This window comes from Pseudomonas sp. Irchel s3f10, assembly GCF_900187515.1.
GTDB classification, from domain to species: domain Bacteria; phylum Pseudomonadota; class Gammaproteobacteria; order Pseudomonadales; family Pseudomonadaceae; genus Aquipseudomonas; species Aquipseudomonas tensinigenes.
The window spans coordinates 57,672-113,274 of the sequence record NZ_FYDZ01000009.1; the positions used below are offsets into that span (position 1 = coordinate 57,672).

Annotated in this window: 55 protein-coding genes and 1 pseudogene (2 of these 56 only partly in view); 30 read left to right on the plus strand and 26 right to left on the minus strand. The window is 57.4% G+C overall.

Annotation, left to right across the window (positions count from 1 at the left end):
- Both CKW17_RS19310 and CKW17_RS19315 read right to left on the minus strand, forming a co-directional pair.
- On the minus strand, window positions 1-716 hold the 5' portion of the coding sequence (locus CKW17_RS19310; protein WP_095121061.1) for a heavy metal sensor histidine kinase. The gene continues 634 nt to the left of window position 1, outside the view; the window shows 716 of its 1,350 coding nt (coding positions 1-716); its start codon is at window positions 714-716; the stop codon falls past the left edge of the window.
- On the minus strand, window positions 716-1,396 hold the full coding sequence (locus CKW17_RS19315) for a heavy metal response regulator transcription factor (protein ID WP_038362249.1): 681 nt from the start codon (window positions 1,394-1,396) through the stop codon (window positions 716-718). The genes CKW17_RS19310 and CKW17_RS19315 overlap by 1 nt, the downstream gene beginning before the upstream one ends.
- 164 nt (window positions 1,397-1,560) lie before the next feature.
- Here CKW17_RS19315 and CKW17_RS19320 point away from each other — a divergent pair, with 164 nt between their 5' ends.
- Both CKW17_RS19320 and queF read left to right on the plus strand, forming a co-directional pair.
- Complete coding sequence (locus CKW17_RS19320; protein WP_095121062.1) at window positions 1,561-2,094, plus strand: plastocyanin/azurin family copper-binding protein; 534 nt, start codon at window positions 1,561-1,563, stop codon at window positions 2,092-2,094.
- A 61-nt stretch (window positions 2,095-2,155) separates the two neighbouring features.
- Complete coding sequence (gene queF, locus CKW17_RS19325) at window positions 2,156-2,986, plus strand: NADPH-dependent 7-cyano-7-deazaguanine reductase QueF (protein WP_095121063.1); 831 nt, start codon at window positions 2,156-2,158, stop codon at window positions 2,984-2,986.
- Window positions 2,987-3,158: 172 nt separating this feature from the next.
- On the opposite strand, the gene CKW17_RS19330 is transcribed toward queF, so the two are convergent.
- Window positions 3,159-3,422: a DUF4404 family protein gene (locus CKW17_RS19330; RefSeq protein ID WP_095121064.1), complete on the minus strand. Its 264-nt coding sequence runs from the start codon at window positions 3,420-3,422 to the stop codon at window positions 3,159-3,161.
- A gap of 108 nt (window positions 3,423-3,530) precedes the next feature.
- Window positions 3,531-4,151: a phosphatase gene (locus tag CKW17_RS19335; RefSeq protein ID WP_095121065.1), complete on the minus strand. Its 621-nt coding sequence runs from the start codon at window positions 4,149-4,151 to the stop codon at window positions 3,531-3,533.
- Window positions 4,152-4,349: 198 nt separating this feature from the next.
- Between CKW17_RS19335 and CKW17_RS19340 the strand changes: the two genes are divergently transcribed.
- Window positions 4,350-5,039: a VacJ family lipoprotein gene (locus CKW17_RS19340; protein WP_095121066.1), complete on the plus strand. Its 690-nt coding sequence runs from the start codon at window positions 4,350-4,352 to the stop codon at window positions 5,037-5,039.
- Window positions 5,040-5,091: 52 nt separating this feature from the next.
- Here CKW17_RS19340 and CKW17_RS19345 read toward each other — a convergent pair whose 3' ends face one another.
- Window positions 5,092-5,391, minus strand: a complete 300-nt coding sequence (locus CKW17_RS19345) for a PilZ domain-containing protein (protein WP_095121067.1) — start codon at window positions 5,389-5,391, stop codon at window positions 5,092-5,094.
- A 275-nt stretch (window positions 5,392-5,666) separates the two neighbouring features.
- Here CKW17_RS19345 and rssB point away from each other — a divergent pair, with 275 nt between their 5' ends.
- Window positions 5,667-6,848 (plus strand): two-component system response regulator RssB, encoded by a 1,182-nt coding sequence (gene rssB / locus CKW17_RS19350; protein WP_095050481.1) that lies wholly within the window; start codon window positions 5,667-5,669, stop codon window positions 6,846-6,848.
- Window positions 6,848-7,330 (plus strand): anti-sigma factor antagonist RssC, encoded by a 483-nt coding sequence (gene rssC / locus CKW17_RS19355; RefSeq protein ID WP_003226553.1) that lies wholly within the window; start codon window positions 6,848-6,850, stop codon window positions 7,328-7,330. The genes rssB and rssC overlap by 1 nt, the downstream gene beginning before the upstream one ends.
- Before the next feature lie 216 nt (window positions 7,331-7,546).
- On the opposite strand, the gene tal is transcribed toward rssC, so the two are convergent.
- On the minus strand, window positions 7,547-8,473 hold the full coding sequence (gene tal / locus CKW17_RS19360) for a transaldolase (RefSeq protein ID WP_038362268.1): 927 nt from the start codon (window positions 8,471-8,473) through the stop codon (window positions 7,547-7,549).
- 202 nt (window positions 8,474-8,675) lie between these two features.
- Complete coding sequence (locus CKW17_RS19365; RefSeq protein ID WP_095121068.1) at window positions 8,676-9,632, minus strand: cellulase family glycosylhydrolase; 957 nt, start codon at window positions 9,630-9,632, stop codon at window positions 8,676-8,678.
- 293 nt (window positions 9,633-9,925) lie between these two features.
- On the opposite strand from CKW17_RS19365, the gene CKW17_RS19370 reads away from it, so the two are divergent.
- From CKW17_RS19370 to CKW17_RS19405, 8 genes are all read left to right on the plus strand, one after another.
- Entirely contained in the window at window positions 9,926-10,366 is a 441-nt protein-coding gene (locus CKW17_RS19370) for a low molecular weight protein-tyrosine-phosphatase (RefSeq protein ID WP_077573818.1), read from the plus strand.
- Between the two features lie 39 nt (window positions 10,367-10,405).
- Window positions 10,406-12,634 (plus strand): polysaccharide biosynthesis tyrosine autokinase, encoded by a 2,229-nt coding sequence (locus CKW17_RS19375; RefSeq protein ID WP_095121069.1) that lies wholly within the window; start codon window positions 10,406-10,408, stop codon window positions 12,632-12,634.
- 40 nt (window positions 12,635-12,674) lie between these two features.
- Window positions 12,675-13,757, plus strand: a complete 1,083-nt coding sequence (locus tag CKW17_RS19380; protein WP_095121070.1) for a glycosyltransferase — start codon at window positions 12,675-12,677, stop codon at window positions 13,755-13,757.
- A gap of 15 nt (window positions 13,758-13,772) precedes the next feature.
- Window positions 13,773-14,885 carry a polysaccharide pyruvyl transferase family protein gene (locus CKW17_RS19385; protein ID WP_095121071.1) on the plus strand — a complete coding sequence of 371 codons (1,113 nt, stop codon included), beginning with the start codon at window positions 13,773-13,775 and terminating at the stop codon, window positions 14,883-14,885.
- Entirely contained in the window at window positions 14,882-16,114 is a 1,233-nt protein-coding gene (locus CKW17_RS19390; protein WP_095121072.1) for a polysaccharide biosynthesis C-terminal domain-containing protein, read from the plus strand. The genes CKW17_RS19385 and CKW17_RS19390 overlap by 4 nt, the downstream gene beginning before the upstream one ends.
- Complete coding sequence (locus CKW17_RS19395; RefSeq protein ID WP_016986717.1) at window positions 16,105-17,208, plus strand: hypothetical protein; 1,104 nt, start codon at window positions 16,105-16,107, stop codon at window positions 17,206-17,208. The genes CKW17_RS19390 and CKW17_RS19395 overlap by 10 nt, the downstream gene beginning before the upstream one ends.
- A 12-nt stretch (window positions 17,209-17,220) precedes the next feature.
- Window positions 17,221-18,267, plus strand: coding sequence for an acyltransferase family protein (locus CKW17_RS19400; RefSeq protein ID WP_095121073.1), 1,047 nt, complete (start codon window positions 17,221-17,223; stop codon window positions 18,265-18,267).
- A 219-nt stretch (window positions 18,268-18,486) separates the two neighbouring features.
- A complete protein-coding gene (locus tag CKW17_RS19405; protein ID WP_095121074.1) occupies window positions 18,487-19,617 on the plus strand; it encodes a GDSL-type esterase/lipase family protein in 1,131 nt (376 codons plus the stop codon).
- A gap of 120 nt (window positions 19,618-19,737) precedes the next feature.
- Here CKW17_RS19405 and CKW17_RS19415 read toward each other — a convergent pair whose 3' ends face one another.
- Window positions 19,738-20,142 carry a mannose-1-phosphate guanylyltransferase gene (locus CKW17_RS19415; RefSeq protein ID WP_064392785.1) on the minus strand — a complete coding sequence of 135 codons (405 nt, stop codon included), beginning with the start codon at window positions 20,140-20,142 and terminating at the stop codon, window positions 19,738-19,740.
- A 29-nt stretch (window positions 20,143-20,171) separates the two neighbouring features.
- On the minus strand, window positions 20,172-21,005 hold the full coding sequence (gene galU / locus CKW17_RS19420; RefSeq protein WP_093433753.1) for a UTP--glucose-1-phosphate uridylyltransferase GalU: 834 nt from the start codon (window positions 21,003-21,005) through the stop codon (window positions 20,172-20,174).
- A gap of 390 nt (window positions 21,006-21,395) precedes the next feature.
- Between galU and galE the strand changes: the two genes are divergently transcribed.
- From galE to CKW17_RS19450, 6 genes are all read left to right on the plus strand, one after another.
- A complete protein-coding gene (gene galE / locus CKW17_RS19425; protein ID WP_095121076.1) occupies window positions 21,396-22,412 on the plus strand; it encodes a UDP-glucose 4-epimerase GalE in 1,017 nt (338 codons plus the stop codon).
- A 230-nt stretch (window positions 22,413-22,642) separates the two neighbouring features.
- Entirely contained in the window at window positions 22,643-22,879 is a 237-nt protein-coding gene (locus CKW17_RS19430) for a hypothetical protein (RefSeq protein ID WP_007910552.1), read from the plus strand.
- Between the two features lie 144 nt (window positions 22,880-23,023).
- Window positions 23,024-24,085, plus strand: coding sequence for a polysaccharide biosynthesis/export family protein (locus tag CKW17_RS19435; RefSeq protein ID WP_049802139.1), 1,062 nt, complete (start codon window positions 23,024-23,026; stop codon window positions 24,083-24,085).
- 11 nt (window positions 24,086-24,096) lie between these two features.
- On the plus strand, window positions 24,097-24,762 hold the full coding sequence (locus CKW17_RS19440; protein ID WP_095121077.1) for a YjbF family lipoprotein: 666 nt from the start codon (window positions 24,097-24,099) through the stop codon (window positions 24,760-24,762).
- Window positions 24,762-25,520 (plus strand): capsule biosynthesis GfcC family protein, encoded by a 759-nt coding sequence (locus CKW17_RS19445; RefSeq protein ID WP_095121078.1) that lies wholly within the window; start codon window positions 24,762-24,764, stop codon window positions 25,518-25,520. The genes CKW17_RS19440 and CKW17_RS19445 overlap by 1 nt, the downstream gene beginning before the upstream one ends.
- Window positions 25,517-27,595, plus strand: coding sequence for a YjbH domain-containing protein (locus CKW17_RS19450; protein ID WP_095121079.1), 2,079 nt, complete (start codon window positions 25,517-25,519; stop codon window positions 27,593-27,595). The genes CKW17_RS19445 and CKW17_RS19450 overlap by 4 nt, the downstream gene beginning before the upstream one ends.
- A 482-nt stretch (window positions 27,596-28,077) precedes the next feature.
- Here CKW17_RS19450 and CKW17_RS19455 read toward each other — a convergent pair whose 3' ends face one another.
- From CKW17_RS19455 to CKW17_RS19465, 3 genes are all read right to left on the minus strand, one after another.
- Window positions 28,078-29,472: an undecaprenyl-phosphate glucose phosphotransferase gene (locus tag CKW17_RS19455; protein ID WP_095121080.1), complete on the minus strand. Its 1,395-nt coding sequence runs from the start codon at window positions 29,470-29,472 to the stop codon at window positions 28,078-28,080.
- 389 nt (window positions 29,473-29,861) lie between these two features.
- Window positions 29,862-30,494 (minus strand): helix-turn-helix domain-containing protein, encoded by a 633-nt coding sequence (locus CKW17_RS19460; RefSeq protein ID WP_095121081.1) that lies wholly within the window; start codon window positions 30,492-30,494, stop codon window positions 29,862-29,864.
- A gap of 279 nt (window positions 30,495-30,773) precedes the next feature.
- Complete coding sequence (locus CKW17_RS19465) at window positions 30,774-31,514, minus strand: winged helix-turn-helix domain-containing protein (RefSeq protein WP_095121082.1); 741 nt, start codon at window positions 31,512-31,514, stop codon at window positions 30,774-30,776.
- 505 nt (window positions 31,515-32,019) lie between these two features.
- On the opposite strand from CKW17_RS19465, the gene CKW17_RS19470 reads away from it, so the two are divergent.
- Window positions 32,020-32,853, plus strand: coding sequence for an undecaprenyl-diphosphate phosphatase (locus tag CKW17_RS19470; protein WP_095121083.1), 834 nt, complete (start codon window positions 32,020-32,022; stop codon window positions 32,851-32,853).
- On the opposite strand, the gene CKW17_RS19475 is transcribed toward CKW17_RS19470, so the two are convergent.
- Window positions 32,854-33,225: a DUF2388 domain-containing protein gene (locus CKW17_RS19475; protein WP_095121084.1), complete on the minus strand. Its 372-nt coding sequence runs from the start codon at window positions 33,223-33,225 to the stop codon at window positions 32,854-32,856. It abuts the gene before it with no gap.
- 75 nt (window positions 33,226-33,300) lie between these two features.
- Window positions 33,301-34,287: a tRNA dihydrouridine(20/20a) synthase DusA gene (gene dusA / locus CKW17_RS19480; protein WP_095121085.1), complete on the minus strand. Its 987-nt coding sequence runs from the start codon at window positions 34,285-34,287 to the stop codon at window positions 33,301-33,303.
- A 388-nt stretch (window positions 34,288-34,675) separates the two neighbouring features.
- On the opposite strand from dusA, the gene CKW17_RS30005 reads away from it, so the two are divergent.
- Window positions 34,676-35,812 (plus strand): glycine-rich domain-containing protein, encoded by a 1,137-nt coding sequence (locus CKW17_RS30005; protein WP_141234579.1) that lies wholly within the window; start codon window positions 34,676-34,678, stop codon window positions 35,810-35,812.
- A gap of 262 nt (window positions 35,813-36,074) precedes the next feature.
- On the opposite strand, the gene CKW17_RS19495 is transcribed toward CKW17_RS30005, so the two are convergent.
- A complete protein-coding gene (locus CKW17_RS19495) occupies window positions 36,075-37,460 on the minus strand; it encodes a HEPN domain-containing protein (protein ID WP_095121088.1) in 1,386 nt (461 codons plus the stop codon).
- A gap of 248 nt (window positions 37,461-37,708) precedes the next feature.
- Window positions 37,709-37,919 (minus strand): annotated as a pseudogene (locus tag CKW17_RS19500) (hypothetical protein).
- A gap of 610 nt (window positions 37,920-38,529) precedes the next feature.
- On the opposite strand from CKW17_RS19500, the gene CKW17_RS19505 reads away from it, so the two are divergent.
- From CKW17_RS19505 to lepB, 3 genes are all read left to right on the plus strand, one after another.
- The gene (locus tag CKW17_RS19505) at window positions 38,530-38,892 is read left to right on the plus strand and encodes a DUF6124 family protein (protein ID WP_007915520.1); all 363 of its coding nucleotides are present in this window, start codon (window positions 38,530-38,532) and stop codon (window positions 38,890-38,892) included.
- Window positions 38,893-39,039: 147 nt separating this feature from the next.
- On the plus strand, window positions 39,040-39,447 hold the full coding sequence (locus tag CKW17_RS19510; protein ID WP_095121089.1) for a hypothetical protein: 408 nt from the start codon (window positions 39,040-39,042) through the stop codon (window positions 39,445-39,447).
- 81 nt (window positions 39,448-39,528) lie between these two features.
- The gene (gene lepB / locus CKW17_RS19515) at window positions 39,529-40,326 is read left to right on the plus strand and encodes a signal peptidase I (RefSeq protein WP_095121090.1); all 798 of its coding nucleotides are present in this window, start codon (window positions 39,529-39,531) and stop codon (window positions 40,324-40,326) included.
- Window positions 40,327-40,370: 44 nt separating this feature from the next.
- On the opposite strand, the gene CKW17_RS19520 is transcribed toward lepB, so the two are convergent.
- The 3 genes from CKW17_RS19520 to CKW17_RS19530 all read right to left on the minus strand — a co-directional run bounded on the left by CKW17_RS19520 (window position 40,371) and on the right by CKW17_RS19530 (window position 44,051).
- Entirely contained in the window at window positions 40,371-41,786 is a 1,416-nt protein-coding gene (locus tag CKW17_RS19520; protein WP_095121091.1) for an amino acid permease, read from the minus strand.
- Window positions 41,787-41,913: 127 nt separating this feature from the next.
- Window positions 41,914-42,966, minus strand: a complete 1,053-nt coding sequence (locus tag CKW17_RS19525; RefSeq protein WP_095121092.1) for an ornithine cyclodeaminase — start codon at window positions 42,964-42,966, stop codon at window positions 41,914-41,916.
- 50 nt (window positions 42,967-43,016) lie between these two features.
- Window positions 43,017-44,051 carry a histone deacetylase family protein gene (locus CKW17_RS19530; RefSeq protein ID WP_095121093.1) on the minus strand — a complete coding sequence of 345 codons (1,035 nt, stop codon included), beginning with the start codon at window positions 44,049-44,051 and terminating at the stop codon, window positions 43,017-43,019.
- 119 nt (window positions 44,052-44,170) lie between these two features.
- Between CKW17_RS19530 and CKW17_RS19535 the strand changes: the two genes are divergently transcribed.
- Entirely contained in the window at window positions 44,171-44,671 is a 501-nt protein-coding gene (locus tag CKW17_RS19535; RefSeq protein WP_093433799.1) for an Lrp/AsnC family transcriptional regulator, read from the plus strand.
- Between the two features lie 119 nt (window positions 44,672-44,790).
- Window positions 44,791-45,003: a hypothetical protein gene (locus tag CKW17_RS19540; protein ID WP_095121094.1), complete on the plus strand. Its 213-nt coding sequence runs from the start codon at window positions 44,791-44,793 to the stop codon at window positions 45,001-45,003.
- Window positions 45,004-45,006: 3 nt separating this feature from the next.
- Here the strand turns inward: CKW17_RS19540 and CKW17_RS19545 are convergent, their stop codons facing one another.
- The 5 genes from CKW17_RS19545 to CKW17_RS19565 form a co-directional block, all read right to left on the minus strand.
- The gene (locus tag CKW17_RS19545; RefSeq protein ID WP_176470097.1) at window positions 45,007-45,798 is read right to left on the minus strand and encodes a transporter substrate-binding domain-containing protein; all 792 of its coding nucleotides are present in this window, start codon (window positions 45,796-45,798) and stop codon (window positions 45,007-45,009) included.
- A gap of 106 nt (window positions 45,799-45,904) precedes the next feature.
- Entirely contained in the window at window positions 45,905-46,771 is an 867-nt protein-coding gene (locus CKW17_RS19550; RefSeq protein WP_095121196.1) for a copper resistance protein B, read from the minus strand.
- Between the two features lie 11 nt (window positions 46,772-46,782).
- Window positions 46,783-48,480: a copper resistance system multicopper oxidase gene (locus CKW17_RS19555; protein ID WP_095121095.1), complete on the minus strand. Its 1,698-nt coding sequence runs from the start codon at window positions 48,478-48,480 to the stop codon at window positions 46,783-46,785.
- 73 nt (window positions 48,481-48,553) lie between these two features.
- The gene (locus CKW17_RS19560; RefSeq protein WP_095121096.1) at window positions 48,554-49,519 is read right to left on the minus strand and encodes a phospholipase D family protein; all 966 of its coding nucleotides are present in this window, start codon (window positions 49,517-49,519) and stop codon (window positions 48,554-48,556) included.
- Between the two features lie 49 nt (window positions 49,520-49,568).
- Window positions 49,569-50,039, minus strand: coding sequence for a hypothetical protein (locus tag CKW17_RS19565; protein WP_095121097.1), 471 nt, complete (start codon window positions 50,037-50,039; stop codon window positions 49,569-49,571).
- Between the two features lie 165 nt (window positions 50,040-50,204).
- On the opposite strand from CKW17_RS19565, the gene CKW17_RS19570 reads away from it, so the two are divergent.
- Complete coding sequence (locus tag CKW17_RS19570; RefSeq protein WP_095121098.1) at window positions 50,205-50,870, plus strand: ribonuclease T2; 666 nt, start codon at window positions 50,205-50,207, stop codon at window positions 50,868-50,870.
- An 86-nt stretch (window positions 50,871-50,956) separates the two neighbouring features.
- Here the strand turns inward: CKW17_RS19570 and CKW17_RS19575 are convergent, their stop codons facing one another.
- Complete coding sequence (locus tag CKW17_RS19575; protein ID WP_095121099.1) at window positions 50,957-51,814, minus strand: LysR substrate-binding domain-containing protein; 858 nt, start codon at window positions 51,812-51,814, stop codon at window positions 50,957-50,959.
- A gap of 109 nt (window positions 51,815-51,923) precedes the next feature.
- Here CKW17_RS19575 and CKW17_RS19580 point away from each other — a divergent pair, with 109 nt between their 5' ends.
- From CKW17_RS19580 to CKW17_RS19590, 3 genes are all read left to right on the plus strand, one after another.
- On the plus strand, window positions 51,924-52,628 hold the full coding sequence (locus CKW17_RS19580; protein WP_095121100.1) for a haloacid dehalogenase type II: 705 nt from the start codon (window positions 51,924-51,926) through the stop codon (window positions 52,626-52,628).
- Window positions 52,629-52,643: 15 nt separating this feature from the next.
- Window positions 52,644-53,417 (plus strand): aldolase, encoded by a 774-nt coding sequence (locus CKW17_RS19585; RefSeq protein WP_095121101.1) that lies wholly within the window; start codon window positions 52,644-52,646, stop codon window positions 53,415-53,417.
- 177 nt (window positions 53,418-53,594) lie between these two features.
- Window positions 53,595-55,163, plus strand: coding sequence for a diguanylate cyclase (locus tag CKW17_RS19590; protein ID WP_095121102.1), 1,569 nt, complete (start codon window positions 53,595-53,597; stop codon window positions 55,161-55,163).
- A gap of 142 nt (window positions 55,164-55,305) precedes the next feature.
- Here the strand turns inward: CKW17_RS19590 and CKW17_RS19595 are convergent, their stop codons facing one another.
- Window positions 55,306-55,603, minus strand: partial view of a hypothetical protein gene (locus CKW17_RS19595; protein WP_077573787.1) — the 3' portion only. 2 nt of this gene lie beyond the right edge of the window; 298 of the gene's 300 nt are visible here — the last part of the coding sequence; the start codon is cut by the window's right edge — 1 of its three bases falls inside, at window position 55,603; it ends in the stop codon at window positions 55,306-55,308.

A 55,603-nucleotide genomic window follows, 5' to 3' on the forward strand; every position in this document is an offset into this window, starting at 1 on the left:
TCATGGGCGATGTCGGCGGAAAACGCCGAGAGCCGCTGAAACGAGTCGTCGAGGCGTGCGAGCATGGCGTTGAAGCTGTGGGACATTTCCGCAAGCTCGGGCGGCATTTGCGCTTCCGGTAGTCGGGCATTCAACGATTGAGCGGAAATCCCACGGGCGACTGCACTCATGCGTCGCAATGGCCGCAAGCCGCTGCGTGCGGCCCAGGCACCGAGCAAAGCGGTGGCCAGCGCTGACAGGCCGACAGTCAGCCAGATCAGATGCTGCATGCGTTGCAGAAAGTGCTGGTGATGGGTGATGTCCAGCAGCAAGGTCAATTGCGGCGAATCGGGTTTTTCCGGGTAGAGCGGGGCGTTGAGTACGCGATAGTCCGTACCGTCGTGACTCACGGTCGACAGGCCGGGTTGTGCCGGCAAGTCCTTGGGGATCTGCGTCGAACTGTCGTACCAGCGTTGGCCGTCACTGCCAGTGATGCGCAGCGACAGATCGGCCTGACGGCTCAGTTCATCCGCCAGTCGTGCTTCACGTTGGCCGGGTTGAAGATCCTGCAAGGCGCGGCGCAGGCCGATCAGCTTGCCGTCCAGTTGTTGCTGGTCGAGTTCGATAAAGTGCGCCTCGCTGGCGCGGTCGAACAACACGCCGGCGAACAGTGAAACCACGGCGGTGCACGCAGCAAACAACAGGGCCAAGCGCGAACTCAGCGACAACCGGCGCATCAGGCGCCACGCTCTTCGAGCACGTAACCCATGCCGCGCACCGTGTGGATCAGCTTGTTGGGGAATTCGTCGTCGATTTTCAGGCGCAAACGGCGGATCGCGACTTCGATAACATTGGTGTCGCTGTCGAAATTCATGTCCCAGACCTGCGAGGCAATCAGCGATTTCGGCAGCACTTCGCCTTGGCGACGCAGAAGCATTTCCAGCAGCGCGAATTCCTTGGCCGTCAGATCGATGCGCTGGCCGCTGCGCTCGACCCGGCGGCGGATCAGATCCAGACGCAGGTCGGCCAGTTGCAGACTGGTTTCCTGTTGTGTAGCGCTGCCGCGACGCAACAGGCTGCGCACCCGCGCCAGCAGTTCGGAGAAAGCGAAGGGCTTGACCAGATAGTCGTCGGCACCGAGTTCGAGGCCATGAACCCTGTCTTCCACGGCGTCTTTGGCCGTGAGAAAAAGTACCGGCGTATCCAGCCCGGCGCTGCGCACCGCTTGCAGAATCTGCCAGCCGCTGCGACCCGGGAGCATCACGTCGAGGATCAGCAACGCGTAGTCACCGCTCAGTGCCAGTTGCTGGCCGCTGTTGCCGTCAGCCACCAGCTCCGTGTTGAACCCGGCCTCGGTCAGGCCCTGGCGCAGGTATTGGCCGGTTTTCGCTTGGTCTTCGACGATCAACAGTTTCATGGGCGACTCGGTTTTGTTCGGGGTGTAGAAACGAAAGCTTTATACCTTGAGAGCAGACGACAGGCGCCAACCTGACAAAGTTGTAATCTGCCTGTCAGGTAGATGCCAGCGCCGGCCGGCTAAAGTTTCCCATAGGCTGAACCTTATCTTGTTGGAGAACGACCATGTTTTTACGCCAATCCTTGACGTTGGCTGCCTGTCTGTTGGCGCTGAGCTCGCCAGTGTGGGCCGCGCCAGCTCACACCTACGAGTTTGGCCAGCCAGCGCCTGCCGCCAAAGCCACGCGCAGCATTGAAGTGGTGTTGAACGACATGTCGTTCGACCCGAAGGCGATTCAGGTCAAGGCCGGTGAGACCGTTCGCTTTGTGCTGGTGAATAAAGGCCAATTGCTGCACGAATTCAACCTCGGCGACGCGGCGATGCATGCCAGACACCAGCAGGAAATGTTGCAGATGCAGCAAAGCGGCATGCTTACGCCTACCGGCATGAAGGAAATGTCCCACGACATGGCCGGCATGGATCACCCAACGATGGGCCATGGTATGAAGCATGATGATCCGAACAGCGTGTTGGTCGAACCGGGCAAAACTGCCGAGTTGACCTGGACCTTCAGCAAGGCCACCAGCCTGGAATTTGCCTGCAATATTCCCGGGCATTATCAGGCGGGCATGGTCGGCAAACTGACTGTCAGTCAGTAAGCACTCAAAGGCGCGGGCAAAGGCTGGTAGAATCCGCTGATTCTTCAGTCAGGTTTCCGCCATGCATCCCGCAGCCGAACATTCGCCGCTGGGCAAATCCAGCGAATACATCGCCACGTACACGCCATCCCTGCTGTTCCCGATTCCGCGCACCGCGAAATGGGCCGAGCTGGGCCTGACCGCCGACACCCTGCCGTATAAAGGTGTGGATTTCTGGAACTGCTTCGAGCTGTCGTGGCTGTTGCCATCCGGCAAGCCAGTGGTGGCGATCGGCGAATTCAGCATTCCGGCGGATTCGCCGAATATCATCGAATCGAAGTCGTTCAAGCTGTATTTGAACTCGCTGAACCAGACGCCGTTTGCCGACGTCACTTCTTTGGAAGCAACGCTGGTCAAGGATTTGTCGGCCGCTGCCGGCAAACCGGTGGGTGTCCGGGTTCGCAGCCTGAAGGATGTTGAAGCGGAGGGCGTCGTGGCGCTGCCGGGCGTGTGCATCGACGATCTGGATATCAGCGTCAGCAACTATGAGCACCCGCGCCCGGAACTGCTGCGTTGCGATGAATCGCGGGTTGTCGAAGAGACGGTCTATAGCCATCTGCTCAAATCAAATTGCCCGGTGACCAGTCAGCCGGACTGGGGCACAGTGGTGGTGGAGTACCGTGGCTCGGCGCTGGATCATGCCAGTCTGCTCGAATATATCGTCAGCTTCCGTCAGCACTCGGACTTCCATGAACAGTGTGTGGAGCGGATTTTCCTTGATCTGCAGCGTCTTCTGAAACCTGAGAAGCTCACGGTATTTGCCCGTTACGTACGTCGCGGCGGACTGGATATCAACCCGTATCGCAGCACTGAAAGTGTACAGCTGCCGAACCATCGATTGGTGCGTCAATAGATACCCAATGTAGGAGTGAGCCTGCTCGCGATAGCGGTGTAGCAGTCGACATCAACGTTGAATGTCAGTCAGCTATCGCGAGCAGGCTCACTCCTACAGGGGAATGCATTGCCAAAGTTGAAATGAAAAAGCCCTGCCAGTGATGGCAGGGCTTTTTGCGTTTCGGGGGGAATCAGATCCCCATGCTGCCCAGCGCGTTGACGATATTGCGCAAGGTGCCAGCTATGGTTGGATGGTCAACTTCAAAGCGTTCAACGGCGAGGTTCACGCCGTCGGCAATGTTCGAATCGTTGGTCTTGGTTTCGAGTTCAAGTTCCAGTTCAATCTGCGCCATCAGCGCATGCAAATCCTCACGCTCGGCTTCCGACAGCGGCGGATTCTGCTCCAGCTGCTCGCGCAGGGTATCGAGCTGTTTTTGCAGTTCTTGGGCGGGCATGGTGTTTTCCTTTTATCAATAGGCACTGGCATTGACCGCAGCCGCGCGCCAAAGGTCTATGGCTGACCTTTAGATTAATCCACTCCCGGCAAACCTGCATGATCCCGATCAGGGCTTTTCGCCTTTGAGGCGGCGCAGGCTGATGTCTGCCAGGCAGGTGTCGAGTTCGCCCAAGTGATCGATCACCGAATGCACGCCGAGCCCGAATAGCTGCATCGTCGCCTTGCCACGCAGTTGTTCGCGTTCTCTCTGGCTCAGCGCTTGCCATTCGCCCGGCGCCAGGCCGCACAGCGAGCCGCAGGAGGCGAGGCCGATGGTCCACAACCCAGCGTTAAGGCCGGCCTGCAACAGGCGCGGCTCACCGCTGACCAATACGCAACCGTCCAGACTGCTGACGTTCAGATCCATCAGGGCCTGCCAGCAAGCGTTCGGCGCAGGCCATGGATTGATTGTTGCCGAATATTGCGCGGGTTTGATCCAGGCAGGTAGCGAGTTTGATAACGATTGGGCGAGGGCAGGGGGGAGTTCATCCAGCCAGGCGCAGGGAATCTGCTGGCGCTGCAAACTATGCAGACTGTCGAGCGCCCCCGGCGTAGCCTCGGCATATTCGGGCCGGGCAACGGTATTCAGACGAGCGCGAGCACCGAAATCCACCAGACAACCGCTGAGTCCAAACAGTACGGCGGTCAGGCTGGACGCGGCGACGGGCAAGGTTTCGGCGTGTGTCATGGCAGCGTCCCTGAAATAGCGACAAGGCTAGTCATTCCAGGTGACAGTTGCGTGACGGCTATGTGAAACGCGGCGTGGGAAGCGTCCTACAACTTTGCACAATTGGCCGACTGCCCAAACCGGCTTTTGCGCTTATACTAGCGGCCTTAATGCCCGGGCCCCGATGCCCGCGACAGTACATATCCAAGGAGTTTTTCTATGCGCTGGAGCTATCCGCTCGCTCAGCTAAGTGTATGTGCCGGCCTGTTGCTGGCGCCGTTCGCCACTCAGGCGGCAACGGAAGAAGACCCTTGGGAAAGCGTCAATCGCCCGATTTTCCAGTTCAATGACTTCGTTGACACTTACGCGCTGAAGCCATTGGCCCAGGGCTATGAGTTTGTCACGCCGCAGTTCCTCGAAGACGGCATCCACAACATGTTCCGCAACGTCGGTGACGTCACCAACCTTGCCAACAACATCCTGCAAGCCAAACCGGCTGCTGCGGGCGTCGACACCGCTCGCCTGATCTTCAATACCACTTTCGGTCTGCTCGGCTTCTTCGATGTCGGTACCCAGATGGGCCTGAACCGTAGCGACGAAGACTTCGGTCAGACCCTCGGTTACTGGGGCGTAGGTAGCGGTCCGTACGTGATGCTGCCGCTGATGGGGCCGAGCACGTTGCGCGATGCGCCGTCCAAGTACGTCGACAGCTACACCGGTATGTACCGCTACATCGACCACGTGCCTACGCGTAACTCGATCTTCGGTCTGAACATCGTCGACACCCGCGCCAGCCTGCTGTCGAGCGAGAAGTTGATCAGCGGCGACAAGTACACCTTCATCCGCAACGCTTACTTGCAGAACCGCGAGTTCAAAGTGAAGGATGGCCAGGTCGAAGACGATTTTTAATCTCGACCGGTAAAAACAAAGGCGACCTCAGGGTCGCCTTTTTTGTGTGTAGCTATTTCATCTTCAGGATGGTCAGGCCGAGCTTCTGGCCGCCGCCATCCTGTGGCCTGATCCACACCACTTCGGTCTCGGCTTCAAGGCCGCTGAGTGCGGCGTGATCGGAGTCGATGCGCACGCTCAAACGATCACCGACCGCGAACTGGCGCGGTGCTTCGACCTGCATGCCACTGCTGGAGAGGTCGATGCAAACGCCTGAAACCTCATCGCCTTCATGAATCAACACGACATCGGCATCGACTCGCATGCGGATGAAATCGCGCTTTTCGCTGTAGTCCCGACTGGTTTGACTCATAGGTTCGTCCTTCCATTGGGTTACGGTTTGAGCTGTTCTTATAACTCTCGGTGATTTGACAAGTAAAGTCGTCAAGCGACCATCGGCGCATGCTTGAAACGCTCTGCGGATGGGAGTACCGTCTGCGCCTTAGAAGGGCACCTCTGGTGTAACCGCGTTTGCAGCCAATGCTCGAAAGCGGTGCAGTAGAGAGGCTAGAAAGCGAATCCAGTAGTCTGCGCAGGGCCGAATGCCCCGCCAACTACGCCAACCTAATTCTGGCGCCGTTTGCCCACATGCCAAAAACCAGTGCCACGCTGCTGATAATCGATGATGACGAAGTAGTGCGCGCGAGCCTCGCGGCCTATTTGGAAGACAGTGGTTTCAGCGTCCTGCAGGCCAGCAACGGCCAACAGGGTCTTCAGGTATTCGAGCAAGACACGCCCGACCTGGTCATCTGCGATCTGCGCATGCCGCAGATGGGCGGTCTCGAACTGATCCGTCAGGTCACCGAGCGGTCGCCGCAGACGCCGGTGATCGTGGTGTCGGGTGCCGGCGTTATGAACGACGCGGTCGAGGCCCTGCGCTTGGGCGCGGCGGACTACCTGATCAAGCCTCTCGAAGATCTGGCTGTGCTCGAGCACTCTGTGCGCCGGGCTCTGGATCGTGCGCGCCTGCTGGTGGAAAACCAGCGCTACCGCGAGAAGCTGGAAAAGGCCAACCGCGAGCTTGAGGCCAGCCTGAATCTGCTCCAGGAAGACCAGAACGCCGGTCGCCAGGTGCAGATGAACATGCTGCCGGAAAGCCCGTGGAGCATCGACGAGTTCAAGTTTGCGCATCAGATCATCCCGTCGTTGTACCTGTCGGGGGATTTTGTCGACTATTTCCGTGTCGACGAGCGCCGGGTGGCTTTCTATCTGGCGGATGTATCCGGTCATGGCGCCTCTTCAGCCTTCGTCACCGTGCTGCTGAAGTTCATGACCACGCGCCTGTTGTTCGAATCCAAGCGCAACGGCACCTTGCCGGAATTCAAGCCTTCGGAAGTCCTTGGTCATATCAACCGGGGGCTGATCAGTTGTAAGCTGGGTAAACACGTCACAATGGTCGGTGGAGTCATCGACGAGGAGACCGGTTTGTTGACCTATAGCATCGGCGGCCATCTGCCGTTGCCTGTGTTGTACACGCCTGACAGTGTTCGTTATCTCGAAGGGCGTGGTCTGCCAGTTGGCCTCTTCAATGAAGCCACCTACGAAGACCACGTGCTTGAGCTGCCGCCGACGTTCAGCCTGACGCTGATGTCCGATGGCATTCTGGATCTTTTGCCAGAACCTACGCTCAAAGAAAAAGAAGCCGCTTTGCCTCAACGGGTGAAGTCGGCGGGCGGCAGCCTGGATGGTCTGCGGCAAGTGTTTGGATTGGCCACGCTAGGGGAGATGCCGGATGATATCGCCCTGTTGGTGTTGAGCAGGAATCTTTAATGAGTACCGGTAGAATCCAGTTCGCCGAGCAGGACGGCACCTTCGTCCTGAAATTCGTCGGTGAAGTTCGCCTGACCCTGTGTTCGGCGTTGGATGCGACTATTGAGAAAATCTTCACCGCGCTGAATTTCAACGCGATCGTGATCGATTTGACCGAAACCCGCAGCATCGACAGCACGACGTTGGGCCTGTTGGCCAAACTGTCGATCCTGTCGCGGCAGAAGGTCGGCCTGCTGCCGACTGTCGTCACCACCCACGAAGACATCACCCGTCTTTTGCAATCGATGGGTTTCGAGCAGGTGTTCAACATCGTCAACCACCCGGTGCCATGCCCGGAGTGCCTGGACGACCTGCCAGATCAGGACCAGTCGGAAGAAGTGGTACGGATCAAGGTGCTCGAAGCGCACAAGATCCTCATGGGCCTCAACGACTCCAATCGTGAAGCGTTCCATGATCTGGTGAATGCCCTCGAGCGGCATTGATCCACTGAATTGAAGGTAGGCCCTGCTGGCCTCATCGCGAGCAGGCTCACTCCTACAGGGTTATTCATTCGACACATAATCGCGATCAGACCACAGATCCCTTGTAGGAGTGAGCCTGCTCGCGATAGCGCCCGCAAGTACACTGAACATTTCCAGCAAACACAAAAAAGGGCGAACCTGTGAAGGTTCGCCCTTTTTGCATTTCCCTAACTCAAATCACAGCTTGGCCTGCAGCAGCGCCTCGAGCTTCTCCTGGTCGCGAGCAAACTGACGAATGCCCTCAGCCAGCTTCTCAGTGGCCATCGCATCTTCGTTGGACAACCAGCGGAATTGCGCTTCGTTGAGGCTCAGACGGGCTTCACCGGCGTTGCCCGGGGCCAGTTTGCGCTCCAGCTTGCCGGTGTCGGCCGCCAGCTTGTCGATCAGGTCCGGGCTGATGGTCAGGCGGTCGCAGCCGGCCAGTTGCTCGATCTGGTTGAGGTTGCGGAAGCTCGCGCCCATGACCACGGTTTTGTAGTCGTTGGCCTTGTAGTAGTTGTAGATGCGGGTCACCGACTGTACGCCCGGATCATCAGCACCGGTGTAGTCGTTGCCGTTGGCCTTCTTGTACCAGTCGTAGATGCGGCCCACGAATGGCGAAATCAGGAACACGCCAGCGTCAGCGCAAGCGGCGGCCTGAGCGAAGGAGAACAGCAGGGTCAGGTTGGTCTGGATGCCTTCCTTCTCCAGCACTTCGGCGGCGCGGATGCCTTCCCAGGTCGAGGCGATCTTGATCAGTACGCGATCACGGCCAATGCCGGCCTTGTCGTACAGCTCGATCAAGCGATGCGCGCGTTTCAGCACGGCGTCCTTGTCGAACGACAGGCGTGCATCCACTTCGGTGGAGATGCGGCCCGGAATCACTTTGAGAATTTCCTGACCCACTGCGACGCCGAAACGGTCGCTGGCCAGGCCGACATCGCCTTTGCAGTCGCTGACGCAGGCGTTCAGCAGCTCGGCGTAGGCCGGAATGGCTGCCGCTTTGAGCAGCAGGGAAGGGTTGGTGGTGGCGTCGACCGGTTTGACCCGGGAGATCGCTTCGAAGTCGCCGGTGTCGGCAACTACGGTGGTGAATTGTTTGAGTTGTTCCAGCTTGGAAGTCATGGGCGTGCTCTGTCCTATGGGTCTGATGACATTACCCGAGCGCTGACGGCCACTCAAGGGTAGGTGCGTGTATCGATGGCCCCTGCAGCAACAACCTGAAAACGATTGTTTGAAAGGCGGGGCGCGGTATCGATGAATACGATGCCAAAACGGCCAACAGGTTCAAAGCAGCCGACCTGCGTACAGGCCGGTTGTGCATGCGCTACTGGGCGTTCAACAGGGCTTCGACGGACATACGTGCCGGTTTCGGCTGACCGTCAGAGGTCAGCAGGCCGAAGTTCTTCTCGCGATCGTTGCTGCCCGAATCACTGTTCTTCCATTCGTAGATGGAGGTCAGCGGGATGTTGAGTTTTTTAACATCGCCAATAAACGCGTTGATCTTGCTCGCTTGGCCCTCTGCACCGCCGTTGGAGGCCAGTGCCGAGACACCCCACTCACTGATGATTCCGGGCACATGAAAGTTCTGCTGAATGAAGTTCTGCGCGTTGCTGATCTGCGTAGCCGTCATGCCATAGGGGTGATAGGACACGGCGCTCAGGCATTTGGGGTATTCGCTGACGATGCGGCTCAGTGCCACCGTTGAAGCAGAACCTGCGCTAGGTGGGCGGGCGAAACCGTAACCGACCACTGGCGTCGATAGCGGCTGTTCTTGCAGCGCCTTGCACACACCGCTCATGAACGGCACAAACGTGGTGTCGAAATTGCGCGTCGGCCAGTAGGTTTCCAGGTCCGGTTCATTCCATAACTCGATCGCCACCAGTTGCGCGCTGTACGACTGTTGAAGCCCCGTCACGGCTTTGGCGAAGCCTTCGCCGGCGGTGGTCAGCTCGGCGCTCGATGTGGCGGGCAACGCCTTGATCGCGCGGACCGTCAGCAACACCGGCAGACCCGCAGATTGCGCCGCCGCAAAGGCGTCGCTGATCTGTTTCTGATAAGCCTTGGCGGTCAGGCTGTCGCTCCACACACCGAAGCGGACAAAACCGAAGCCTGCCGATTTGATCTGCGCGGCGTCGGCGGCCGTGAAGTTCTGGATCTTCACCTGCACGCCGATGTTCTTCGCCGGAAGGTTGGGAAACAGTTCGCTGGCGTGAGCCTGAGTTGTAGCCCCGGCCACCATCAGTGCCAACGCGCCGAGTTTTTTGAGATGTGTTGTTTTCATGTCTGCTCTCCCGAAGAGAAGTGACAACTGCGAATAAATGATCTCGTTGCTCAATTTTCGAGTGAGGTGATGGCACTAAGTGCGCGAATGTTATTTTTTGTCGGAAAACAATCGGCCGAAAATCACAGTTATTTTTAGTCCGTTAATAGTGGTTGGGGGGCTTTTAAACGCTGTGGTACTTAATGCTTCGGTACTAACAGGGCGAATCTATTTCCGAGTGAAGAAAGATCTGAGGGTTCATTAAATTGCTCTTGGGATGTTGGCCGTTTGACATTACACAGGAAAGTAAAACCTTGTTCAGAAAGATCCTTGTCGTTTGCGTGGGCAATATATGCCGTAGTCCGACGGCAGAACTGATGCTGCGTAACGCGCTGGCCCCCTCAGCGATCACCGTCTCCTCCGCAGGCCTGTCGGCACGGGTGGGCGAGGGCGTCGAAGCGTCCGCCCGGCAAGTGCTCGAAGACCATGGCCATAACGCCGAAGGCTTCATCGCACGGCAACTGACCGCAGACATCGTCAATGAATCAGACCTGATTCTGGTCATGGAAAAACAGCATGTTAATCAAGTATTGAAGATTGCCTCTCATGCGAGGGGCAAAGTATTTCTCCTCGGCAAGTGGCAGAGCGAGCGCGAAATACAAGATCCGTATCGTCAAGGCAAGGCCGCTTTTATTCATGCCCATGCATTGATTGAAGATGCTGTCAGCTCATGGGCACAACGCCTCGCGCGTTGATGAATATTCTTCAGATCAATGAATGGTAAGAACAGACTTATGCAGTTACCGTCCGTCATCGGCACCCGCGACAATGATCAAGACAGTATTGATCTTCTCGGCATATTCGGCAGTTTGATCGACCAGAAATGGTTGATCGGCGCGCTCACCGGCGCCTTCATGGTTACCGGTGTGGCCTACGCAGTGTTGGCCACGCCCGTGTATCTGGCGAATGCGCTGGTGCAGGTCGAGCCGAAAAAGAACGACATGCTCGGGTTCTCCGACCTCAACAGCATGCTCGGTGGGCAATCGCCGTCGGTGACCGAAATCGGCATCATCAAATCCCGCGCGGTGATCGGCAAAACTGTCGACGACTTGCGCCTGGACATCGATGTCACCCCCAATACCTTCCCGATGATTGGCGGCTTTCTCGCCCGGCGTTATCGCGGCGAGACCGAGACCAGCGTCGCCGCCCCGCGTTTCGGCCTGAATAGCTACGCCTGGGGCGGTGAGCGTCTGGAGTTCGCCCGGCTCAATCTGCCGAAAGAGCTGTTGGGCAAGAAACTCACCCTGATCGCCGGCGAACAGAAGCACTTCCAGTTACTCGATGACAACGACAACCTGCTGGTCGAAGGCGTGGCTGGTGAAGCCTTCGCGCAGGATGGCGTAGAAGGGCAGATCAGCCAGTTGCTGGCCAACCCCGGCACCCGCTTCGAGGTGGTGCGCAACCCACGGATCGTGACCATTCAGGGTTATCAGGACGCGCTGGATATCTCCGAGCAGGGCAAGGAATCGGGGATTATCAAACTGGCGCTGGCCAGCAGCGACGCCGCTGAAGCGGTGAAGATTCTCAACAAGATCGCCGCGCTTTATGTCGATCAGAACGTGCGTCGTACCTCGGCGGAAGCGGCGCAGAGTCTGGCCTTCCTGCAGAGCCAGTTGCCGCAGGTCAAACGTGATCTGGCCAAGGCCAGCGATGCGCTGAACGCCTATCAGACCCACGGCAAGACCGTGAACATCTCGCTGGAAACCCAGTCGGTGCTCGGTCAGTCGGTGGCGCTGGAAACGCGGATCTCCGAGCTGAAAATGCAGCAGGCGGAGATGGACCGCAAGTTCACCAAACAGCACCCGGCCTATCGCGCGTTGATGAGCCAGATCGGCGAACTGACCCAGCAACAGAAGTCGCTGGAAGGCAAGGTCGGCGATCTGCCCGCGACGCAGCAGGAATTACTCAACCTGACCCGCGATGTCGAAGTCGCTTCGCAGATCTACACGCAGTTGCTGAACAAATCCCAGGAGCTGGACATCGTCCGCGCCGGTGCCGTGGGTAACGTGCGTCTGGTCGATGCGGCGGATGTCGACCTGACCAGCCCGGTCAAACCGAAAAAAGCCCTGATTGTGCTGATTGCCACCTTCCTCGGCGCTTTTGTCGGCGTGGCGCTGGTGCTGCTGCGCAAATCCCTGAGCCGTGGTCTGGAAGGCCCGGAAGCCATCGAACAACTCGGTTTGCCGGTGTACGCGTCGATCCCGTACAGCGCCTTGCAGGATGAAGAAGACAACAAAAAAGGCCGCGCCCGCGATGGTGTCGACAAACCGGCGTACCTGTTGGCCCTGCGCAATCCCACGGACCTGTCGATTGAATCGATCCGCAGCCTGCGCACCTGCCTGCACTTCGCCGGGCTCGATTCGACCAACAACCGCATCATGATTTCCGGGCCGAGCCCGCAAGTGGGCAAGACCTTCGTCTCGTCCAACCTCGCGGCGGTCATGGCCCTGAGCGGCCAGCGCGTGGTGCTGATCGATGCCGACATGCGCAAAGGGCACCTGCACAAAACCCTCAACACGCCGATTACCAACGGCTTGTCCGACCTGCTGGTCAAGCGCTGCAGCATCGATCAGGCGATCAACAAAATCGAAGTCGACAACCTGCACTTCATCAGCCGTGGTCAGGTGCCACCGAATCCGTCCGAGCTGTTGATGCACGCCAACTTCCGCGAGCTATTGGCGGAACTGAGCGAGCGCTACGACCTGGTGATCATCGATACGCCGCCACTGCTGGCGGTGACCGATGCCGCGATTGTTGGCCGTGAAGCCGGGATCAGCCTGATCGTCACGCGCTTCGGGGTGAACCCGGCCAAAGAGATCGAACTGACCATCCGCCGCTTCGCGCAGAACGGCATCGAGTTGAAAGGCGCAGTGTTCAACGGCGTCGAGAAGCGTGCGGCCAGTTACTACGGCAACGGCGGCAACGGTTATTACAACTACGAATACGCGTCCGACAAATCCTGACTGTCAGCGACTGTTTTTTCCTGTTTGAAGTGGGTGATTTGTGAAGAAAATACTGCACGTGGCAGAGACGATCAAAGGTGGCGTCGCGACGGTGATCCGGACGATTTCGGCTTCGCCCGAAGGCGATGCGGCGAACTACCAGCTGGTGTATCTGGTTCCGGATGATCAGGCCAAAGAGTTGCACGGCATCGGCGCGCAACAGATCCGCACCTTCCCGCGCACCGGGCGCAATGTGCAGTCGTTGCTGCGTTTCGCCTGGCGCCTGACCCAGGTCATGCTCAAGGAAAAACCCGACGTGGTGCATCTGCACAGCACCTTTTCCGGAGTCATCGGCCGATGCGTTTGTGTGCTGTTGCGACCGTGGCGCAAGCCGAAAATCGTCTACTGCCCACACGCGTTTTCGTTCCTGATGGAAAGCTCGCCGACCAAGCAGAAAGTCTATGCGTGGATCGAGCGAGTACTGCAGAAAGTCACCGACGTGATCATTTGCGTCAGCCAGTACGAACTCGACAAAGCCGCGCGCTTCGGCATCGAGCGCAAGCGCATGAAGCTGATCTACAACGGCATTCACCGCAGGGATGACGCGCCGAAAGCGGCGAGTCCCGAGCCGATTCATCTGCTCTTCGTCGGTCGCCTCGATTATCAGAAAGGCTTCGACGTGCTGCTCAAGGCCTTCGCCAACGTGCAGCGCAAAGACTTGAAACTGACCGTGGTCGGCAGCGCGGTGAACGAGGACTCGGTGGAGTGCCCACCGATGGACTCTGTTGAATACCTGCCATGGGTCACGCCGAGCGAGGTGCAGGCGCTGTACCAGAAAGCCGATGCGCTGATCGTGCCGAGTCGCTGGGAAGGTTTCGCCATGGTGCCGCTGGAAGGCATGGCCATGGGCTTGCCGGTGATCGCCAGCAACTGCACCTCGCTGCCTGAACTGGTCACCAATGAAGTCTCCGGTTATGTGTTCCCGTCCGGCGATCACCAGGCGTTGGCCGACGTGCTGACGATCATCCAGAAGCCGCGCCTGCTCGACCTCGGCAACGAAGGACGGAGCATCGTCCGCGAGCGTTTCAGCGCCGCGTTGATGATTCGCCAGACCTACGACCTGTATCGCGCTCCCACTTTTTAAGTAGAACTCAAGCATATGAACGTAACGATTTTGCATGGCTACAGTGCCTCCAACTCCGGTGACGGCTTGCTCGTCGATCTGGCCATTGCCCTGGTGCAGCGCAACTTTGGCGAAGACACCGCGATCAGCGTGGTCGCTTCCGATCCGGATTCTTTCAGCTACTTGCCGCACCCGCGTTTTGACGCACCGGTGATGGCGGCCAAGGGTTTGGGCCGGGTCAAGCAAGCGGTGTTTCTCAATCAGTCCTACGCCGGGCTGGCGGATCTGCTGAAGAAAACCGACCTGATCGTCGGTGTCGGCGGCGGCTACATGCGCTCGAAAAGCGCCTTCGAACACATCAAGCTGAAACTCGGCCACGCCAAGCAACTGGAAACCGCGATCCTCAGCAAAGTGCCGTCGGTGTACCTACCGCAAAGCATCGGCCCGTTCCACGGCGAGAGCAGCAAGATCGTCGAGCACTATGCCAGCGCCGATGCGGTGTTCGTGCGCGACAATCGCTCTTCGGCGATTTTCGATGCCTGTGCCAACGTCTACCGCGCGCCGGATCTGGCGGTGCAGTCGCTGGCGAGCAAAATCCTTCAGCAAGCGAAGTTCACCCGCTGCGCGTCGTCGCCAGCCACGGTGTGCGTAGTGCTGCGCAAGCCGCCGGAGTGGAGCAAGGAGAAGAAAGTCGCTTACGTAGCCAATCTGAAAGTGCTGCTGCAGCGCCTGAAGAACAAAAGCAAAGTGGTTTGCGCCGTACAGAGCGCGGTGCGTGGCAACGATGACGGTGCGTTCTATCGCGAGCTGGGCATTACCGAAGACTTGCTGTCGTTGAAGGCGACGATTGCCAAATATCAGCCGGACCTGGTGATTTCCGTGCGCCTGCACGGCGCCATCGAATCGCTGCTCTCCGGCGTGCCGGCGTACCACATCAGCTATGAACGCAAAGGCTTTGGCGCCTATCAGGACATGGGCGTCGAGGACTGGGTGATCAACGGCGGCGACATCAATGTCGACACCATCATCGACACGGTTTACGCGCCGAATGCGCTGTCGAATTTCGGCAAACGCCTGACCGACACCTGCCGTGAAATCGAGGCGAAAACCGTGGCCATGGACGACATTATCAAGGGTGTCGTTCGATGATATTTCGGCTGCTGCTTCGCGGCGGAGCGTTAGGCGCGAAGTTTTTGCTGGTGTTGGCGATCACCCATTACCTCGGGTATGAGGCGCTGGGTTTTTACGGCGTGGTGGTCGCAGCGTCGCTGATTGCGTCGAAGTTCTACAGCGTCGGTTTCAGTTCCGAGATCAATCGCTTGATCAGCGTCGGCGGCAGTTCGCGCCGCGTGGTCGACAAGGTTTTGCTGCTGTATCTGGCGGTGGGGCTGGTGCTGTCGGTGGTGACGGTGCTGATTTATTCACTGTTCCAGACAGTTGAAGCGCCGGCCGCGCTGATCCTCTGCGTGACGCTGGTATTGCTCACTGAGCACCTGTCGTTCGAGATCAATTCGTTCGTGTTTTCCGCGCAGAAAGCCACAGCGGGCGCGTTGCTGTTCTTCATCAAGACCGGTCTGTGGGCGGTGTTGGCGGTGGGCGGGATGATGCTCGATTGGGTGTCGGGAATCGCCAGTGTGTTGTGGCTGTGGGTCGCCGCCAACGTGCTGGTGATCATCGCCGGTTACCTGATCGTGGTGAACGTGCACAAGGGCCGGGTTGCCGGCACGTTGGCTACGGCCACGGTGTGGAAGGCCGGTTTGCCGTTCTACCTCGGCACCGGGCTGATCGCGCTGAGTCAGTACGCCGAGCGCTTTCTGATCATCGACCTGGAACCCTACGCCAGCCTCGGTAAATATGTGTACGCGTGGTCGGCGGCGAATACCTTGCAGGCGTTGTCGTATGCGGTGGTGGCGGTGGTCGGGATTCCGGTACTGGCCAAGCGTTTTCAGGCTGATCAGCAGGCATTCACGGTCAAGCAACTGTTCATCAACAAGTGGGTGATGCGCTCGCTGGTCGTGTCGGCTGCGGTGGCGGTGGCGATCTATGTGTTTTTCAACGTGGTGCTCGATTACGTCGCCACCAGCGTGCCGCGTCCGGACAACGCGATCCTCGGCGTACTGATTTTCTCCTTCGCCTTGCGCGCGATTGGCGACATCGTCTGGGGTGGTCTGATTGCTTCGAAAAACAGTCGGGTGTCACTGGCCAGCGCGGCGATTTGCCTGCTGGTGTCGGTGCCGGTCAGCTATCTGTTGATCAAGCACTATTCGATCTACGGCGCGGCGTGGGGCAATGTCTTCGCGATCATTGTGCAGCTCGGTGTAATCGCCGTACTGACCCGCGTGACCGGTGCGAAGAAGGCTGCCGTGTCATGGGCCTGAAACTGCCGTGCATCGAGTTTCGTGGCAAGAGACTCGATTCGTATGTCTCGTTCCTGATCCTGTTCACCGGGCTGTTTCTCTCGGTGGCTATGCCGCTGTTGATCCCGCGTGATCCGGGGCCGGATGCGATGACCTTGTGGTCGTCCTACGCCCGTGCCGACAACTGCAACTTCTGGAACCCGTTCTCGCCGGATCGCTCGTCCTACGAGTGTTCGGCGTTCCTGCTGCGGCCCACCGGGATCAATCTGACCAATGCCTGGGCCTACGGCATGTTCTGCAATTTTTTCCTCACGGCGATACCGGTGGTGGTGTTTCGGCGCATGCCGTTGGCGATCTTCGGCACCCTGTGTCTGTGGGGGATTGTGCGCTCGTTCTTCCTGGAGAACCTGACCAAGGAAATCATTGTGTCGGTGGCGGTATTGAGCATTCTGCTCAGCTCGCTGACGCGTAAATATCGCGGCGGTTTTTTCCTTTCGGCGGTGATCTACGGCGTGCTGATTCGGCCCTACTGGATTCTGTTTTCGCTGTCGTGGGTTGGCGTCTGCGTGATGAAAAAATACGTGTCGCGCACGACGTTCTTTCTGATGCTGTTCCTGTTTTATCTCGCGGTAGCGATGTCGATCCAGCTCGCACTGGGCTTTCCAGTGTCATCGATTCGCGCCAGTAACAACGAACTGCGCACGGCGGGCGAGGAGGGCTCGAAATCCTTGATCGTGTCGTGGCTCAGCGGCAGCGACTTCGTTTCGCAGGCGCTGGACTCGATGATCATCTTCTTCCGTTTGTCGTTCCCGGTGGAGCTGATTCTGTTGTCCGGCCCGGGTCAGGTGATCTTCGTCGCATTGATGATCATGACCGCGCTGCTGCTGTTCAAAGTCATCACCTCGACTGATTACAAGGGCGCACCGATCCAGACCAAACCCAAGGAACTGATCGCGATCCCGCTGGCGTTTCTGCTGGTGCAAGGGCTGTTCGAGCCGGACTTCGGCTCCTTCGCCCGGCACTTCTCGATGGTGGTGCCGGTGTTGTTCGTTGGCCTGGGCTTGATGCTGCGGGCGAACAAACCGGTGCAGGTCGAATCACGAATTCTGAATTGAGGCAGGTGCTTTATGTCGAGCAATAAAAAGTCCCTGGAGATTGAAACCCTGCGTGGCCTGGCGTGCCTGTTGCTGGTGCTCTATCACGTCATCGGGCCGTTGGGTGGCGGGTTGAAGATCGATATCGGCTCGCCGTTCCGGGTCATCGCCGATTCGATGGTGTACGTGCGTATGCCGCTGTTCACGTTCATCTCCGGGTACATCTATTCGATCTACAAAATTCGTGGCAACGACTTTTCCGCGTTCTTCAGCGGCAAGGTGCGGCGCTTGATCGTGCCGCTGTTTTGCGTTGGCGTGCCGTTCTCGGTGTTGCAAGCGGTAGGGCCGGGGGTGAACAAGGACGTCGGGGTGATCGACGCGTTGTTGTCGTTCTGGGTGCCGATCAACCACTTCTGGTTCCTGCAAGCGGTGTTCATCATTTTCATGTTCGTCGGACTGCTGGAGTGGCGCGGGATGTTGCGTTCGGCGACGCGGTTGTATGGGCTGTTTGCGTTTGCGGCGCTGCTGTTTTTGTTGCCGCCGTTCAAGTTCGATGCGTTCGGGATTAATGGTGCGATTTATCTGTTGCCGTTTTTCGTGGCGGGGATGATTGGGCAAGAGAACGTCGACGCGTTGAAGCAGCGCTTCAAGGTGATCGGGCCGTTGGTGTTTGTGTTGATCTCGCTGACGCTGTTGTATGTCGCGGCGATTGATCGTGAGTTGATTGTTGATCGTCGCAGTCTGATCGGGTTGACCGTGGGTTGCGTGTCTTGCATCGCCTTGCTGTCGAGTGATGTGCGCTCGAAGGCGCTGACGTGGCTCGGTGGTTATTCGTATGCGATTTTCCTGTTTCATGTGTTGTTTGCGGCGACGTCGCGGTTTGTGCTGGGGCGGTTGGGGGTGAAGGATGAGAGCTTGCTGGTGCTCGGTGGCTTGAGTTGCGGCTTGCTCGGGCCGGTGGTGTTGTCGATGATTTTCAGTCGGTTCAATTTCACTTCGGTGTTGTTCCTTGGTGAGCGGGCGGCGAAGAAGAAACCGTTGGTGCCGGTCACTCCGGTGGTGCAGACCCAAAGCAGCTAAAAGCTTCGCGAGCAGGCTCGCTCCCACAGGTTTACTCGGTGTACACAGATTTAGCGGATGATCGCGTTAAATGTAGGAGTGAGCCTGCTCGCGATAGCGTTGTGTCAGTCAATGCATTTGTATTGGATAGACCGCTATCGCGAGCAGGCTCACTCCTACAGTTGATCTCTGTACACCCAAGCATTCAGTGGGCCATTTCAGACTGAAGGAAAATTTTGCATGTTGGCAGTAGATGATGCGCAACCCGTCGCAGCGTCGGTGGTTCAGGTGGGTGATGCCCGCGAGCGTTTCGCGCAGTGGCGTGAAGGCAAGGCTGGCAAGGTGTTGTCGGTCTCGGTGATCGGCGACAGCTACAGCGCCGGCCAGGATTTCTATCTGAACAAACTGGTGCAGCGCGTGGCCGGGGAGGTGGGTTTTGCCGGGCCGGGTTATGTCGGCTTCAACCACGGCGCGGCGCTGGGCGGCACACATTTCAAATACACCCGCAGCAGTGACAAGTACTTTGGCGGCGACTGGAAGGTTTCAGACCTGGGGCAAGCGAGCCCGGACAGCCGCACGGTGACAGGCCGGCCCGGTGCATGGTTGCAAGTGGATGCGAGTCCGACGCCGCGCATCGATACCGCTGTCACTCAGGCGAAACTGCTTTACCTCGGCACCGGCGAATCCTCTGAGATCCGTTACCGCTGGTCACCTTCAGAAGATTGGCAGCCGATGACGCTGACAGGCGCCGGGGTTCAGGAAGTGCCATTGGCAGGCCTGTCTGCAGCGAAAGACTGGTCCTTCAAACTGGAAGTTGTGAAGGGCGCGCCGACGTTGTTCGGCCTGTGGATGAGCAACGATCAGAATGGCGTGCGGGTTTCGAAACTGGCAGCCTCCGGTGCGGCCTCGGCGGACTTCTATCACAAGGATCCGCAATGGCAAGTGCAGTGGAAAGCTGCGGTGTCGAAGATCCCCGCGGATGTTTACCTGATCATGCTCGGTGGCAATGATCAGGGCTTCGGCGTAAAGCCCGCGCAGTATCTGCAGAACGTTCAGGGGCTGGTGGGCATGCTGCGTGAGATTCAGCCGCAGGCGAGCATCAACCTGATCATGCGCCAGGACACCACGCGCTCCAGTGCGTATCCGATGTCGGCGTATGCGCAGGTGCTTGAACCGTGGGCGCGCGAGCAGCATCTGGGGTATGCCAACCTGCAATGTGCGTTCGGGCCGGACGTCAAACGCTACGCGGCGGCGATGATTGGCCCGGACAAGATTCACCCGGTGCCGGCCACAGGCGGGAAGGTGATTGCTGATTATTTTTATGGCTGGATCACTGGCACCCAAAGCGGTTGCGAAGCTTCGCCACACTGATCGTTCCCACGCTCTGCGTGGGAATGCCGCCCGGGACGCTCCGCGTCCCCTCGCTGTGTGACGCAGAGCGTCACTGGATGCATTCCCACGCAGAGCGTGGGAATGATCAGGTGAGGGGAGTTATTCGAAGGCGTCGACCTGCTCGAGCAATTCCGCAATCTTCTGCGGCATCAGCCGCGTATCGCACCGTGTCTCAACGTTAATGATGATCGCCGGATCGTTGCAGCAAATCCGCACGCGAAAACGCCAGTCACCGAAGATCACCTTCAGCCCATCGCGATCATCCATCTCCAACGCCTGCTCGCCATAGAGCTTTTTCAAATGCGCGAGCAGCGGATACGGATCGCGCAACGGCCGGCGAATATCACCGGACGCCGGAAACACGCCAATCCGCTCCACCAGCAGAATCGTGCCCAGCCAGGTTTCGTTGGCGCTGGGCAACGGCTGATGGCGGGACAACCAGCTCATCACCCCGAGGTTACCCACCTCGCGTTCAATCTCTACGGAATGTTGTGCAATGTTCATGGTGGCCTCGTTGGGTGAAGGGAGCCGTCTCAGCGGCCCTTGAGATAAACGTTTTCGTAGCAGAAATTGGTCGCCTGCAAGTAACCCTCGGCGTCACCGCAGTCAAAACGCAGGCCTTTGAATTGGTAGGCCAGCACGCAACCGTTCTGCGCCTGCTTCATCAGCGCGTCGGTGATCTGGATCTCGCCGCCCTTGCCCGGTTGGGTGTCGGCGATCAGGTCGAAAATGTCCGGGGTGAGGATGTAGCGGCCGATGATCGCCAGGTTCGACGGCGCGTCCTGTGGGGCCGGTTTTTCCACCATGTTGTTGACCCGATAGATGCCGTCGGACATCAGTTCGCCGGCAATCACCCCGTACTTGTGAGTCTGGTCGGCCGGGACTTCCTGGATGGCGACGATCGAGCAGCGGAATTTCTTGTACAGCTCAATCATCTGGGTAAGTACGCCGTCACCTTCCAGGTTCAGGCACAGGTCGTCGGCCAGCACCACGGCAAACGGCTCGTCGCCGATCAACGGGCGACCGCTGAGAATTGCGTGGCCCAGACCTTTCATTTCCACCTGACGGGTGTAGGAGAAGGTGCAGGTGTCGATCAGCTCGCGGGTGCCGGCGAGGAACTTCTCTTTCTCGGTGCCGCGGATCTGGTGTTCGAGTTCGTAGCTGATGTCGAAATGGTCTTCCAGCGCACGTTTGCCGCGACCGGTGACGATGGCCATGTGTTGCAGACCGGCGTCCCGCGCTTCTTCAACGGCGTATTCGATCAACGGCTTGTTGACGATCGGCAGCATCTCTTTCGGCATGGCTTTGGTAGCCGGAAGGAAACGCGTGCCATAGCCGGCAGCGGGGAACAAACATTTACGAATCATAAAAGTATCCTGGACAGTCATGGAACACAGGCGACGGATGCGCGCACTAATAAAGGGCGTGCAAGTTCAATGTTGGATTGAAGGCTTACTTTAATACCTGAGTCAGGTTATTAATGGCAAATGCGAGTGACGGTAAAACACGACAATGTTATGAGATGTCGGTAAGTGCGTTGTTAGTTATTTTTAGTCGGTATCTGTTGATAGTGATGAGCGCACAGGGAGTGCTAATAAGTACCAAGCAATACAGTGTGACCTGCAAAAATATTTATTGCCAGTCATTGAACTAGTTTTGTTTTCGGTTGTTGTCGCCTGTTTGTGTGGATTGTGACACATCTTCAATAAATCAGGCTTGACACGCTACTTGTCACTCATCCAAAGACGGATAGCACTATGAAGATTCTGGTAACGGGTGGTGCCGGCTATATCGGCTCGCATACCACACTTGCATTGCTTGAAGCAGGTTATGAAGTTGTTGTACTGGATAATCTTTGCAACAGCAGTGAAGCCGCGTTGCACGCCGTTGAAGGCATTTGCGGAAAGAGCGCCTGGATGATCCGTGGCGATGTCTGTGATCGGGCACTGCTCGACCGGATTTTTCGCGAACACAACATCGAAGCGGTGCTGCATTTTGCCGGCCTGAAAGCGGTCGGCGAGAGCGTGCGCAAGCCGCTCGAGTACTACGAGACCAACGTCAGCGGCAGCATCAATCTGTGCCAGGCAATGGCGGCGGCGGGGGTGTTCCGCTTGGTGTTCAGTTCGTCGGCCACGGTGTATGGCGAGCCTGAGCAGATGCCGATCCGCGAGGATTTCCCCACTGGCAATCCGACCAATCCTTACGGCCAATCCAAGCTCATCGTCGAGAATGTCCTGCGCGACCTCAGCCAGGCCGAGCCGCGCTGGAGCATCGCCTTGCTGCGCTACTTCAACCCGATCGGCGCTCACCACAGCGGCCATATGGGCGAAGACCCCAACGGCATCCCGAATAATCTGGTGCCTTACATCAGCCAGGTCGCGGTCGGCAGCCTCCAGGAGTTGTCGATCTTCGGCAACGATTACCCAACCGTCGATGGCACCGGCGTGCGCGATTACATCCACGTCGTCGATCTGGCGGACGGCCATTTGAAGGCGCTGCAGTCCATTTCCGAACGCACCGGTATTCATACCTGGAACCTCGGCACCGGCGATGGCTACAGCGTGTTGCAAGTGCTCCACGCGTTCGAGCAGGCCTGCGGGCAACCGGTGCCGTATCGGATGATGCCGCGCCGTTCCGGGGATATCGCCGAGAGTTGGGCCGACGCCTCCAAAGCTGCGAAGGAACTTGGCTGGAAAGCCACGCGCAACTTGCAGGACATGGTCACCGACACTTGGCGCTGGCAATCGAACCATCCCAAAGGCTACTTGGAATGATGGCCATTTAGTCCAATGTTATTTTCAGTCAGCTTGTTAGATAACGTCGGGAAATTACACTGGCAAAGCCTTTTGCAAGTCCGTAGATATAAACCTGCCGTTCGACTTTTATCAGTTGGGTAAGACTGTGAAAGAACAACGGATCTTGTTCGCGCTTTTTGCGGACTTGAACTCACCACCGCTAACTCAGGCCGGTTTTTTAACAGGTCGAATGTTAGAAAGGAGTTGATATGAAAAAAGTGATGGCAGTTGCCCTGTTGACGATGTTGAGCAACTGGGCTGCCGCCGCTGAAGCACCGCTGACAGCGGTAACCAATGTAGGTGGCAACGTGGCGGCTTCTCAAGCGCCCGCTGCCAGTACTGCAATGGTTGCCAGTGCTGTAGCGGCGTCTAACAGCGGTGGCAGTGCCAACGGCGGTACCACCGGTACGACGGGTACCACCGGTACAACCGGCACGCATAACTAACAGGAAGTTCTGTTAGTGCAGTACAGGGTCGCCCGACGCAAGTCGGGTGACTTTGTTTTTGGATTCGCCCTTGAATAGCGTAGTGCCATTATGACTCGTAGTGTTTATCTTTTAATGTTGGCAAGTCTCGCTTTGCAAGGTTGCATGTTTTCCCCCGGTCAATACCTCAGCACCAGTGACATCACCCGCCAGGGTGCCAGCGAAAGCAGCCGGGTCGAGCTGATCCCGATCACGCCCAAGCTGATTGCCATGAACCGCGCCACGCAAAAGCGTGAATCTTTGCCGCCGGAGCTGTTGGCGACCCCGGCCGAATACCGCATCGGCAACAACGATGTTCTGTACATCACCGTGTGGGATCACCCTGAGCTGACGGCCCCGTCCGGCGCGCAACAACAGATCGATGCCAACGGCCGACTGGTGCGTTCCGACGGCACGCTCTATTACCCGTTCATCAAGGAAGTCCAGGCCACCGGCCGGACCATCCAGCAACTGCGCTCGGACATCGAACAGCGGCTGTCGGCATTCATCGCCGAGCCGCAAGTGGATGTCGCGGTGTTGCGTTTCGCCAGCCAGAAAGTCGTGGTCACCGGCGCTGTGGCCAAGGCCGGTCCGCAAGCGATTTCCACCAATCCGCTGAGCGTGGTCGAAGCCCTTGGCTCGGCCGGCATCGATACCAACAACGCCGATCTGTCCGGGCTGTTGCTGACGCGCAAGGGCCGCACTTATCCGCTCAATCTCGACTCGCTCAATCAGCAGGATTCCGAGTTGCAGAACGTTTACCTCAAGGGCGGCGATCAGCTGTATCTGCCGTACAACGACAACAAGCGCATCTACGTGATGGGCGAGGTCAACCAACCGCGTGCGCTGAGTTTCAAGACCGCGACGATGAACCTCACCGACGTGCTCGGTTCGGTCGGCGGCCTGGCCCAGACCACCTCCAATGGCAACGCGGTGTACGTCATTCGTGGCGTGGAAAACCTCGATGTCGAACCGGCCAAGATCTACCAGTTGGAAGCCGAATCGCCGACCGCCATGGCGCTCGCTTCCCACTTCGAAGTCCGCCCGCAGGACGTGGTGTATGTCGGGCCTGCCAACGTGACTCGCTGGAACCGTCTGATCAGCCAATTGGTGCCGTCGGCATCGATTGTCGGCACTGGCGCTTCCGCTGCGAAGAACTGGAGCGAATACAGTAACAACAGCAAATAAGGTCGCCGACTTTGAATATTTTGAAAGTTGGCCTGTGCCTGATGGCGGCCTCGTTGCTGTGCGGCTGTAACCCGTTGATGAGCGCTTCGTTGAACAACCTTAAAGCGGCAGTCGTCGGCCCGGATGAAGTCGACGTGTCGGCGGCCGAAGTGGCCGGGGTCAACTATCCGCAAATGAAACTGACCACGCCGTCCGGCTCCGGGGTGCTGGCGCTGGTGCGCGAGCGCGAAGACCTGCAGTTCTGGGTCGCTTCCGGCAAACAGGTTCTGTTGCTGCGCAATGGCCTCGCCGTGCGCACCATTGGCCTGGGCCTGGAAGGCGATCTCGATGGCACGCGGCTGGCCGATGACGCGCCGTTCAAGCAAGGCCTGCATCACGTCGCGGACGGTTTCACCACGCGGCGCTGGATCGACCTCTACAAGGGTCAGGAAGTCGGGGTGATCGTCAACAGCCGTTTCTCCCGTCGCTCGGAACAGACCCTGAAGATTCTCGACAAGGAATACACCGTGCTGCGTGTCGATGAACACATTGACGCCCCGGCCATCGGCCTGAGCGCGACCAATCGTTACTGGGTCGACCCGCGTGACGGTTTCATTTTGCAGAGCGAGCAGCAACTGACGTCGCAGTTGCGCGTCAAGGTTGTGCAACTGACCCCTGATCGCAGGCACCTGCCGTGATGCGCCTGAAAATGTTAGCGGCGAGCCTGATGCTGGTTGCGAGTGCGAGTCAGGCGGCCGTCACCGTGTCGGGCGATGTCGCCAATCCCGGGCCGGTCGCGTTGCCACCGGGCGGACGCTTGCTCGATGTGATCAGCGAAGCCGTGCCGAATGCCGAAGGCTATTGGCTGGCGGGCGGGTTGTTGCGGCAGTCGCTGATTGAGCAGCAGACGCGGCTCAAGGTTGGCGTGCTGTTTGATCTGGATGTGCTGCAACGCATGTCGATGCTGTTCGATCTGCCGAGTCGTGCGGCGCTTGCGCAGCGCATTGCCGAAGAAGTGCGGCAGATGCCGGTGACGGGGCGGCAGATCGCCGATCTCGATCCTGTCGCGTTGGAGGTTGGCTTCGCGCGCAACATTCGCCTCGATGACGGCGATCGTCTGGTTTATCCGAAGCGCGTCGATGAAGTGCAAGTGCTCGGTGCCGTCGCCGAGCCGTGCCACTTGCCGTATCAGCCGTTGCAGGAGGCCCGTGAGTATCTGCAAGGCTGCTCGATTCTTGCCGATGCCGAAGCCGATTACCTGTGGCTGATCCAGCCCAACGGCGTGTCGCGGCGTGTCGGCATCGCCCACTGGAATCGTGAGTCCGGGCAATTCCCGGTGGCCGGCAGCAAGATTCTGGTGCCGGTGAAAAATGATGATCTTGATCCGCCTCTACCTGAACTGAATCAGCAGTTGGCCGAATTCATTGCCACGCAGCTGGCCGAGGTGGTTCGTTGAAGTTACGTTTTGCAGCTGTGTTGTTATTGCCCTGCGGTCTGGCCCATGCCGAGCCGCGTATTACCCAGAATGACTTCGGTGGCACCGGTCTGTTGCAGACGCCGACCGCGCGCATGGCCCCGGCCGGCGAGTTGAGCGTCAACGCCAACCGCACCGATCCGTACAGTCGCTACAGCGTTTCGTTGCAGCCGCTGGACTGGCTCGAAGGCTCGTTTCGCTACACCGCGATCACCAACCGGCCGTACGGCTCGGAGGCCCTCAGCGGTAGTCAAAGCTATAAGGACAAGGCGGTCGACGTCAAAGTCCGGCTGTGGCAGGAAAGTCACTGGCTGCCCGACGTGGCGCTGGGCTTCCGAGATATCGGTGGTACCGGTTTGTTCTCCAGTGAATTTTTCGTCGCCAACAAGCGTTACGACAACTTCGATTTCAGTGCCGGGATTGCCTGGGGTTACCTCGGTAATCGCGGCGATATCGACAACCCGTTGGGCTACGTCAGCGATCGCTTCGATACCCGGCCGGCCCTCGAAGGCACCGGTGACGTCAACTCGGGTTCGTACTTCCGTGGTCGGCCGTCGTTCTTCGGTGGCGTGAGTTACCAGACGCCGTGGGATCGCCTCAGTCTGAAACTCGAATTTGAAGGCAATGACTACAAGCACGAGCCGAAGGACAACGAGATCAAACAGGACTCGCCGATCAACCTTGGCGCGGTGTTCAAAGTCACCGATTCGGTCGATGTCAGCGCGGCGTGGGAGCGCGGTAATACGGCGATGTTCGGCGTGACCTTTCACACCAATTTCGTCAGCCGCAAGGCACCGGCGAAGACTTACGATCCGACCCCGGAACCGCTGCCGGCGAAGATGCCGACCACGGCGATGGAGCAGGTCAACTGGGCCAACGTCTCGCAGCGTTTGCAGCAGAATGCCGGCTATAAAGTCGAGCGCATCACGCAGCGTGATTCCGAACTGATCGTCTATGGCGAGCAGCAGCGTTACTTCCATTCGTCCAAGGCTGTCGGGCGGGCGAGCCGGATTCTCGACAACAGCGTCAACGACGACATCGACTGGTTCACCGTGGTCAACAAGCGCTACGACTTGCCGCTGGAAGAAACCAGTGTGCCGCGTCAGACCTTCCGCGAGGTGATCAACAACGAAGAGCCACTTGAATCGTTGCACCGCACCACCGAGATCAACCCGGCGATGCCGCATAACGAGAAGACCCTCTACACCGAAGCACCGCAGCATTTCAGCTATGGCGTGGGGCTGGGCTTCAAGCAGAACGTCGGCGGTCCGGACGGCTTGCTCTATCAATTGAGTGCTGATGCCGACGCTGAATACCGCTTCAATCGCAACACCTGGTGGAGCGGTTTGCTCAGTGCCAACCTGGCCAACAACTTCGATAAATTCACCTACGACGCGCCGAGCGGTTTGCCGCGTGTGCGCACGGATTTGCGTCAGTACCTGACCACGTCTAACACGACCATGCCGTTGTTCCAGGTCAGCCATGCCGAGCAGCTGGATAAAGACTGGTATGGCATGGTGTATGGCGGTTATCTGGAATCGATGTTTGCCGGTGTCGGCGGCGAAGTGTTGTTCCGCCCGACCGGTGAGCGCTGGTCGGTGGGCGCGGATCTGAACTGGGTGCGTCAGCGCGATTTCGATCAAGGCTTTGCCCTGCGTGATTATTCGGTGGTGACCGGGCATGTCACGGCGTATACCGATCTGCCGTTCGATACGCTGGCGGCGGTTAGCGTCGGGCGTTATCTGGCCGGTGACTGGGGCGGCACGCTGGACATCTCGCGCGAGTTTTTCAATGGTGTGCGATTTGGTGCGTGGGCGACGATCACCACGGCGGGCAGTGCCGAGTATGGCGAAGGTAGTTTCGACAAAGGCATCTACCTGTCGATCCCGTTCGACGAAATGATGAGCATGTCGACCATGCGCCGCGCCAACCTGGTCTGGGCCCCGCTGACCCGTGACGGTGGCGCGCGACTGAGCCGCAGCTACCAACTGCACTCGATGACCGATAGCCGGGAAGGGGATATGTTTTATCGTAATTTCGAGAAGATCACGGAGTAAGCGCAGATCTCACGAACACCCGGAAACCTGTGGGAGCGAGCCTGCTCGCGAAGGTGTCGGCACAGCAAGCATCATCATTGCCTGACCCTCCGCTTTCGCGAGCAAGCTCGCTCCCACATTGGTTATTTGTCACACCACAAATCCCAAGCCATTCCCTAATCCCTGTGGGAGCGAGCCTGCTCGCGAAGGCGTCAGCACATCCAAAATCAATGTTGCCTGACCCACCGCTTTCGCGAGCAGGCTCACTCCCACATTGGTTATTTGTCACACCACAAATCCCGAGCCAACCCCGAATCCCTGTAGGAGTGAGCCTGCTCGCGAAGGCGTCAGCACATCCAAAATCAATGTTGCCTGACCCACCGCTTTCGCGAGCAGGCTCACTCCCACAGTTTTTGCACTCACCCGCTATCCCAGCGTCACTCCCAAATCCCAGGCACAAAAAAAGGGGACTTTCGTCCCCTTGCGGTATGCAGCTTCAAACCTCAGTAAATATCCTTCGACAGCAACGTAAACGGCGTCTTCACCAGGATCTTCAGATCCAGCCACAACGACCAGCTGTTGATGTACTGCAGGTCAATCTCGACACGCTTCTGCATCTTGTCGATGGTGTCAGTCTCACCGCGGCAGCCGCTGATCTGGGCCAGCCCGGTGATCCCCGGTTTAATCCGGTGGCGCGCCATGTACGCGAGGATTTTCCCCGAGTAGTAGTTGTTGTGCGCGACGGCGTGCGGGCGTGGGCCGACCAGAGCCATATGCCCCTGCAACACATTGAACAGTTGCGGCAATTCATCCAGCGAAGTGCGGCGGATAAAGCGACCGACCGGAGTAATGCGCGAGTCATTGCGGCTGGCCTGCTTCACATCACGGTCATCGTGAACACGCATCGAGCGGAACTTCCAGACCTTGATCACCTTGCCATTCCAGCCATGGCGATCCTGCTTGAAGAACACCGGGCCGGGCGAGTTGATCTTCACCGCCAACGCAATGATCAGCAGGATCGGACTCAGCGCGATGATCGCCAGAAACGCCACGGTTTTCTCGACCAGACTCTTGCTCAAAGCAGCAGTAGGGCGGCTGGTCAGCGGGCTCTCGTTGAGGTAGATCGCCGGCAAGCCGTCCACAACCTTCACCGAGTGATTCAGCAGGGTCAGACTGTTCAGATCCGGCACCCACACCACATCAACGTTGGCCCCTAGCAAGTCACCATAAATCGCTTCGATTTTCGCTGCTTCACACAGCGGCAGGGTGATGTACAAACGACGAATGTCATGCGCTTCGATCAGCTCCAGCAACTGTTCCTGATCGCCGACCACACGCGGAGCATCCGAACCCAGCGCAGACACATCACCATTGCTGACCAAACCTACCAACGGCAGATTTTCCAGTTGGCTGAGCTTCTTTGCCAGACCCAACGCCAGTTCGCCGGTACCGACGATCAGCGTCTTGTGCTCGCTTTTACGCGAGCGTTGGTAGTACTTGGAAAACGCATGCAGCGGAGCGTAGAGAAACGCCTGACCGAGGAAGCCATACACCGCCCAGCTCAGAATCACCTGCCGCGAAAACAGCTCATCGGCCTGGCAGACAAAGGCGATGCACGCCAGCGCCGCCATGGTCATCGACCAACCCATGAACAGTCGACCGAGACCGGTCAGGTAATTGTCACGCTTGCGATACACACCGCTAAACGTATAAGCCGGCACCGACGCCAGTACTGCCAGCGTTGCACACATCCGGTAGTAGAACGCGACCGTCCCGGTGTGCTGCTCAGCGAGTATGAACAACAGCGTCACGACAAAGCCTTGTGCCAGCGCCCATTGGCCCCAAAAGGTCAGTCCCTTGAGGCCTGTGCTTCGATTGATACTTAGAGAAAGATCCATACGGTATCCCCAAAAGACGTCCATTCAGGTTTCAACAGTTGAAATCCGAGCTGTTATGCAGACTTATTGTTTTTGTTCTAACGAGTGTCCTGAGGTAACAACATCGATATGCCGAACTGTCGTCAGTCAATAGACTAAGTTATTGGCTGGAATGGTGTCTGACGAGTTCTAACAAGATGGCACAGTGCCAACTTTTTAATAATTAAATAGAAGGGTGTTAGAAAAGGTCGTAGAGCGAGGGGTGAATAAAGTATGTTGTATTTGTTACTGTTGGAGGGTGGAGGCAGGGAATGTTTAATTCAGGGAGGAGGATCTAGCCAAACAGAGTGCTCTTGTTGTTTTTGTAATCGCACTTTTTCTGTTTGTTCTGTTCGTGGAGATTTTCGTGGTTACGCGACGACTTCCTGAATCAGGCAATAACCGCGATTTCTGACGGCACGAAACAGTCGCTCACCATTACTGGCGCTTTTGAATTTGTCTTGCAGACGACTCAGGCACATTTCCAGGCCGCGATATTGTTCCGGTTCTCGACCGATGCTGAGAATCAGCTCGTCACGACTGACAACACGCTCTTCATGGCTGAGCATTTTCCTGACCAATGCTGTTTCCAGGCCAGTCAGGCTGATTTCAACACCTTCTTTGACCAGTGCACCCTGATCAGGGTTGAGATGCCAGGTTTCATTGCCAGGCATATCACCTTCAATGGCGGGCGGCATATTGCGGGTTTCCGCGCTTATCGCCGGGACATTCTGGAAGGGATTGGCCGATTGCGCTGCCCGCCATTCGGACTCAAGTGTGGCCAATATTCGCTGAGTATCGTGTTCAATACTGCGCGCAATATTTTTTCGACTGATGTTTGGATATGTGAACTCCATCACCATTGGAGCGGAAGAGGGCGAATCCACCCCTTCAAACGAATTGAAACGTTCACTGGACAGCATGCTCTCCAGTTCACGTTGCGACGTTGTACTGTGAGTCACGACAACAAAATATTTCCTTGGGAGGGTTGTACTAGTTTCCATGTCTCTCTCCTAAATACACACCAAAATTGGCTAAAAGAAAAATCGGCAGGCGAGCAATGACTTCCTCGGAAGTAATCGATAGGCAGGGTCTGGGCCCAAGATTGGCCCTCGATAAATTCCACTCGATCTGCTGCTATGTTATGGAGTTTTATTGTTATGGGTCGTGTTGTCGCGCTCATTCAATTGCTTGATTTCAAACAGGCGTGAAGCAGAACGGGAGCTATATGGTTGCATCAGACGATCCTTCGTACGTATGCAAAAGGGAAGGCTGCCCGAGAGTCAGGCAGTCGATATCAGACCCCGCAGCAGGCGATAGCCATAGCCGCGAATGCTCTGAATCGCGTTTGTACCATACATGTCCTTGATTTTTCCACGCAAGCGACTGATTGATTTCTCCAGTGCGCGAGGGTCGTAGAAATTGGTATTGAGGCCCATGATGCTGGCAATTTCATCATGGCTCAGAATGTGATTACTGGTTTGCGCGAACGCTTCGAGGATTTTCATTTCGGCAAACGAGATATCGAGTTTCTTGCTGGTGCCCATCAGGCAGATACGGGTCGGATCAAGCGTCAGATCGATATCGCGTTGCCATTCTTCACTGTTGAAGAACTCGCTCAGCAACTCTGCGCTATCGTCGGAAAGGGTATTGAGCTTGATACAAACATCCGCGCCAGCCAGATAATATTTGATCTTGTTGAAGGCGCCGCGACCGGTGATGACCGCGCAAATGATCGGCTTCAAGTTGTCGCTGCGCAGGTTCTCGACCAGCGCAAGATTGTCTTCGAGGGCCTGTGGGCTGTCGATAACCAGGAAGATCGCTCGATACGAACCAGACTGTTCATTCAACTGATATGAACTAGTGTACGCATCGGCTTCGAGCGCCACATCAGTGCGTAAATGCTGGGCGACTAGCGCTTTGAAATGTTCAGCCACGCCACGGGTACGACCCAGAGTAAGAACACCAGGTTCGTCGTTTGTCGGGCGCGGACTTCTAGTCGCTAAGTTCCCTGAGAGCATCATGCATTGACTCGAATTAAGTGCTGACATCGGGATGTTAAAGCACCGGTTCTCATCTGTGACTGACAATTGGTAACATTTGCGCGGATTTTAGACGTGTCTCGCGAGTTTTCTAACAATAATTAAGCTTTTCAAGCTTTTAGTTGATTTTCTCGGAGGGGTGAACTACTGCTTAGATGGTGGCGATATGCAATGGTGCCACTATTTTGAGCTTATTGCGATGGCTTTGTCTATGTCCATCTGCCACTGTCTGGCCATCTCTGCATAATGTGATATTGATCACACTTTATTGTTCGAGCAACTTTTTTCTGCAGAAAGGCCTAAATATTTTCTGCGTAGTTCGTCAGCCGACGATTACTAACATGGCTTGAGTGTGTCTTTTAATAAGACGTAATCTTTATGGCTGATGAACTTTTGCGTTTATGTATGTCAATGGTCTCACTGCAGATACTCAACCCCTGAGTGTTATTACCCGGTCGCTCATCAAAAGCGCTCTGACGGAGGATTAATGGATTTCTGGACCCTTTTCCAGGTGTTGATATTAGGTGCAGTAGAAGGCCTGACCGAGTTCTTGCCGATCTCGAGTACCGGCCACCAGATCATCGTCGCCGACCTGCTGGAATTCGGCGGCGAACGCGCCATGGCGTTCAACATCATTATTCAACTGGGTGCCATTCTTGCCGTTGTCTGGGAGTTTCGACCGAAGATCTTTGAAATCGTCAAAGGCCTGCCCACCGAACGTAATGCACAACGCTTCACCGTCAACTTGCTGATCGCCTTTCTGCCCGCCGTGGTCTTGGGCGTGTTGTTCGCCGATGCGATCCACGAATACCTGTTTAACCCGATCACCGTCGCCGTGGCACTGGTCGTCGGCGGCATCATCATGTTGTGGGCCGAACAGCGCAGCCATGTGATCAGCGTCGAACACGTCGACGATATGCGCTGGTCTCACGCACTGAAGGTCGGTTTCGTACAGTGCTTGGCGATGATTCCCGGCACCTCGCGCTCCGGTTCGACCATCATCGGCGGTCTGCTTTTCGGCCTGTCGCGCAAAGCCGCCACCGAGTTCTCGTTCTTCCTCGCCATGCCGACCATGGTCGGCGCCGCCGTGTACTCCGGCTACAAATACCGCGACCTGTTCCAGCCCAACGACCTGCCAGTCTTCGCCCTCGGCTTCGTCACCGCGTTCATCTTCGCGATGATCGCCGTGCGCGGCTTGCTGAAGTTTATTGCCAACCACAGCTACGCCGCGTTCGCCTGGTATCGGATCGCGTTTGGTTTGTTGATTCTGGCAACGTGGCTGTTTGGCTGGGTCAACTGGACCGCAGTAGCGGCAGCCTGATCACTGGCTGCTGATCAACGCGGCAACGGCGAGATCGTTTAACGCCGAATCCGCCGACTCCTGGCGGTAGCGCTGCAAGGCCGAGGTGAAATACGCGGCCTGCAGCATGCCGTCGCTGGCCAGATAGAGTCGCGCATCTTCCTGTTCTTCAGCAGAGTAAACACGCTTGTGACTGTCGGTCGTTTCCTGGCTAGACGAAATAGGTGCAAGGATTAAAGACACCAAAGTGAAGCCGGAAAACTGCGTCACCTCCCACGGCGTATCAGTGCGGCCCATGCAAAAGCCATCGCAGTGCGCATAACCGTCGGAAGTGAAGCTGAACAAGGCGAGGAGGGTGAAACGCTTGAAAGCAGAAAAACTAAACGCGGGCATAAACGAAAGACATCCTGTCAGTACAACAAAACACCGGGCAACGCTCATGCGTCACCCGCACATTCAAACCATCAATCAACGACCTTCAAGCAACTCGGCCGCCTGATCCAGCAACGCCAGCGGATCCTTGGCCTTGTGAATATCCACCGACAACAACTGACGGAATTTCCGCGCCCCCGGGAACCCCGTGCCCAGGCCCAGCACATGGCGCGTGATGTGATGCATCGCCCCACCGGCCAGCAAATGCTCAGCTATATAAGGACGCAACTGCGCCAACGCCTCAGCCCGGCTGATCACCGGCGCCGAACTGCCGAACAACTGCTGATCCACCTCCGCCAGCAAATACGGATTGTGATACGCCTCACGCCCCAACATCACACCGTCGAACGTCTGCAAATGCTCATGGCAAGCCTCCATCGTCTTGATCCCGCCATTCAGCACAATCTCCAACGCCGGAAAATCCGCCTTTAGCTGCGCCGCCACGTCATAGCGCAACGGCGGAATGTCACGATTCTCCTTCGGCGACAACCCCTCCAGAATCGCAATCCGCGCATGCACGGTAAAACTGGTACACCCGGCATCACGGACGGTGCCGACGAAATCACACAGCTCCGCGTAACTGTCCCGACCGTTGATGCCGATGCGGTGTTTTACCGTTACTGGAATCGACACAGCGTCTTGCATCGCCTTCACACAATCCGCCACTAACTGCGGGTGCCCCATCAGGCAGGCGCCAATCATGTTGTTTTGCACACGATCGCTTGGGCAGCCGACGTTCAGGTTGACCTCGTCGTAACCGTGTTCCTGAGCCATGCGGGCGCAGGCGGCCAGATCCAGCGGAACGCTACCGCCTAACTGCAGCGCGAGAGGGTGCTCGGCTTCGTTGTGACGGAGGAAGCGTTCGTGATCGCCGTTTAGGAGCGCGCCGGTGGTAACCATTTCGGTGTAGAGCAGGGCGTTCTTCGACAGGAGGCGTAGGAAGAAACGGCAATGGCGGTCAGTCCAATCCATCATCGGGGCGACGGAGAAGCGGCGGGAGAGTGGGGCGGGTTGTAGAGACATTGGGGGAATCTGGATCAGAGGGGTGAAGGAGTGGGAGTTTATCAGGATTGGGATAGGACGGAGGCTTACGCGTCGTTACTACGTGCTCTTGCTCACTGATGAGGCGAGACGGATCGACTGAAGATTGTGGTCTTGTCCCTATTTGCCTGGTGAAAAGTTGGCCTAAGATCAGACAACACCTTGAAGGAAGCTCGCAATGCCGAAAGAGCATCGCCCACCATCTCCAGCGACAGTGAAAGCACTGTATGCAAACGCATTTAGGTGCGCCTACCCATCTTGCCGGCGACCGCTTTATAAAGTTGATCCTGAAACAGGTGAGCGATCTTTGAATTCCAATGTTGCCCATATCTGTGCTCGTAGCGAGGGTGGTGAGCGATGGGATGAGAACATGACCGAGCAAGAAAATCGGTCTTCAAGCAACCTTTTAATACTCTGTCTGGAGCACGCATGGGAGGTCGATCAACCAAATAGAGCGGCCGCGTTTCCACCTGAGTTACTCAAAACTTGGAAGCAGGAACAACTCAACGAGTTCGATGCGATAGGCGGTCAAGGTTGGATACTAAACTCTGAGATGGCAAACGAAGCATTGATTGCATCCGAGCACATCATCACGATAGCTGACTCAGTATTGGGGCTTGGAGGCGCAGGCGGAAATTCGCGGGGTGCAGGGGGAGGCGGTGGAGGAGCTATCGGTACGAACGCTCGAGGAGGGGGCGGAGGAAAAGGAGGAGATACGCATTTTTATGGTGATCCGATTAACCTTAGCCTTTTCGATTACAAATTACCCTTTGCCGATCACCCTGGTGCAGGCGGAGGGGGAGCCGGTTCGGAAAATGAAAATGCGGTGGGGGGCGAAGGTGGGGGTGGAGGGGATAGGTTCGTTGCGAAGTTCTCCATGAGCGAGCTTGAATCTGTTGACGGGCCATTGTCCGTCAAGCTAGTCGTTGGAAGAGGGGGGGCTTCTCAACGTTATCCTGGCGAACATGCTGAGAATGGAGAAGACTCAGAGATACATTTCATAACGCCCGATGGAAAAACAGTTAGGTCAATCATAGCTAAGGGTGGAAAAAGAGGGTTGCCAGGATTTGCGCTTCCTCCAACAGTTCGGGAGGCCAACTCAACGGACATTGAGTCAGGATTGAATGTTTGCGCAATTGTAATAGCGGAGGTAATACATCCTACGAACACGCTGCTTAACGTTCTGGGTGGCGCTGGAGAGTTCTGGAAGTATCCTGCACTTCCTGCTGACGTCTGCTGGCCGACCGCGGTAATCTTTTCTCTGGGCTATATGCCATTGGCTTTGCAACTTACCTTTTATATCGTCGTAGACGATCCGAATGGGTATGAAGTCTTCCGGCTACCGCTGAATGTGACGAAGGGAACGGAGAGGCTCGTTGCCAATCTCACCTATTCTATAGCTGTGCAGTTCCGAGCAAACATGGCAGGCGTCTGGTGCTTGAGGGTTTTGTCTGGTGATTTTGAATTTGCCCGATTGCCCGTTGAAATTCGGATTGGTGATGCCTGATATTTTGTGAGCGCTGCGTAACGAGATTTTCGGCGGTAGCTCACTAGCTAGTTAGGGAAAATTTAGGGCAGATTCAGGGCCGCTATAGGCCGTTCAGCACCGCAGCTAAATGTTGCGCACCCACTATTTGCTGACCTTAGGCGGCCTATGGATGAGCCGGAACGGGTTCGAATCCCTATCCGGTGCATTGAGGAAATGCACTGGATCTTTAAAGGACATAGTATAGGCGACTAATGCCCGAGTAATAACTTAAAGTAGGTTGTCAGATTGCATCCAGCTTCTGTTTAAGCGGATAGCAATTTTCGACGACGACATCTATTTTTTCTGCAGTAAATCCGATGACTTTTAGAAAGTGTAAGCTGAATATAACTTCCATTTTTTGACAAAGTACCCAAAGGTCTCGTCCTTTAGCGGAGTTGTCTTTAAGTTCTTCACTGTAGTGTGTCAAGTAATTTCTGGTGTCTACTATTTTTCTTAACATCTTGGACCTTTCAGCGCTAGTACCTAGGTGTTTTTTGAACGGATCAGTGATTCTTTTTAATCTCTTGGAAAGATTGATTTCATTTCCGTGCGTCAGCCTACCACGCAACCATTCAGCATGATTTTCAGGACATCCTGTTATAATTTCCTCGACCAAGGAGTCAAAAAGCGCTAGTTCCATGAGCGTTTCGTTGCTTGTTCTCCTATGATAAGTTTCCAAGCCCTGCGCTAGTGCTAGAAATTTACCCTCCAGATACTTTTGAGCCCCAGTTTTTGTAGAGAAATATAAGTTCAGTGCGGGATATAGATAATCATAAGCATTTAGCCAGTTGTTGACTACTTGCTGGGCATTAGTTTTGATGGAGCCAAAATTAAAAAGCATCTCATGCCAGGTTTTCTTTGGTTTTTTTTCATGGAATGGGATGCTTTGGTAATATATTGAAATTGGGATGGGGTGCTGTTTTTCCTGCACGGTACGCTGAATTTGTGAGGATGTTGCCGACATGCTTTTTAATGAGACAACTTCATCCATTGCAAAGCACATTAAGTTTGTTATTTTGAACGCGATTGCTGTAAATTCATTAAGTTCGCGCAGTTCTACTGAGGTAAGTCTTAAATACGCTCGCTGTGTGATTTTGGCTTCTGTAATATTTGGAAAGCCAGGGAGTGTATATGCGAAACAGATTTCAAGCTTCATCCCATTATCGAGAGAGAAGCTTATTTTTTCAGGCGGATTGTAGCTAATTGTTGCGGTGTCATTATCCCAGTCATTAGCTACGTGAATACCACTGATGCCAACCCACTCATCTAAACAATCGACGGAAAATGAGAGGCTGTTAAATGTTACGGTTTCTTCTTTATTCCACGCAGCTCCGATGAAAGCCCTGTTCGCCCGAACTTTTGATTTGGATATGCCCCCAAATAGGCCGTTTCTTATAGTGTAAAAACAGTCGTCGAGCGTTAGTATTCCGTCTTTTTCGACAAAACCAATTATTCGACTTATATCATCATTGTCATTTGCCGATGCAATGCTCTCACTGAAGTTTCCGACGACTTCCAATTCAATTTTCCCACCGTCATCAATTGAAAGCACTCCAGGGATCTTTTTTTCTTCCTGTCCCGGCAACCAGAAGTAGCCTGTTTTTTTGTATTCTTCTTCAATTCTCATGCGAAGTCCTTTGAGTATGGGCTAAAAGTCCGCGCCATAAGGTGCGGTAAAGATTCCATTTGGTGGATGAAATTTTATTCTAGTATCAAGATGGCCGTCGTAAAATAGGGAGCGTTCATAAGTTTAGCCTTGCTATGACAGGCAATAACCCTACGGCCACGACCTAGAGGAATATTCTACTTATGACCGAAAGCGAATTGACACTATCAGGTGCTGGATAATCCGGATCTGGCGCAGAAAACTTCAAGCTAGCCCTCGCTCTTTCCCTTAAGTCTGGCAAGTCCTTGCTTGATATGCCCAGCATTCTCTCCAATCGCCCACAAGGCCCCCGAACGTTGTCGCCTCGGCCAAACCTTGCTGTTCAGCATGAAGCGTGTGCTCCATCAAGGCTGCTTCCAGACCGAGCTGACTCTGGTACATCCTCTCCAGCACATCCGATAACGAATATTCGTCTGCCATAGCATCGACTCCTTTCGAAAAAGAAAGAGCTTAGTACCGGTAGCGCGCTTTGTGCGCGGTAATTGATGCATGCAATTAGAAATTGCTACAAACCATTGTGGTTTCGAGTGATGAGCCAGGGTGGCCCGGGGGGCAAATGAGGGGCTACGCCCAATCCATCATCGGAGCTATGGACAGCGCTTTAATTAAGGAGCGAGGGGCTCTCCGTATTTGAATCGATCAGCGTGCTCTTAGAGTCTTTCCAAACAGAAAAAACACATATGTTTAAATGAAGCTTGTTGCCGTAGTCCTAAGCCTACACCACCTTGCGCCTCCCCCTACACCTAAGACAGAATCCCCCGGCTTGTGCGTCTAGCCCGCAGGTTCTATCGTCCCCACATCACTGAAAACCAGTGATCGGGTTTGGTAGCCCGCTTCGTGTCTAGATGCATTGCATCACCAATTTCAGTCGCTTCCTCAGGACTCGGATTTCATGGTGGTCATGCGTGGGGCCCATTCGTGGGCGCCGGGTTCTAGTGCGACCGGTCTACCAACCCGCGTATGGCCGCCACCCATCGTTTGGTAGCGTGGGTGATGGCTTCTTTTAGTAATCGCGCTAGAGGTTCCATCTATGTTCAAAGTAACGCCCAACCCACCAGAAACCGACCCCGCATCCCCCTACGATTCCCTCAACCCCAAAAAACTCCACGAAGCCGCCGAGCGCGCGCTCGATCACTACCTCCTTCCCGCCGGCCACATCATGGCCAGCGTCAACGAACCCGAGCGCATGTATCTCGCCAACCCAAAGTACGACTCGGAATCCCTATTGGCCAATGCTAGCGAAACGCTGAGTTCCGCCTCGGAAATGCTCAACAACTTCGCCGCAGCACTTGACCCCTCGCACCGCAAAACCGCGCTGGGCATTGCGCAGGTGGTGATGTTGGGCGAGTTGGCGGTGAATCAGGCGTTGGATAACGTGGAGGTGAAGGCGTAAATCAATTCCCTCTGTGGCGAGCGGCTCAGCCGTTGCCACGGAGGGGCTGTTGGCGCTGAGCAATACAGCCGGGAGGAGGGCGAGTAAATGGACACGGTGATGGCCATTTAGTAGCATTCCGCGCCTTTACTCAGGAGTCGCCGCACCATGGAAGCTACATCGTCCCAAGCTTGGTACAACACGCGTCCCGCCGTTGTCTTCATGGCCGTTTTTTATTGCTTTGTCGTGTTGATTCAGGCCGGCCTGTGGGTGGCTCATGACGGGATTCAACAAGCGCGGGAAGGGGATATTTCGTTCCTGATGTTGTTGAACGTCTGCGTGGTGGCGTTGTTGATGTTTGTCGGCGGCTTGCTGTTGCTGGCGAGAAAGAAGATCAGCTCGCTGTGCTTTGTTCTGGCGTTGATCCTGGGAATTGCCTTTTCTCTGTCGCAGATGAACAGCGGTTCGGTTGTGCATCTGCTGACTCTGCCGATGTTCAAAGAATATGCACTGGTGTTTGGTATCTGGGTGTACAGCCTGCAATTGCGCACGACCGGTTATTTTTCCGCTAAATAACCCCCTCTGCATTGTCCGTAGCGCCCTGTTGGCTGAATAGGCCGGGCGCTTGATTGTTAGCTATTTACGTGAAGAGAATTTATGTCTGCTCCTGATAAGCCGAAGTTGCCGCTGCAAGCATTTGTGATGTCGTGCCTGGTCGCCGGCTGGGGTCTGGTGTACGCCGGTCAGGTGAAGTGGGCGGTGCGTGTTGCCGCTTTGCTTTATCTGGGGGTGATTTTACTCGGTGTTTGCGGGGTGCCTGCCACGCCAGTGGGCCTGTATGTCTTCGCTACCTTTATCGTTCTGGTGAAACTCGGTTCGGCCACGGCAGCAGCGATGTCGGTGCGCAAAAACGACCGTCCGGTGTCGAGTCCAAGTACCCGTTTCCATGTGCTTTACGTGGTGGCGCTGGTCATTCTCACGCTGGTGCTTTTGGGGCCATTGCGAGGCCCGACGCTGGGGTTCAAGACTTACTTCATCCCCTCTGGCTCCATGGTTCCGACCCTTTCGATCGGTGACTATATCGTCACCAAAATGCGCATCGACGCGCCGCAGGTGGGCGACATTGTGACTTATCGCTACAACGGCACGGAGGCGGTCAAACGTGTGGCGGCAGTGGGTGGCGATACCTTGTCGATTGTTGACGGTAAGGTCATTCGCAACGGCGAGAACATGGGGCTGTTCTTTGCGCCGCCAGATCGCGTGAAGGATCCTCGTTATCTGCAAACACCGCCGACGGTGGTCGAGAAGGACCATGTTTATCTGCTCGGTGATAACCGCGATGTCAGTAACGACAGCCGCTTTATGGGCCAGGTCGCACTCGAAGACATTACCGGTAAAGTCACCGGAATCTGGTTTTCAGAGGATCGATCGAGGATTGGCACGGCCTTTCAGTGAGACCAAAAGCCGTCACTTTAAGGTGACGGCTTTCACTCGCAGATCTAACCAAACTGACTCGCCGACTCAACCGCAGATTTCGGCTTCCTCAACCGCGTCAACTGGTAAGCAATCGCCAACCAGACAAACCACCCCGGCATGACCATCAGCGCAATCCGCGTATCAGGCCGCAACGCCAGCAACCCCAGCACAAACCCCAAAAACGCCAACGAAAACCAAGCCATCGGCACGCCGCCGGGCATCTTGTAAGCCGACTTCGCATGCAAATCCGGGCGTTTTTTCCGGTAGGCGATGTAAGACGCGAGGATGGTCGACCAGGTGAAGATCACCAGAATCGCCGACACGGTGGAGACGATGGTGAATGCGGTCATGACTTCCGGCACGATGAACAGTACCAGTACGCCGACCAGCATCAACAGCGTGGTGAACGCCAGGCTCAGCAGCGGCACGCTGTTGCTCGACAGTCGGCGGAATATGCCGGGGGCGTTGTCCTGGTTGGCCAGTCCGAACAGCATGCGGCTTGATGAGAACACGCCGCTGTTGGCCGACGATGCCGCGGAGGTCAGGACGACGAAGTTGACGATACCGGCCGCTGCGGGAAACCCGGCGACGAGGAACAGTTCGACAAACGGGCTCTTGACCGGGGAGACCTGCTGCCACGAGGTCACGGCGATAATGCAGGTCAGTGCCAGCACGTAGAACAGGATGATCCGCAGCGGAATCGAGTTGATGGCTTTGGGCAGGGTCTTCTCTGGCGAGCGGGTTTCGGCGGCGGCGGTGCCGATCAGCTCGGTGCCGGCGAAGGAGAAGATCGCCATTTGAAATCCGGCGAAGAAGCCGAACAAGCCGTTGGGGAACGCCGCCTGTTTGTCCACCAGGTGACTCAGGGACGCGGTGACGCCACTGGGCGAGACGAACGAGCTGGCAATCAGCACGGTGCTGACGCCGATCAGGGTTACGACGGCAATGATTTTGATGATCGCGAACCAGAATTCCACTTCACCGAACAGCCTGACGGTCAGCACGTTGAGTGCGAACAGGGTCGCCAGCATGCCGACGGCGGGTATCCACGCCGGGACGTCGGGGAACCAGTACTGGAAGAAGCCGCCGACCACGACGGCGTCGCCGATCACCGCGACGCTCCAGCTCAGCCAGTACGACCAGCCGAGAAAGAACGCCGCGCGCGGGCCGAGGTAGGCACCGGCGAAGTCGGCGAAGGTTTTGAAGTTGAGGTTGGACAGGAGCATTTCGCCCATGGCGCGCATGACGAAAAACACGAACAGGCCGATGATCATGTAGATGAGGATGATCGACGTCCCGGAGAGGGCGATGATCTTCCCGGAACCCATGAACAGGCCGGTCCCGATGGCACCGCCCATGGCCATTAACTGGATGTGACGATTGCTGAGCGTACGCTGCAGCGCGGGCTGTTCAGGCAGCCCGGAAGGGGTCGATTTCATTGCAAAACCTCTTGATTTTATGTTTTTGAGTTTTGGCAGAAAGTAGGTGTCGAGTGTTCTTGTTAGAGGTGCAGCGGCTAATCACAAGGTGAATCGCCCCCTGTGGCTGGGGGGCGGCGATTAGCGATCAACTGACGGTGCGCAGACGCGAGGTTTTGGCCGGTTGCGTATCAAGCAGCTGGAAGAGGTTTTTGATGTTGGCCGGCCTCGGCACCAGGTGGATGCGCTGGCCGATTTGTTGCGCCTGAGCGAGGTCGTTGAGGTAGCGCAGTGAGGAAAAGTCTTCCAGGGCAAAACCCACCGAATCGAAGACCGTTACCTGCGCATCGTTTTCGCGTCCGGTGACTTCGCCCTGCACAATGCGGAAAAACTCGATCACCGGGGAGTCGGCTGCCAGTTGCTGAATGTCGCCTTCAATGCGCGTTTGCGGCTCGAACTCGACGATGACCCGGGCGTTGCGCAGGATGTCGGCGTGCAGTTCGGTTTTACCCGGGCAGTCACCGCCGACCGCGTTGATGTGCATGCCGGGCTCGATCATCTCGGGCGTCAGAATGGTTGCGTAGGCTTTGTCGGCGGTGACCGTGGTGACGATTTCCGCACCCTTGACCGCGTCCTTCACCGAGCTGGCCAGAATCACGTCGATGTCCGGGAACGCGGCGAGGTTGTGCTTCAGTTTGAGGGACGCTTCGCGATCGATATCGAAGATGCGGATTTCGTTGATGCCCAACATTTCATGAAAGGCCAGCGCCTGGAATTCACTTTGCGCACCGTTGCCAATGAGGGCCATCGAGATCGAATCCGGACGAGCCAGCGATTTCGCCACCAGCGCGGAGGTGGCCGCCGTGCGCACGGCGGTGGTCAGGGTCAGTTCGCTGAGCAGGGTCGGATAGCCACTCTGCACATCCGCCAGAAGCCCGAAGGCCATGACCGTCAGCAAGTTCTGCTGGCCGTTGTTCGGGTGGCCGTTGACGTATTTGAATGAGTACTGCTGGCCGTCGTCGGTGGGCATCAACTCGATCACGCCGTCCGCCGAGTGATTGGCCGTGCGCGGCGATTTATCAAACTGCGCCCAGCGTGCGTAGTCCGCTTCGATGTAGCCGGCCATTTCGCGGATGGCGCGGCGGATACCGACTTGGGTGAACAGGCGTGCAGCATTATCGACATCAATAAAAAGCGTCATGTTCTTGTTCTCCGATCCAGTCATTGAAAGGTTGTAGAGCGAGGGCTGGCTCAGCTGCGTTTGCTCTCGAAACCGTGCAGCACGTTGACGGCATTGATGCCGATTTCATCGACCATGTAGCCGCCCTCCATCACGAACAGGGTCGGGCAGCCCACGCTGGCGATCAGTTCGCCGATGCCAATGAAGTCATCGCTTTCCAGCAGGAAGTGGCTGATGGGGTCGTCCTTGAACGTGTCGACACCGAGGGAAATCACCAGCACTTCAGGCGCGAACTGCTGGAGCTTTTTGCAGGCGTGGAGCAGGGCGTTGCGATAGCTCTCCCATGTGGTGTTTTTCGGCAGGGGATAGTTGAGGTTGTAACCCTCGCCGACACCCGCGCCGACTTCGTGGCTGTAGCCCGAGAAGTACGGATAGGACACCGCCGGTTCGCCGTGCAACGAGACGAACATGACGTCGCTGCGCTGGTAAAAGATGTTCTGCGTGCCGTTGCCGTGATGAAAGTCGACGTCCAGCACCGCGACACGTTTGGCGCCTTGGGTGATGGCTTGTTGCGCAGCAATCGCGGCGTTGTTGAGGTAGCAATAACCACCCATGTATTCGCGCGCGGCGTGATGGCCGGGCGGACGGCACAGGGCGAAGGCACTGTCGTGGCCTTCGTCGATCAATGCCAGGCCAGTGAGGGCGATATCGGCGCTGGTTTTCACCGCTTGCCAAGTCGTCGCGGTGATCGGTGAGCCGGCATCCATGGCATAGAAGCCGAGCTTGCCGTCGATGGACGTTGGTACGTCCTCGTTGGCCAGATCGCGCACCGGCCAGACCAGTGGCAAGGCGTCGTGAGTGCGACCGGTGGCGCACCATTCGCCCCAGGCGCTTTCGAGAAAACTGACGTAACGCTCGCTGTGCGCGTTGACGTAGCACGAGCGGTCAAACGCACGCGGTTCGACGATCTGCCCGAGGCCGACCTGTTTGACGCGGTTGTGCACGGTGTCGGCCCGACTCGGTTGTTCGAACGACGGTTTGAGCACGCCGTCTTTCAATTCGGTGCCGTGGTGCAAACGGTGGGAATCACTGAAAACTGTAAACATTCTGCGCATCCGTTATTGTTAGCCAGTGCAAATATTCTGTTCCGGCTGGGCTGCGCTTTCTTTGCTTTGTGTTCGTGGTTTGGTGGATTAATCGGGCGTTTTTACTCAGGAATGGCGTCATGCAGAAAAAAATATCCAAACGCATCAGCCTCGACGAAACCGACCTGGCGATTCTTGAGTTGTTGCAGGAAGACGCCAGTATTTCCAATGCTGAACTCAGCGAGCGACTGTCGCTGAGCCTTACGCCGTGCTGGCGACGGCGCAAGCGCATGGAGGAGGCTGGGGTCATCAAGGGCTATCAGGCCAACCTTGATCGGCGAATGCTCGGGCTGGATATCATGGCGTTCGTGCACATTCGTTTTTCCACCCATGCGGACCATGCCCCGGACGCTTTCGAGGCGGTGATTGCGCAATTGCCGCAGGTGGTGGCCTGTCACAAGATCACCGGCGATGCCGATTATGTGTTGCAGGTGTTGGCGGAGGATCTTGATAGCTACAGCGACTTCATCGAGCAGGTGCTCAGGCGTCAGGTGGGGATTGCCTCCATTCAGTCCAGCCTGGCGTTGCGCGAGGTCAAGACCGGTAGCCGGATTGCAATCCCTAAACCGGGAAAGGATTGAACGGGCGGGCGATGCTGAACCGCTGCTGTCGATCAGCAAAGTTTCATCTTGCCGCGTGCGAAGCAGGCCTAGTCTGCTGAGACAAGATCGTCGCTGTTCATCCCGAGGGGAATCGTGCCATGCGCCTGAATGTCGTCAAAGTGCTGTTGATTGCTGCTGCAGTATCGGTGTTGAGTGCGTGTTCCGGCGCGGGTGGCCTGACCACGACCAGTTGTTTCTCCAGCGACTGTCAGTCGCCGGAGGGGCACAACGCCAATACGTTGAAGTTTGGTGGCAACAGTATCGGCAGCAGTCTCAATCAGTACAGCTCCGGGATGTTGCATGACGATTGAGGATTACTGCGCGGCAGGGACGGCAATCCACTCGCTGAGGGTTTGCTGATATCTGCCGGTGACTTTGCTCAAGTGCAGCCACTGATCGACGTACAGTTTCCAGCTGATGTCATCGCGCGGCAGCAGGTAAGCCTTCTCGCCGTACTGCATGTACTGATGCGGATTCACCGCACACAAGCCCGGTTTGAGTTTCTGCTGATACAGCGCTTCCGAGGCGTCGGTGATCATCACGTCGGCTTTATTGTCGAGCAGTTGCTGGAAGATCGTCACGTTGTCGTGCAGGGCCAGTTGCGCCTTGGGCAGGAAGGCGTGAACGAAGGCTTCATTGGTGCCGCCGGCGGGTTCGACCAGGCGCACGTCGGGCTGGTTGATCTGTTCGACCGTCTGGTACTTGCTGACATCGGCGCAGCGCACCAGCGGGATCTTGCCGTCGGTGTCGAGGGTGTTGCTGAAGTAGGCTTTTTTCTGCCGCTCCAGCGTCACCGAAATGCCGCCCATGCCGATGTCGCACTTGCCGGCCTGCATGTCCGGCATCAGGGTTTTCCAGGTGGTTTGCACCCATTCGACTTTGACGCCAAGGCTGTCGGCCAGCGAGCGGGCCATGGCGATGTCGATGCCTTCGAAGTCGCCGTCGGTGCGTTTGAAGGTGTAGGGCTTGTAGTCGCCCGTGGTGCAGACGCGCAACTGGCCTTGTTGCTGGATGCTGTCGAGGTGCGAAGGGGGTTCCTGGGCCTGAACGGCGGTGGCCAATGTGAGTGCACCGCAGAAGATCATTGTGCTTTTTAGAATTGTCATTGAGATCGGGTTTCCGAGAAGGAAGGGTGGCCCAGTGTAGTGAAAGGCTTTCCCGGGTGTCATCCCGCTGCGCATGCAAGACCTCTTTGTTGTTCTCTAAGGGAATTCAGAACCACATCCGCACGCCAAGCACGAGCCTCGCTTCGCTGCGATCCTCGCCTTCGTCGCGGGCGTAATCGGCGGTGTTGCCGTAGGTGCGGTTCCACGTCACGCCGATGTACGGCGCAAATTCGCGGCGGATTTCATAGCGCAAGCGCAAGCCGACTTCGCTGTTGGAAAGCCCGGAACCGATACCCCGTTGCGCATCGTCTTTGCCGTAGACGTTGAGTTCAGCGGTGGGCTGCAGGATCAGGCGATTGGTCAGCAGGATGTCGTAGTCACCTTCGAACCGCAGCGCGCTCTGGCCGCCTTCGCCGATGAACGCAGTGGCCTCGGCTTTGAAGTTGTACAGCGCCATGCCCTGCAGGCCGAACGCGGCCCAGGTCTGTGGTGCGCCGGGTTTGAAGTCCTGACGCACGCCGCTGACCACGTCCCACCACGGCGATATCGCATGGCCCCACAGCGCCTGTAGCTCGGCGTCTTCTGTCTTGCCGTTGCTGCGTTCACCTTCGGAGCGCAGCCACAGACGATTGATGTCGCCACCGATCCAGCCGGACAGATCCCAGGCCAAGGCGCTGCCGTCATCGGCGTCCTGCCATTCGAGTTTGTCGGCAAGGAAGTAGCCGTTGATCGCGCTGTCGACCTGATGGCCGCCGGGGCTGGTGAACACGGCGGCGCGGTCGGCATCGGTCAGTGGCGGGATCGGCGTGCGGCTTTCCGTCGGGGCGGCGGGCTGCATCATGCCGTCGTCCATGCTTTGCATCGCGGAATGATCCATGTCGGACATCTGGCTGTGATCCATGCCCGGCATGTCGCCGGCGGCCATCGCCGAACTGCCGACCAGCAGCAAGGAAAACGCGGCGAGTCGAGTCATCAACGGCCCCTTCATTCTTCCACCCGCACTTCGCGGAACATGCCCGTTTCCATGTGGTACAGGAGATGGCAGTGATAGGCCCAGCGACCGAGTGCGTCGGCGGTCACGCGATAACTGCGGCGCGTGCCGGGCGGCATGTCGATGGTGTGTTTGCGCACCTGGAAATCGCCGTTTTCGTCTTCCAGATCGCTCCACATGCCGTGCAGATGAATGGGGTGGGTCATCATCGTGTCGTTGACCAGCACCAGGCGGATGCGCTCGCCGTACTTCAGGCGCAAAGGTTCGGCGTCGGAGAACTTGATGCCGTTGAACGACCAGGCGAATTTTTCCATATGGCCGGTCAGGTGCAGTTCGACCGTGCGGCTCGGATCGCGGCCATCCGGGTCTTCGAAGGTGCTGCGCAGGTCGGCGTAGGTGAGCACGCGACGGCCGTTGTTGCGCAGACCGAGGCCTGGATCGTCGAGTTTTGGCGCGGTGGTCATGGCTTGCATGTCCACCAGAGGATTGTCTTTTTCGCTGTCGGGATGGGATTGCATCGGGCCCATCGTCGAGTGATCCATGGCGCTCATGTCCATCGAACCGTGATCCATGCCGCCCATGCCCATATCGTCCATGGTCACCAGTGGGCGCGGGTCCAGACCCGGTACGGGCGCAGATAACCCGGCGCGAGGGGCGAGGGTGCCACGGGCATAACCGGTTCGATCCATGGCCTGGGCAAACAGGGTGTACGCCTCGGCATCCGGCTCGACGATGACGTCGTAAGTCTCGGCCACGGCGATGCGCAGTTCATCGACGCTGACCGGTTTGACGTGCAAGCCATCCGCCGCAACTACGGTCATTTTCAACCCCGGAATACGCACATCGAAGTAGGTCATCGCCGAGCCATTGATCAGGCGCAGGCGCAGTTTTTCCCCGGGGCGGAACAGGCCGGTCCAGTTCGAATCGGGCGCGTGGCCGTTCATCAGGAAGGTGTAGGTGGCGCCACTGACGTCGGCAATGTCGGTGGGATTCATGTTCATTTCTGCCCACATCTTGCGATCGGCCACGGTGGCGCCCCAGCCTTTCTCGCTGACATCGTTGATGAAATCGCCGACGGTGCGTTTGTCGAAGTTGTAGTAGTCGGACTGTTTTTTCAGGGTCTTGATCAGGCTGGTCGGGTCTTCGTCGCTCCAGTCGCTGAGCATCACCACGAACTCGCGGTCGTACTGGAACGGCTCCGGTTCCTTGGCGTCGATCACCAGCGGGCCGTAGACGCCGGCCTGTTCCTGCAACCCGGAATGGCTGTGATACCAGTAGGTGCCGTTCTGCCGCACCATGAATTGATAGACGTACACGCCACCCGGTTCGATGCCGTGAAAACTCAGGCCCGGCACGCCGTCCATGTTCGCCGGCAGCAGAATCCCGTGCCAGTGAATCGAGGTGCTGGCTGTTAGCCGGTTGCGCACCCGCAGCGTCACGGTGTCGCCTTCGCGCCAGCGCAGCAGCGGGCCGGGCAGGCTGCCGTTGATGGTCATCGCCGTGCGTGGGTTGCCGGTGAAGTTGACCGGGGTTTCGCCGATGAACAGTTCGAAGTCGCTGCCGCTCAGTTCATGCAGTTGACCGGGCGCATTCAGCGCCCAGACCGGCGTGCGCCACAGGCCGAGGCCACCGAGCAGGCTGCCGGCGGCGAAGCCTTTGACGAAGGTACGTCGTGATGGGTTGGAAGGCATGCGCTGGAAATCCCCGTTTGACTCATGACGGGAAGGCTAACCAGCGCCGGCTTTCAGTTGGCTGAGGCGGGGATTACAGTTTTGACAGGTTTAACGCGGCAAACGTCCCGAGATCCATGCACATTCCACCCTCGGACTTCCAGTTGGCAGTGCTCGCTTTGGCTTTGTGTAACAGCGGTAGCCATTCGTGCAGCGCTCCCAGGTTGTTTTTGAAACCTGGAATATGACTGGCGCTCACATACTGCATGAACTCGGGTTGCCCGGCAGCCGAGTAAAAGACGGGTTCATTGGCACCGTCCTCTTCAGCAAAACAGAACTGCTCCCCATCGTGATAGAAGCTGATGAAGTGTGCATTCTGCGGGATATCGCTCCAGCTCTCCCAGCCAAATGCTGGTTGCCCCAGTTCCTTCGACTTTTGCGCCAGAGCCTTTTTGCCTTTGGTGGACATATCGTGAATGTCGACAGTGACAAACCAGCGTTCTGAGCCGAAAGCTTCAGGGTTTTTAATTGCCGCCGCGATCAGCGAGTCAGGCTGGGTGTCTTGCACCTGCCGGATTTTTTGCCGAGCTGCCCAAGCCGCTTCGACACGTTTGAAGTAGTCACTGCCGACATCGATGGTCCGCGCCTCAGACCAGCGTTCACTGAACCAGCGCTTGGCGTCCTGTAACGCCACTGTATCGTCTGTGAGGATGCCGAGTTCGATCCAGTGATTGGCTGCCTGACCCTCAATGCCCAAGCCATTGGCTGACGCATTGGCGCTCCCTGCGATCAATTCGTTTTCGCCAATATAAGCCTTGGCATGGAGTCGGGGGAGGCTGCGAACTTTCTCTGGATGCAGTTGGAGCAGATGTCTTACCACTGCGGGGTTGGTTGCCCCCGCGGACAGATCAAGCAGAATACGGACGTCCCCCTGGCGTTGATCAAGACCCAGTTCCGAAATGGCGCCTTCGCCCCAAAAGGCTACGGCAATATCCAGTGAACCTTTGACTTCGCGCGCCCATTGAGCGAGTTGTTGCTGGTTTTGAATCAATCGTGTCATCAGTACAACTCTGAGAGGGTTAAAAGAAATTCTGCCGGGGTTGTTGACCCTAGAGGCCAAGCCCTTCCTGCACTACCTGCAACAAGTTGTTCTCGGTCAGCGCAATCGCATCCAGCTCCTGACCGGTTTCGACGGTTTGCAACCACCAGTGGCTCTCATGGTGTTCATCAACGGTGCGCAGCAGATAGGTGTTCCTGTCTTCCAGGGTGATTTGCACTCGCCCGGCGCCATCCTCGGTAAACCGTGCGATGGGATCAAATGTCAGGCTTCGATCATTGGCCTCGATCACCAGTTGGTCGATGGCGTAATCGTGAGGCTCACCATCGGGTGAGGTTTCGCAAACGTGGGTCGGATTGCGGCGAATCTTCAACCCAACCTCGGTGACCGGCTGCAGCCACGCCTCGATGCGGTGGTACAAGTCGTACACCTGCGCCGGCCAGCAATCGATCTCCAGCGCGGCATCCGCGTGGGTGTGCCGGGTTTGTTTGAGTTTGGCGGCGAGTTCGTCTGCTTTACTCATTTCGGATCCCTTGGTTTGATGTCTGCCTGTTAATCGTAGACCTTTCAACGGTGTACGGCGTTGCCTTGCGTCATGCGCTTGCAACACAAGCGTGTCGAAATCAGCGCTGGCCAAGTCGGGTCAGGATCGAAAACCACGGACGCAGGCGTCCCAAGGAGCGGGTAGATGAAAAAGCTGTTTACAATTTTGGCAGTGATTGCGCTGACGGCCGGTAGCATCGGTTTGAGTTCGGCGCGCCAATCGCAGTCGAGCAAGGCCCAGGCGGAATCGGTGGCGGGGGTGTTCGATTACTACCTGCTGGCGTTGTCCTGGTCGCCGACCTTTTGTTTGACGCACAAAGATGACTCGCAGTGCACGGGCAAGGGCTACGGCTTCGTGCTGCACGGTTTGTGGCCGCAATACGCCAAGGGTGGCTGGCCGGAATCCTGCCCACCGCTGACCACGCTGAACGCGGCGCAAACCAGCCAGGGCCTGACGCTGTTCCCGACCAAAAAACTGCTCGACCACGAATGGGCCAAGCACGGCACCTGCAGCGGCCTCGGCGCGATGGGTTATCTGGATGAAGCGGACAAAGCCGTGGCGGCGGTGAAAATCCCCGATGAACTGCAACCGTTCAGCAGTTCCTATTACTTCGAAGCTCAGGAAATTGCTGACCTGTTCCGCAAGGCCAACCCGGGGATTCCGGCGGATGGCATCGCGGTCATTTGCAGCGGCCCGGAACTGTCGGAAGTGCGCGTGTGCATGGGCAAGGATTTGCAGTTCGGCGCCTGTGGCAAGGGCGTGAAAACCCAGTGCCGGGCGGGGGATATCCGGGTGCCGCCGTCGCGTTGATCTGACTCGAGGTCGAAAGGACCACACTGACTCTGTGGCGAGGGAGCAAGCTCTCTCGCCACAGGGTTTTCGACAAGCCTGAGCTATCAGGCAAATCCAGCGGCATCCACCCCCAACTCCCCACGCAAAAACTCCACCAGACCGCGCTGCAACCCGCTCAAAACCCCATCACGACTAACCAACGCCAATTCCGTCGGCGCCAGTTCCGGCAGATCCGTACACACCAGATGCTCAGGCAACACCGCCGACATCGGCAGCACCGACACTCCCAACCCTGAGGCCACCGCTGCTTGAATCCCGGTCAGGCTGTGGCTGCCGAACGCGACCCGCCAGGGGCGCTGGGCAACATCGAGCAAACGAATGGCGCGCTGCCGATACAGGCAGCCTTGCGGAAACAACGCCAACGGCAACACGCCAGTGGACGAATCAAACTCCGCACCTTTGACCCACACCAGCCGCTCCGGCCAGGTCGCCCACGCCGGGCCGCTGTCGGGTTCGCGTTTGATCAGGGCGATGTCGATGTCGCCGGCATCCAGACGCTGGCGCAGATCGAGGCTCATGCCGCTGAGGGTTTCCAGCCGCGCTTGCGGATGGCTGCGGGTGAAGCCTGCAAGGATCAGCGCCATGCGCCGCGCGTCGAAGTCTTCCGGCATGCCGATACGCAGGATTTCCAGATCGAGGTCGCTGGCCAAGGCTTCAGTGGCTTCGGCAGACAGCGCGAGCAAACGGCGGGCGTAGTGGATCAGCAGTTCGCCGTGCTCGGTGACGGCGACATTCAGTCCGGTACGGTCGCGCAGCAGCAGGCCGTGGCCGACCAACTCTTCGAGTTTGCGCACCTGCTGGCTGACCGTCGACTGGGTCCGGTGTACGCGCTCGGCGGCGCGGGTGAAGCTGCCTTCGTCGACCACGCAGACAAAGGTTTTCAGCAATTCCAGGTCCAGCATGGCGGTGCTCTCGATAGTGGGTTTTCAACTGACAATCGGCTATTTATTTAATTTCACACTATCACCGAGCGCTCATAAGCTGAAGTCCTCACTACGGAGGATTCGACCAATGACACTCATCCACACCCCGCGCCCGCAGTGGCTGACCTTCGATTGCTACGGCACGTTGATTCAATGGGACGAAGGCCTCAAAGCCGTTGTCGGCGGAATTCTCAGCGAGAAGGGCGAGCATCAGGTCGACGTCGGGCAGCTGATCGAAGTCTATGATCGCCATGAACATCGCCTCGAACAAACGCCGCCGCACCGATCATTCCGCGAGCTCAGCACCCTCGGCCTGCAATTGGCCCTGGAAGAGTTGGGCCTGCCCAGCCTGCCCGAAGACAGCCAGCGTCTGGCCGCCGCGATCCCGAAAATGCCGCCGTTTGCCGAGGTGATCAAGACCCTGCGTGAATTGAAAACCATGGGTTTCAAACTGTGCATCGTCTCCAACACCGACGACGAGATCATTGCCGGCAACGTCGCGCAACTCGGCGGCTATATCGATCGGGTGATCACCGCGCAACAGGCCGGCGCCTACAAACCGGCGCCACGGCTGTTCGACTACGCTCATGAGCAGTTGGGCGTCAGCCGCGCAGAGGTGGTGCACATCTGCGCCAGTCCCATGCTCGACCACACGGCGGCGCGGGACATGGGCTTTCGCTGCGTGTGGATCGATCGCGGCACCGGTCGCCAGTTGCTGGCGGACTATCGCCCCGACGCGATCCTCAACCGCCTCGATCAAGTGTTGCCGCTGTTCAAATCCCTCGGTTGGTAATCACGGAGAATCGTCATGGCTCACACCCTGACCGCCAGTGCGCGGGCCTCACGTCCGACAGCGCTGAACCTCGACACGGAAGCGATCATCACCGCGCGCAGCGAACTGGCGGCGTGCTTTCAACTGGCCGCGCTGCATGGCCTGGAGGAGGGCATCTGCAATCATTTTTCGGCGATGGTGCCGGGGCATGACGATCTGTTTCTGGTCAATCCCTACGGTTATGCGTTTGCCGAAGTGACTGCGCAGAATCTGCTGGTCTGCGACTTCGACGGCAATGTGCTTGAAGGCGAAGGCCAGCCGGAAGCCACGGCGTTTTACATTCATGCGCGTCTGCACAAGCAACTGCCGCGAGTGAAAGTCGCCTTCCACACCCACATGCCTCACGCCACGGCGCTGTGCCTGCTGCAAGGGCCGCCGCTGTTGTGGCTGGGGCAGACCGCGCTGAAGTTCTATGGGCGCACGGCGGTAGACGAGGATTACAACGGTCTGGCGCTGGACGCGTGCGAAGGCGACCGTATCGCCAGTGTCATGGGCGATGCCGACATTCTGTTCCTGAAAAACCACGGCGTGATCGTTGCCGCGCCGACCATCGCCGAAGCCTGGGACGACCTCTATTACCTGGAACGCGCCGCCCAAGTGCAACTGCTGGCGATGGCCACGCAACGGCAATTGAAGCCGGTGCCCCACGCCATTGCGCAACGGGCCTATGAGCAAATGCGCGAGGGCGATGCGCAAAGCGCGCGGGCCCACCTGCACAGTGCGATGCGGCGCCTGGCCCTTCACAACTGACTAACCCGAAAGAGGCAATCGAAAATAAATCTGCGAACAGCGATCATCCAAACTCGTTGCGCGCCGATATACCTGGGCGGGACCGGGGTGTTTGCCCCGTAGATTCCGGTGGGCTACGCTCACAAACATAAGGGTTTTCCCGCTGGCGCCCTTGTCGTACCTGCCCAGGACTTGCTTTTGCCTATCCCTATTCACGACCCGCAACAGGCCCCCGGCACGCTTAAACGCCTGCCGTTACGCAAAGCCGCGGTGCTGTTTATCGTTGCAGTGAGTCTGTGCCTGTCCGGTTTGCTGTACCTGCAACTGGAGCAGTCGCGACGGCAGGATCTGGCGGTAGCGGAGGTGGCTTCGAGCAACCTGACCCGGGCCATGGCGCAGCAGGCCGAGGACACATTCCTCGCCGCCGATCTGGTGATGACCAGCCTGGTCGACTGGATTCAGGACGATGGCTACGGCGCCGCGCAGAAACCGCGTTTGCAGAGAACTTTTGCCCGACGGGTGCAGCAACTCGATCAGTTGCACGGGGTGTTCCTGTTCGATCGCGAAGGCCAATGGGTGATTACCTCGTTTGCCGATCTGCCCCGTGGCAATGGCGTGGCCGACCGCGAGTACTTCAAATTCCACCAGCAGAATGCCTCGACAGTGGCGCACATCGGCCCGGCGATCCGCAGCCGCGAGAACGGCGAGTGGATCATCCCGATTTCCAAGCGCGTCAATGATCACGCCGGCAATTTTCAGGGTGTGCTGCTGGCCGGGATCAAGATGTCGTACTTCGATCGTTTCTTCGAAAGTTTCAGCCTCGATGACCAAGGCATCATGTTTCTCGGTCTGAGCGACGGCACCTTGCTCGCCCGCCGTCCGTTTGTTGAAAACCAGATCGGCACGTCGCTGGCGCAAGGGCGGATTTATCGCACGTTGCTGCCCGAAGCCACGGCCGGCACCGCGATGATCGATTCGGTGGTCGATGGCGTTGTGCGTTTGTACGGCTATCGGCGCTTGGCGGCGTATCCGTTGGTGGTGTCGGCGGCGACGTCGCGCGACACGATTCTCGAGGGTTGGTACGCCCGCGCATTCCAGTCGAGTGTGATTGTCGCCCTGGTGATCCTTGGCGTCGGCCTGTTTGGCTGGGTGTTCATTCACCAGGTGCGCGACGGCGAACGGATCGAAAAAAACCTGCGCAAGGCCCAGCGTACGCTGGAGCAGATCGCCACTCACGACAGCCTGACCGGGTTGGCCAATCGACGTTTGTTCGAGCGCTCGCTGGAGATCGAATTCGCCCGTGGCGCGCGGCAGGTCAGCCCGGTCAGCCTGATCATGCTCGATATCGATTTCTTCAAGCGCTACAACGATGCCTACGGTCATGTCGCCGGCGATCATTGTCTGACTCAGGTCGCACAGGTGCTGCAGACGTGCTGCCAGCGCAAGTCGGATCTGGCGGTACGCTACGGAGGTGAAGAATTTGCGGTGTTGTTGCCGGACACCGACATCAACGGCGCGCTGGCAATTGCCGGGCAGATTCGCCGAAGTGTGATCGACAAGCACATCATCCACAGCGGCTCGCCGACCGGGTATCTGACGGTGAGTCTGGGTTGTTATGCGTTTATCCCGAGCGGCAATGACAGCCTGGAAGTGTTTATCCAGCGTGCGGATGCGGCGTTGTATCAGGCGAAAAATGCCGGACGCAATCGCGCGGCGGTGTTGTCGCTGGATAGCGGTTTGGCCGAATTGATGCGCTCTGATCGCTGAACTACACGTTGTACCCTGTAGGAGTGAGCCTGCTCGCGATGTCGGTGTGTCAGCACACAGTTGCATAACTGACAAACCGCCATCGCGAGCAGGCTCACTCCTACATTGGATAGCGTGCTTATTTGGGATGGCTCTTGTTCGTTCAGCCGCCGGTGCCACCGCCCGCACCGCCAGTCCCGCCACCCGCCGAACCTGTACCGCCGCCAGCCCCGGAACCGGAACCGCTGGCCCCGCCATTGGTGCCAGTCCCGGAACCCATACCCGAAGAACCGCTACCCCCCGAAGGCGCGCCCGGGGTGTTGTCTGGCGGCGTGGTGGTGCTGGTCGGGCCTCCGGATTTGGTGCCGGTGGCGTCAGCGCCATCGTTGGCGGCGAAGCTGGCGGCCGATGCCGTGGCCAGCAGGCCGGCGAGCAATAACGAGGTGAGTTTGCGCGTGATC

Excerpts from the sequence above, each read along its gene's own strand:
- CKW17_RS19395 (WP_016986717.1), top strand. The coding sequence starts at position 16,105 with ATGGGCCTGAAACTGCCGTGCATCGAGTTTCGTGGCAAGAGACTCGAT.
- CKW17_RS19560 (WP_095121096.1), bottom strand. The coding sequence starts at position 49,519 with ATGACACGATTGATTCAAAACCAGCAACAACTCGCTCAATGGGCGCGC.
- CKW17_RS19505 (WP_007915520.1), top strand. The coding sequence starts at position 38,530 with ATGTTCAAAGTAACGCCCAACCCACCAGAAACCGACCCCGCATCCCCC.
- CKW17_RS19550 (WP_095121196.1), bottom strand. The coding sequence starts at position 46,771 with ATGACTCGACTCGCCGCGTTTTCCTTGCTGCTGGTCGGCAGTTCGGCG.
- dusA (WP_095121085.1), bottom strand. The coding sequence starts at position 34,287 with ATGTCTCTACAACCCGCCCCACTCTCCCGCCGCTTCTCCGTCGCCCCG.
- CKW17_RS19470 (WP_095121083.1), top strand. The coding sequence starts at position 32,020 with ATGGATTTCTGGACCCTTTTCCAGGTGTTGATATTAGGTGCAGTAGAA.
- rssC (WP_003226553.1), top strand. The coding sequence starts at position 6,848 with ATGAGTACCGGTAGAATCCAGTTCGCCGAGCAGGACGGCACCTTCGTC.
- CKW17_RS19465 (WP_095121082.1), bottom strand. The coding sequence starts at position 31,514 with ATGATGCTCTCAGGGAACTTAGCGACTAGAAGTCCGCGCCCGACAAAC.
- lepB (WP_095121090.1), top strand. The coding sequence starts at position 39,529 with ATGTCTGCTCCTGATAAGCCGAAGTTGCCGCTGCAAGCATTTGTGATG.
- CKW17_RS19580 (WP_095121100.1), top strand. The coding sequence starts at position 51,924 with ATGACACTCATCCACACCCCGCGCCCGCAGTGGCTGACCTTCGATTGC.
- queF (WP_095121063.1), top strand. The coding sequence starts at position 2,156 with ATGCATCCCGCAGCCGAACATTCGCCGCTGGGCAAATCCAGCGAATAC.
- CKW17_RS19495 (WP_095121088.1), bottom strand. The coding sequence starts at position 37,460 with ATGAGAATTGAAGAAGAATACAAAAAAACAGGCTACTTCTGGTTGCCG.
- CKW17_RS19555 (WP_095121095.1), bottom strand. The coding sequence starts at position 48,480 with ATGCCTTCCAACCCATCACGACGTACCTTCGTCAAAGGCTTCGCCGCC.
- CKW17_RS19405 (WP_095121074.1), top strand. The coding sequence starts at position 18,487 with ATGTTGGCAGTAGATGATGCGCAACCCGTCGCAGCGTCGGTGGTTCAG.
- CKW17_RS19570 (WP_095121098.1), top strand. The coding sequence starts at position 50,205 with ATGAAAAAGCTGTTTACAATTTTGGCAGTGATTGCGCTGACGGCCGGT.
- CKW17_RS19390 (WP_095121072.1), top strand. The coding sequence starts at position 14,882 with ATGATATTTCGGCTGCTGCTTCGCGGCGGAGCGTTAGGCGCGAAGTTT.
- CKW17_RS19585 (WP_095121101.1), top strand. The coding sequence starts at position 52,644 with ATGGCTCACACCCTGACCGCCAGTGCGCGGGCCTCACGTCCGACAGCG.
- CKW17_RS19365 (WP_095121068.1), bottom strand. The coding sequence starts at position 9,632 with ATGAAAACAACACATCTCAAAAAACTCGGCGCGTTGGCACTGATGGTG.
- CKW17_RS19565 (WP_095121097.1), bottom strand. The coding sequence starts at position 50,039 with ATGAGTAAAGCAGACGAACTCGCCGCCAAACTCAAACAAACCCGGCAC.
- CKW17_RS19475 (WP_095121084.1), bottom strand. The coding sequence starts at position 33,225 with ATGCCCGCGTTTAGTTTTTCTGCTTTCAAGCGTTTCACCCTCCTCGCC.
- CKW17_RS19510 (WP_095121089.1), top strand. The coding sequence starts at position 39,040 with ATGGAAGCTACATCGTCCCAAGCTTGGTACAACACGCGTCCCGCCGTT.
- CKW17_RS19400 (WP_095121073.1), top strand. The coding sequence starts at position 17,221 with ATGTCGAGCAATAAAAAGTCCCTGGAGATTGAAACCCTGCGTGGCCTG.
- galE (WP_095121076.1), top strand. The coding sequence starts at position 21,396 with ATGAAGATTCTGGTAACGGGTGGTGCCGGCTATATCGGCTCGCATACC.
- CKW17_RS19345 (WP_095121067.1), bottom strand. The coding sequence starts at position 5,391 with ATGAGTCAAACCAGTCGGGACTACAGCGAAAAGCGCGATTTCATCCGC.
- CKW17_RS19330 (WP_095121064.1), bottom strand. The coding sequence starts at position 3,422 with ATGCCCGCCCAAGAACTGCAAAAACAGCTCGATACCCTGCGCGAGCAG.
- CKW17_RS19320 (WP_095121062.1), top strand. The coding sequence starts at position 1,561 with ATGTTTTTACGCCAATCCTTGACGTTGGCTGCCTGTCTGTTGGCGCTG.
- galU (WP_093433753.1), bottom strand. The coding sequence starts at position 21,005 with ATGATTCGTAAATGTTTGTTCCCCGCTGCCGGCTATGGCACGCGTTTC.
- CKW17_RS19460 (WP_095121081.1), bottom strand. The coding sequence starts at position 30,494 with ATGGAAACTAGTACAACCCTCCCAAGGAAATATTTTGTTGTCGTGACT.
- CKW17_RS19525 (WP_095121092.1), bottom strand. The coding sequence starts at position 42,966 with ATGACGCTTTTTATTGATGTCGATAATGCTGCACGCCTGTTCACCCAA.
- CKW17_RS19455 (WP_095121080.1), bottom strand. The coding sequence starts at position 29,472 with ATGGATCTTTCTCTAAGTATCAATCGAAGCACAGGCCTCAAGGGACTG.
- tal (WP_038362268.1), bottom strand. The coding sequence starts at position 8,473 with ATGACTTCCAAGCTGGAACAACTCAAACAATTCACCACCGTAGTTGCC.
- CKW17_RS19545 (WP_176470097.1), bottom strand. The coding sequence starts at position 45,798 with ATGACAATTCTAAAAAGCACAATGATCTTCTGCGGTGCACTCACATTG.
- CKW17_RS19575 (WP_095121099.1), bottom strand. The coding sequence starts at position 51,814 with ATGCTGGACCTGGAATTGCTGAAAACCTTTGTCTGCGTGGTCGACGAA.
- CKW17_RS19435 (WP_049802139.1), top strand. The coding sequence starts at position 23,024 with ATGTTTTCCCCCGGTCAATACCTCAGCACCAGTGACATCACCCGCCAG.
- CKW17_RS30005 (WP_141234579.1), top strand. The coding sequence starts at position 34,676 with ATGACCGAGCAAGAAAATCGGTCTTCAAGCAACCTTTTAATACTCTGT.
- CKW17_RS19340 (WP_095121066.1), top strand. The coding sequence starts at position 4,350 with ATGCGCTGGAGCTATCCGCTCGCTCAGCTAAGTGTATGTGCCGGCCTG.
- CKW17_RS19375 (WP_095121069.1), top strand. The coding sequence starts at position 10,406 with ATGCAGTTACCGTCCGTCATCGGCACCCGCGACAATGATCAAGACAGT.
- CKW17_RS19430 (WP_007910552.1), top strand. The coding sequence starts at position 22,643 with ATGAAAAAAGTGATGGCAGTTGCCCTGTTGACGATGTTGAGCAACTGG.
- CKW17_RS19315 (WP_038362249.1), bottom strand. The coding sequence starts at position 1,396 with ATGAAACTGTTGATCGTCGAAGACCAAGCGAAAACCGGCCAATACCTG.
- CKW17_RS19535 (WP_093433799.1), top strand. The coding sequence starts at position 44,171 with ATGCAGAAAAAAATATCCAAACGCATCAGCCTCGACGAAACCGACCTG.
- CKW17_RS19385 (WP_095121071.1), top strand. The coding sequence starts at position 13,773 with ATGAACGTAACGATTTTGCATGGCTACAGTGCCTCCAACTCCGGTGAC.
- CKW17_RS19445 (WP_095121078.1), top strand. The coding sequence starts at position 24,762 with ATGCGCCTGAAAATGTTAGCGGCGAGCCTGATGCTGGTTGCGAGTGCG.
- CKW17_RS19415 (WP_064392785.1), bottom strand. The coding sequence starts at position 20,142 with ATGAACATTGCACAACATTCCGTAGAGATTGAACGCGAGGTGGGTAAC.
- CKW17_RS19520 (WP_095121091.1), bottom strand. The coding sequence starts at position 41,786 with ATGAAATCGACCCCTTCCGGGCTGCCTGAACAGCCCGCGCTGCAGCGT.
- rssB (WP_095050481.1), top strand. The coding sequence starts at position 5,667 with ATGCCAAAAACCAGTGCCACGCTGCTGATAATCGATGATGACGAAGTA.
- CKW17_RS19540 (WP_095121094.1), top strand. The coding sequence starts at position 44,791 with ATGCGCCTGAATGTCGTCAAAGTGCTGTTGATTGCTGCTGCAGTATCG.
- CKW17_RS19335 (WP_095121065.1), bottom strand. The coding sequence starts at position 4,151 with ATGACACACGCCGAAACCTTGCCCGTCGCCGCGTCCAGCCTGACCGCC.
- CKW17_RS19530 (WP_095121093.1), bottom strand. The coding sequence starts at position 44,051 with ATGTTTACAGTTTTCAGTGATTCCCACCGTTTGCACCACGGCACCGAA.